The 56,676-nt window shown below is 58.8% G+C and carries 50 protein-coding genes and 4 tRNA genes (1 of these 54 only partly in view); 22 read left to right on the plus strand and 32 right to left on the minus strand.

Going from position 1 to position 56,676, the window contains the following annotated elements:
* The 4 genes from dnaA (at position 1) to gyrB (ending at position 6,074) form a co-directional block, all read left to right on the plus strand.
* The gene (gene dnaA, locus ONZ54_RS00005) at positions 1–1,371 is read left to right on the plus strand and encodes a chromosomal replication initiator protein DnaA (protein ID WP_005319544.1); all 1,371 of its coding nucleotides are present in this window, start codon (positions 1–3) and stop codon (positions 1,369–1,371) included.
* Positions 1,372–1,453: 82 nt separating this feature from the next.
* On the plus strand, positions 1,454–2,557 hold the full coding sequence (dnaN, locus tag ONZ54_RS00010) for a DNA polymerase III subunit beta (protein WP_005319542.1): 1,104 nt from the start codon (positions 1,454–1,456) through the stop codon (positions 2,555–2,557).
* Positions 2,558–2,559: 2 nt separating this feature from the next.
* Entirely contained in the window at positions 2,560–3,663 is a 1,104-nt protein-coding gene (gene recF / locus ONZ54_RS00015; protein ID WP_011898202.1) for a DNA replication/repair protein RecF, read from the plus strand.
* Complete coding sequence (gene gyrB / locus ONZ54_RS00020) at positions 3,660–6,074, plus strand: DNA topoisomerase (ATP-hydrolyzing) subunit B (RefSeq protein ID WP_005319540.1); 2,415 nt, start codon at positions 3,660–3,662, stop codon at positions 6,072–6,074. Before recF ends, gyrB begins: the two co-directional genes overlap by 4 nt.
* Positions 6,075–6,141: 67 nt before the next feature.
* Here gyrB and ONZ54_RS00025 read toward each other — a convergent pair whose 3' ends face one another.
* From ONZ54_RS00025 to ONZ54_RS00045, 5 genes are all read right to left on the minus strand, one after another.
* Positions 6,142–6,906 (minus strand): N-acetyltransferase, encoded by a 765-nt coding sequence (locus tag ONZ54_RS00025; protein ID WP_271787215.1) that lies wholly within the window; start codon positions 6,904–6,906, stop codon positions 6,142–6,144.
* A 203-nt stretch (positions 6,907–7,109) separates the two neighbouring features.
* Positions 7,110–7,487: a VOC family protein gene (locus tag ONZ54_RS00030; protein ID WP_271788321.1), complete on the minus strand. Its 378-nt coding sequence runs from the start codon at positions 7,485–7,487 to the stop codon at positions 7,110–7,112.
* 70 nt (positions 7,488–7,557) lie between these two features.
* Entirely contained in the window at positions 7,558–8,262 is a 705-nt protein-coding gene (locus tag ONZ54_RS00035) for a helix-turn-helix transcriptional regulator (RefSeq protein WP_271787216.1), read from the minus strand.
* 71 nt (positions 8,263–8,333) lie between these two features.
* Positions 8,334–9,293 carry a GlxA family transcriptional regulator gene (locus ONZ54_RS00040; RefSeq protein ID WP_059169635.1) on the minus strand — a complete coding sequence of 320 codons (960 nt, stop codon included), beginning with the start codon at positions 9,291–9,293 and terminating at the stop codon, positions 8,334–8,336.
* Positions 9,294–9,383: 90 nt separating this feature from the next.
* A complete protein-coding gene (locus tag ONZ54_RS00045) occupies positions 9,384–10,154 on the minus strand; it encodes an MBL fold metallo-hydrolase (RefSeq protein ID WP_271787217.1) in 771 nt (256 codons plus the stop codon).
* Between the two features lie 280 nt (positions 10,155–10,434).
* Here ONZ54_RS00045 and ONZ54_RS00050 point away from each other — a divergent pair, with 280 nt between their 5' ends.
* Both ONZ54_RS00050 and ONZ54_RS00055 read left to right on the plus strand, forming a co-directional pair.
* Entirely contained in the window at positions 10,435–10,848 is a 414-nt protein-coding gene (locus tag ONZ54_RS00050) for an Hsp20 family protein (RefSeq protein ID WP_271787218.1), read from the plus strand.
* A gap of 93 nt (positions 10,849–10,941) precedes the next feature.
* Positions 10,942–11,379 (plus strand): Hsp20 family protein, encoded by a 438-nt coding sequence (locus ONZ54_RS00055; RefSeq protein ID WP_271787219.1) that lies wholly within the window; start codon positions 10,942–10,944, stop codon positions 11,377–11,379.
* Between the two features lie 58 nt (positions 11,380–11,437).
* Here ONZ54_RS00055 and ONZ54_RS00060 read toward each other — a convergent pair whose 3' ends face one another.
* Positions 11,438–12,688, minus strand: a complete 1,251-nt coding sequence (locus ONZ54_RS00060; RefSeq protein WP_271787220.1) for a valine--pyruvate transaminase — start codon at positions 12,686–12,688, stop codon at positions 11,438–11,440.
* 292 nt (positions 12,689–12,980) lie between these two features.
* Between ONZ54_RS00060 and ONZ54_RS00065 the strand changes: the two genes are divergently transcribed.
* On the plus strand, positions 12,981–13,214 hold the full coding sequence (locus ONZ54_RS00065; RefSeq protein ID WP_021139880.1) for a hypothetical protein: 234 nt from the start codon (positions 12,981–12,983) through the stop codon (positions 13,212–13,214).
* Here the strand turns inward: ONZ54_RS00065 and ONZ54_RS00070 are convergent.
* Positions 13,180–13,968 (minus strand): AraC family transcriptional regulator, encoded by a 789-nt coding sequence (locus tag ONZ54_RS00070; RefSeq protein ID WP_271787221.1) that lies wholly within the window; start codon positions 13,966–13,968, stop codon positions 13,180–13,182. The two genes, ONZ54_RS00065 and ONZ54_RS00070, sit on opposite strands and share 35 nt — an antisense overlap.
* Positions 13,969–14,060: 92 nt before the next feature.
* Between ONZ54_RS00070 and ONZ54_RS00075 the strand changes: the two genes are divergently transcribed.
* Entirely contained in the window at positions 14,061–15,188 is a 1,128-nt protein-coding gene (locus ONZ54_RS00075) for a multidrug effflux MFS transporter (protein WP_271787222.1), read from the plus strand.
* 4 nt (positions 15,189–15,192) lie between these two features.
* Here ONZ54_RS00075 and ONZ54_RS00080 read toward each other — a convergent pair whose 3' ends face one another.
* The 10 genes from ONZ54_RS00080 to ONZ54_RS00125 all read right to left on the minus strand — a co-directional run bounded on the left by ONZ54_RS00080 (position 15,193) and on the right by ONZ54_RS00125 (position 31,791).
* On the minus strand, positions 15,193–15,876 hold the full coding sequence (locus ONZ54_RS00080) for a response regulator (protein ID WP_058395532.1): 684 nt from the start codon (positions 15,874–15,876) through the stop codon (positions 15,193–15,195).
* A gap of 86 nt (positions 15,877–15,962) precedes the next feature.
* Positions 15,963–18,551: a sensor histidine kinase gene (locus ONZ54_RS00085; RefSeq protein WP_005319500.1), complete on the minus strand. Its 2,589-nt coding sequence runs from the start codon at positions 18,549–18,551 to the stop codon at positions 15,963–15,965.
* 127 nt (positions 18,552–18,678) lie between these two features.
* The gene (locus ONZ54_RS00090) at positions 18,679–19,194 is read right to left on the minus strand and encodes a potassium-transporting ATPase subunit C (RefSeq protein ID WP_005319497.1); all 516 of its coding nucleotides are present in this window, start codon (positions 19,192–19,194) and stop codon (positions 18,679–18,681) included.
* Positions 19,195–19,364: 170 nt separating this feature from the next.
* Positions 19,365–21,422 (minus strand): potassium-transporting ATPase subunit KdpB, encoded by a 2,058-nt coding sequence (kdpB, locus tag ONZ54_RS00095; protein ID WP_042873548.1) that lies wholly within the window; start codon positions 21,420–21,422, stop codon positions 19,365–19,367.
* A gap of 67 nt (positions 21,423–21,489) precedes the next feature.
* A complete protein-coding gene (kdpA, locus tag ONZ54_RS00100) occupies positions 21,490–23,172 on the minus strand; it encodes a potassium-transporting ATPase subunit KdpA (RefSeq protein WP_096119790.1) in 1,683 nt (560 codons plus the stop codon).
* A 313-nt stretch (positions 23,173–23,485) separates the two neighbouring features.
* Positions 23,486–24,835 carry a glutathione-disulfide reductase gene (gene gorA / locus ONZ54_RS00105; RefSeq protein WP_271787223.1) on the minus strand — a complete coding sequence of 450 codons (1,350 nt, stop codon included), beginning with the start codon at positions 24,833–24,835 and terminating at the stop codon, positions 23,486–23,488.
* 76 nt (positions 24,836–24,911) lie between these two features.
* Positions 24,912–26,909 carry an ATP-binding protein gene (locus tag ONZ54_RS00110; RefSeq protein WP_271787224.1) on the minus strand — a complete coding sequence of 666 codons (1,998 nt, stop codon included), beginning with the start codon at positions 26,907–26,909 and terminating at the stop codon, positions 24,912–24,914.
* 92 nt (positions 26,910–27,001) lie between these two features.
* On the minus strand, positions 27,002–30,082 hold the full coding sequence (locus tag ONZ54_RS00115; RefSeq protein WP_058395526.1) for a multidrug efflux RND transporter permease subunit: 3,081 nt from the start codon (positions 30,080–30,082) through the stop codon (positions 27,002–27,004).
* A 15-nt stretch (positions 30,083–30,097) separates the two neighbouring features.
* The gene (locus ONZ54_RS00120) at positions 30,098–31,204 is read right to left on the minus strand and encodes an efflux RND transporter periplasmic adaptor subunit (protein WP_011898205.1); all 1,107 of its coding nucleotides are present in this window, start codon (positions 31,202–31,204) and stop codon (positions 30,098–30,100) included.
* On the minus strand, positions 31,201–31,791 hold the full coding sequence (locus tag ONZ54_RS00125) for a TetR/AcrR family transcriptional regulator (protein WP_058395525.1): 591 nt from the start codon (positions 31,789–31,791) through the stop codon (positions 31,201–31,203). The genes ONZ54_RS00120 and ONZ54_RS00125 overlap by 4 nt, the downstream gene beginning before the upstream one ends.
* A gap of 258 nt (positions 31,792–32,049) precedes the next feature.
* On the opposite strand from ONZ54_RS00125, the gene ONZ54_RS00130 reads away from it, so the two are divergent.
* The 5 genes from ONZ54_RS00130 (at position 32,050) to ONZ54_RS00150 (ending at position 33,242) form a co-directional block, all read left to right on the plus strand.
* Positions 32,050–32,126: transfer RNA gene (locus ONZ54_RS00130), tRNA-Arg, on the plus strand.
* A gap of 50 nt (positions 32,127–32,176) precedes the next feature.
* Positions 32,177–32,252 (plus strand) — tRNA-His (locus tag ONZ54_RS00135).
* A 20-nt stretch (positions 32,253–32,272) separates the two neighbouring features.
* Positions 32,273–32,358: transfer RNA gene (locus tag ONZ54_RS00140), tRNA-Leu, on the plus strand.
* Positions 32,359–32,435: 77 nt separating this feature from the next.
* Positions 32,436–32,512: transfer RNA gene (locus tag ONZ54_RS00145), tRNA-Pro, on the plus strand.
* Positions 32,513–32,729: 217 nt separating this feature from the next.
* Positions 32,730–33,242 (plus strand): RICIN domain-containing protein, encoded by a 513-nt coding sequence (locus ONZ54_RS00150; protein WP_011898207.1) that lies wholly within the window; start codon positions 32,730–32,732, stop codon positions 33,240–33,242.
* 116 nt (positions 33,243–33,358) lie between these two features.
* On the opposite strand, the gene ONZ54_RS00155 is transcribed toward ONZ54_RS00150, so the two are convergent.
* The 7 genes from ONZ54_RS00155 to ONZ54_RS00185 form a co-directional block, all read right to left on the minus strand.
* Positions 33,359–34,171 (minus strand): Cof-type HAD-IIB family hydrolase, encoded by an 813-nt coding sequence (locus ONZ54_RS00155; RefSeq protein ID WP_271788322.1) that lies wholly within the window; start codon positions 34,169–34,171, stop codon positions 33,359–33,361.
* A gap of 90 nt (positions 34,172–34,261) precedes the next feature.
* Complete coding sequence (locus ONZ54_RS00160; RefSeq protein ID WP_271787225.1) at positions 34,262–35,302, minus strand: alpha/beta fold hydrolase; 1,041 nt, start codon at positions 35,300–35,302, stop codon at positions 34,262–34,264.
* A complete protein-coding gene (gene trmH / locus ONZ54_RS00165; RefSeq protein ID WP_271787226.1) occupies positions 35,292–36,038 on the minus strand; it encodes a tRNA (guanosine(18)-2'-O)-methyltransferase TrmH in 747 nt (248 codons plus the stop codon). Before trmH ends, ONZ54_RS00160 begins: the two co-directional genes overlap by 11 nt.
* Before the next feature lie 156 nt (positions 36,039–36,194).
* Positions 36,195–38,309 carry a bifunctional GTP diphosphokinase/guanosine-3',5'-bis pyrophosphate 3'-pyrophosphohydrolase gene (gene spoT / locus ONZ54_RS00170; RefSeq protein WP_005319472.1) on the minus strand — a complete coding sequence of 705 codons (2,115 nt, stop codon included), beginning with the start codon at positions 38,307–38,309 and terminating at the stop codon, positions 36,195–36,197.
* A 134-nt stretch (positions 38,310–38,443) separates the two neighbouring features.
* Positions 38,444–38,719, minus strand: a complete 276-nt coding sequence (gene rpoZ, locus ONZ54_RS00175; RefSeq protein ID WP_005307060.1) for a DNA-directed RNA polymerase subunit omega — start codon at positions 38,717–38,719, stop codon at positions 38,444–38,446.
* Between the two features lie 79 nt (positions 38,720–38,798).
* Positions 38,799–39,425 carry a guanylate kinase gene (gene gmk, locus ONZ54_RS00180; RefSeq protein WP_271787227.1) on the minus strand — a complete coding sequence of 209 codons (627 nt, stop codon included), beginning with the start codon at positions 39,423–39,425 and terminating at the stop codon, positions 38,799–38,801.
* 299 nt (positions 39,426–39,724) lie between these two features.
* The gene (locus ONZ54_RS00185; RefSeq protein WP_271787228.1) at positions 39,725–40,792 is read right to left on the minus strand and encodes a glycosyltransferase family 9 protein; all 1,068 of its coding nucleotides are present in this window, start codon (positions 40,790–40,792) and stop codon (positions 39,725–39,727) included.
* Positions 40,793–40,965: 173 nt separating this feature from the next.
* Between ONZ54_RS00185 and ONZ54_RS00190 the strand changes: the two genes are divergently transcribed.
* Together ONZ54_RS00190 and ONZ54_RS00195 are read left to right on the plus strand one after the other, a co-directional pair.
* On the plus strand, positions 40,966–41,679 hold the full coding sequence (locus ONZ54_RS00190; RefSeq protein WP_005319464.1) for a 3-deoxy-D-manno-octulosonic acid kinase: 714 nt from the start codon (positions 40,966–40,968) through the stop codon (positions 41,677–41,679).
* A gap of 70 nt (positions 41,680–41,749) precedes the next feature.
* Positions 41,750–42,610 carry a GGDEF domain-containing protein gene (locus ONZ54_RS00195; protein WP_005319463.1) on the plus strand — a complete coding sequence of 287 codons (861 nt, stop codon included), beginning with the start codon at positions 41,750–41,752 and terminating at the stop codon, positions 42,608–42,610.
* Here ONZ54_RS00195 and ONZ54_RS00200 read toward each other — a convergent pair.
* Positions 42,607–43,461: a carboxylate/amino acid/amine transporter gene (locus ONZ54_RS00200; protein WP_058395519.1), complete on the minus strand. Its 855-nt coding sequence runs from the start codon at positions 43,459–43,461 to the stop codon at positions 42,607–42,609. The genes ONZ54_RS00195 and ONZ54_RS00200 overlap by 4 nt on opposite strands.
* A gap of 42 nt (positions 43,462–43,503) precedes the next feature.
* Here ONZ54_RS00200 and ONZ54_RS00205 point away from each other — a divergent pair, with 42 nt between their 5' ends.
* Positions 43,504–43,962: a DUF6314 family protein gene (locus ONZ54_RS00205; RefSeq protein WP_087757435.1), complete on the plus strand. Its 459-nt coding sequence runs from the start codon at positions 43,504–43,506 to the stop codon at positions 43,960–43,962.
* A gap of 156 nt (positions 43,963–44,118) precedes the next feature.
* On the opposite strand, the gene ONZ54_RS00210 is transcribed toward ONZ54_RS00205, so the two are convergent.
* Positions 44,119–44,280: a hypothetical protein gene (locus ONZ54_RS00210; protein WP_005319457.1), complete on the minus strand. Its 162-nt coding sequence runs from the start codon at positions 44,278–44,280 to the stop codon at positions 44,119–44,121.
* Complete coding sequence (locus ONZ54_RS00215; protein WP_005319455.1) at positions 44,265–45,164, minus strand: DMT family transporter; 900 nt, start codon at positions 45,162–45,164, stop codon at positions 44,265–44,267. Before ONZ54_RS00215 ends, ONZ54_RS00210 begins: the two co-directional genes overlap by 16 nt.
* A gap of 91 nt (positions 45,165–45,255) precedes the next feature.
* Between ONZ54_RS00215 and ONZ54_RS00220 the strand changes: the two genes are divergently transcribed.
* Complete coding sequence (locus ONZ54_RS00220) at positions 45,256–46,230, plus strand: LysR family transcriptional regulator (RefSeq protein WP_271787229.1); 975 nt, start codon at positions 45,256–45,258, stop codon at positions 46,228–46,230.
* On the opposite strand, the gene trpS is transcribed toward ONZ54_RS00220, so the two are convergent.
* Together trpS and ONZ54_RS00230 are read right to left on the minus strand one after the other, a co-directional pair.
* Positions 46,209–47,222 (minus strand): tryptophan--tRNA ligase, encoded by a 1,014-nt coding sequence (gene trpS, locus ONZ54_RS00225; RefSeq protein WP_271787230.1) that lies wholly within the window; start codon positions 47,220–47,222, stop codon positions 46,209–46,211. The genes ONZ54_RS00220 and trpS overlap by 22 nt on opposite strands.
* 192 nt (positions 47,223–47,414) lie before the next feature.
* Positions 47,415–47,849 (minus strand): universal stress protein, encoded by a 435-nt coding sequence (locus tag ONZ54_RS00230; RefSeq protein ID WP_005319449.1) that lies wholly within the window; start codon positions 47,847–47,849, stop codon positions 47,415–47,417.
* Between the two features lie 377 nt (positions 47,850–48,226).
* On the opposite strand from ONZ54_RS00230, the gene fabV reads away from it, so the two are divergent.
* Positions 48,227–49,414: an enoyl-ACP reductase FabV gene (fabV, locus tag ONZ54_RS00235; protein WP_271787231.1), complete on the plus strand. Its 1,188-nt coding sequence runs from the start codon at positions 48,227–48,229 to the stop codon at positions 49,412–49,414.
* 63 nt (positions 49,415–49,477) lie between these two features.
* Here the strand turns inward: fabV and ONZ54_RS00240 are convergent, their stop codons facing one another.
* A complete protein-coding gene (locus ONZ54_RS00240; protein WP_087756795.1) occupies positions 49,478–51,271 on the minus strand; it encodes a GGDEF domain-containing protein in 1,794 nt (597 codons plus the stop codon).
* A 197-nt stretch (positions 51,272–51,468) separates the two neighbouring features.
* Between ONZ54_RS00240 and ftnA the strand changes: the two genes are divergently transcribed.
* The 4 genes from ftnA (at position 51,469) to ONZ54_RS00260 (ending at position 55,076) form a co-directional block, all read left to right on the plus strand.
* Positions 51,469–51,993 (plus strand): non-heme ferritin, encoded by a 525-nt coding sequence (gene ftnA / locus ONZ54_RS00245; protein WP_005319436.1) that lies wholly within the window; start codon positions 51,469–51,471, stop codon positions 51,991–51,993.
* A gap of 413 nt (positions 51,994–52,406) precedes the next feature.
* Complete coding sequence (locus ONZ54_RS00250; RefSeq protein ID WP_192896147.1) at positions 52,407–53,591, plus strand: BaiN/RdsA family NAD(P)/FAD-dependent oxidoreductase; 1,185 nt, start codon at positions 52,407–52,409, stop codon at positions 53,589–53,591.
* A 108-nt stretch (positions 53,592–53,699) separates the two neighbouring features.
* On the plus strand, positions 53,700–54,338 hold the full coding sequence (gene leuE, locus ONZ54_RS00255; RefSeq protein ID WP_271787232.1) for a leucine efflux protein LeuE: 639 nt from the start codon (positions 53,700–53,702) through the stop codon (positions 54,336–54,338).
* Positions 54,339–54,467: 129 nt separating this feature from the next.
* Positions 54,468–55,076 (plus strand): LysM peptidoglycan-binding domain-containing protein, encoded by a 609-nt coding sequence (locus ONZ54_RS00260; protein WP_271787233.1) that lies wholly within the window; start codon positions 54,468–54,470, stop codon positions 55,074–55,076.
* 52 nt (positions 55,077–55,128) lie between these two features.
* Here the strand turns inward: ONZ54_RS00260 and ONZ54_RS00265 are convergent, their stop codons facing one another.
* Entirely contained in the window at positions 55,129–55,803 is a 675-nt protein-coding gene (locus ONZ54_RS00265; RefSeq protein WP_059169445.1) for a fimbria/pilus periplasmic chaperone, read from the minus strand.
* 15 nt (positions 55,804–55,818) lie between these two features.
* Positions 55,819–56,676, minus strand: partial view of a hypothetical protein gene (locus ONZ54_RS00270; RefSeq protein WP_271788323.1) — the 3' portion only. Its footprint extends 741 nt past the window's final position; only the last 858 of its 1,599 coding nucleotides appear in the window; the start codon falls outside the window, past its right edge; the stop codon is at positions 55,819–55,821.

Here is a 56,676-nt window from a genome sequence, read left to right on the forward strand (position 1 = left end):
GTGACTGCTTCGCTATGGCAGCAGTGCCTTAACCGGCTGCAAGATGAGTTGCCCTCGGCAGAATTCAGCATGTGGATCCGGCCGCTTCAAGCGGAGTTGAGTGACAATACTCTGACCCTGTATGCACCGAATCGCTTTGTTCTGGACTGGGTACGAGACAAGTATCTCATCCGGGTTAACGGCATCATCAATGAACTCTGTGGGGTCGATGGCCCCACCCTGCGTTTTGATATAGGTAATCGTCCCCATCCCGTTGCGATCGCAAGAGCGCCAGCGCGGGGTGCTGCGCCTGTGAATAACTTGCAGAAGAGCTGGGAAAGCAAGGCTGACGCCAAGCCTGAGCCGAACCACAAGAGCAACACCAACGTGAACTATACCTTCGAGAACTTCGTCGAGGGCAAGTCCAACCAGTTGGCCCGTGCGGCTGCCCGTCAGGTAGCCGACAACCCGGGTGGCGCTTACAATCCTCTGTTCCTCTATGGCGGCACCGGTCTGGGCAAAACCCACCTGCTGCATGCCGTTGGCAACGCCATCAAGGAGCGCAAGAAGGACGCCAAAGTCATCTATATGCACTCCGAGCGGTTTGTGCAGGATATGGTGAAGGCGCTGCAGAATAACGCCATTGAAGAGTTCAAGCGTTATTACCGTAGCGTCGATGCCCTGCTCATCGATGACATCCAGTTCTTCGCCAACAAGGAGCGCTCTCAGGAGGAGTTCTTCCATACCTTCAATGCGCTGCTTGAAGGTAACCAGCAGATCATCCTGACCTCGGATCGCTATCCGAAGGAGATCAACGGTGTCGAGGATCGTCTCAAGTCCCGCTTCGGCTGGGGCCTGACGGTAGCGATCGAGCCGCCGGAGCTGGAGACCCGCGTCGCCATCCTGATGCGCAAGGCGGATGAGAACCAGATCCACCTGCCGGACGAAGTGGCCTTCTTCATCGCCAAGCGTCTGCGATCCAACGTTCGTGAACTGGAAGGCGCCCTCAACCGGGTGATCGCCAACGCCAACTTTACCGGTCGTGCCATCAATATCGATTTCGTGCGCGAAGCGCTGCGCGACCTCTTGGCATTGCAGGAGAAGCTGGTCACCATCGACAACATCCAGAAGACGGTGGCTGAGTATTACAAGATCAAGCTGGCGGATCTGCTGTCCAAACGCCGCTCACGCTCCGTTGCCCGTCCGCGTCAGCTGGCGATGGCACTGGCCAAGGAGCTGACCAACCACAGTTTGCCGGAGATAGGTGATGCCTTTGGTGGCCGTGACCACACTACCGTTCTTCATGCCTGCCGCAAGATTGAGCAGCTGAAGGAGGAGAGTCACGACATCAAGGAGGACTATTCCAACCTGATCCGAACCCTCTCTTCCTGATATGACGGTGAGTGGACAGATGCAGCGCGAATATTCCAACCTGATCCGAAACCTTTCGTCCTGATAACAACGGAGAGCACAGATGCAGCTCGAAATTAGCCGTGAGGCCCTGTTACGTCCTCTGCAACTGGTGTCCGGTGCCCTGGGTGGCCGGCCGACCCTGCCGATCCTCGGCAATGTCCTGCTTGATGTCAGCCAGGGTCTGCTGTCGCTGACCGGGACTGACCTGGAAGTCGAGATGATAGGTCAGGTCTATCTCAATAATGAGAGCCAGGATGGCCGCACCACGGTGCCGGCGCGCAAGCTGCTGGATATCTGCCGTGGCCTGCCGGAAGGGGCGGACATTCGCCTCAACACCGAAGGCGAGCGCCTGATCATCCGTTCCGGTCGTTCCCGTTTCAACCTGTCGACCCTGCCTGCCAGTGAATATCCGAATATCGAGGATTGGGAATCCGTGCTCGAATTCGACATTGGCCAGCTGGAGTTGAAGAAGCTGATCGATGCGACCCAGTTCTCCATGGCGAGCCAGGACGTGCGTTACTACTTGAACGGCATGCTGTTCGAGAGCGAGGGCCACGGTCTGCGTACCGTGGCGACCGATGGCCACCGTTTGGCCACCTGCCGTCGCGAGGTAGTGGAAGAATCGCTGCCCGATCATCAGGTTATCCTGCCCCGTAAAGGTGTGCTTGAGCTGGTGCGCTTGTTGGAAGCGGAAGACAAGCCGGTAAGGCTGCAGATTGGTCGCAGCAACCTGCGCGCCGCGCTGGACGGCTTCATCTTCACCTCCAAGCTGGTGGATGGCCGCTTCCCTGATTGGCGTCGGGTTATTCCGCGCAACAGCGACAAGGCCCTGATTGCCGGTCGTGAGGATCTGCGTCAGGCATTCGCCCGCGCCGCCATCCTCTCCAATGAGAAATTCCGTGGGGTGCGTCTCAATCTGCAGGAAAACCTGCTGCGCATTACCGCCAACAACCCGGAACAGGAAGAAGCCGAAGAGCTGCTTGACGTACAATACGAAGCCAGCGAGATGGAGATAGGTTTCAACGTCTCTTATGTGCTGGACGTGCTGAATACGTTAAAATGTGACCAAATTCGGATTAGCCTGAGCGATTCCATCAGCAGTGCCATTATTGAGGATTTTGATCATCAGGATGCTCAGTACGTGGTGATGCCGATGCGGATCTAGTCGTGTCCCTGGTCAAACTCCAGCTCAGCGACTTTCGCAATATCCAGCAGGCCAGCCTCAAGCTGTCCCCCGGTCTCAATATCCTGGTCGGGTGCAATGGCAGTGGCAAGACCAGCGTGCTGGAAGCCATTCACTATCTTGGTCTCGGTCGCTCCTTTCGTACTCACCTGACCGGGCGGGTTATCCGCCAGGGGGAGCGGGCCTTTACCCTGTTTGCCCAGTGTGAACTGGAGGGGCGTCAGGTGCCCATCGGGCTCGCCAAGGACAAGAGTGGCGAGACCCAGCTCAAGATCGCCGGGGCTCAGGCCCAGCGACTGGCCGATCTGGCCGAGCTGTTGCCGGTGCAGTTGATCCATCCCGATGGCTTCAACCTGCTGACGGGGGGGCCCCAGGCTCGCCGGGCCTGGCTGGATTGGGGCGTTTTCCATCAGGAACCGACCTTTTTCTCCCTGTGGGGACGAGTGCGGCGTCTGTTGAAACAGCGCAATGCGCTGTTGCGCCAGAGCACCCAGTATCGCCAGTTGGCGTTCTGGGATCAGGAGCTGGTGCGGCTCGGGGGTGAACTGGCCGAGTTTCGCGCCAGTTATTGTCAGGCCATTACGCCCCTGATCAAGGAGATGACGGCAGATTTTCTGCCCGAATTCGACATCAGTCTCGGTTTCTATCGGGGCTGGGAGAAAGATACCCCCCTCGGCGACTTGCTGGAGGCGGGGTTTGAGCGGGATCGTACGCTGGGTTACACAGGGGTAGGCCCACAGAAGGCCGATGTGCGGCTCAAGGCGAACGGTGTGCCTGCTCAGGATATTTTGTCCAGGGGTCAGCTGAAGTTGTTGGTCTGTGCCATGCGACTGGCCCAAGGGCTCTATTTGAATCAACATAGCAGCCGTGGCTGTATTTTTTTAATTGACGATTTTGCCTCTGAACTGGATGTCGACAAGCGCCGTTTGCTGGCCACAAGGCTGAAGCAGTGCGGTTCTCAGGTGTTTATCACCGCCATCGACACCGGTCAGCTCGCAGACATGATGGATGCGAATGACTGCAAGTTGTTCCACGTGGAACAAGGCAAGATCTCCGAAACGTTAGAGAAGGCAGAGAGTAAGCTATGAGTGAAAATACTTACGACTCCTCGAATATCAAAGTACTGAAGGGCCTGGATGCGGTCCGGAAGCGCCCGGGGATGTACATCGGCGATACGGATGATGGCTCAGGTCTGCACCACATGGTGTTTGAGGTCGTCGATAACTCCATTGACGAGGCTCTTGCTGGCTACTGCTCCGATATTCTGGTCAAGATCCATTCCGACGGTTCCGTATCCGTGCGTGACAATGGCCGGGGTATCCCGGTAGACATGCACGAGGAGGAGGGCCGCTCCGCCGCAGAAGTCATCATGACTGTGCTGCACGCCGGCGGTAAATTCGATGACAACTCCTACAAGGTGTCAGGCGGCCTGCACGGCGTGGGCGTCTCAGTTGTTAACGCCCTCTCTGACAAGCTGTTGCTGACCATACGTCGCAACGGCCATGTCTACGAGCAGACCTATCACCTGGGTGAGCCGCAGGCGCCACTCAAGCAGATTGGCGACAGCAGCAGCGGCACGGGTACCGAAGTGCGCTTCTGGCCGAGTCCGACCATCTTTACCGATACCCTGTATCACTACGAGATCCTGGCCAAGCGTCTGCGCGAGCTCTCCTTCCTCAACTCCGGTGTCTCCATCCGTCTGCAAGATGAGCGTGATGGCCGCGAGGTGCATTTCTGCTATGAGGGCGGTATCAAGGCGTTCGTTGAATACCTGAATCAGAACAAGACCCCGATCCACCCCAAGGTGTTCCACTTCTCCACAGAGCAGGACGGCATCGGTGTCGAAGTCGCCATGCAGTGGAACGATGCCTATCAGGAAGGGGTTTACTGCTTCACCAACAACATCCCGCAGCGGGATGGCGGTACTCACCTGGTGGGTTTCCGTACCGCGCTGACCCGTACCCTCAATACCTATATGGACAAAGAGGATTACAGCAAGAAGGCCAAGTCGGCCGCCAGCGGCGACGACGTGCGTGAAGGTCTGATTGCGGTCATCTCGGTCAAGGTACCGGATCCCAAGTTCTCCTCCCAGACCAAGGACAAACTGGTCTCTTCCGAAGTGAAGACCGCCGTTGAACAGGCGATGGGTGAGAAGCTCGGCGAGTTCCTGCTGGAAAACCCGGGCGATGCCAAGATAGTGGTCAACAAGATCATCGATGCGGCCCGTGCCCGTGAAGCGGCCCGCAAGGCCCGCGAGCTGACTCGCCGCAAGGGTGCGCTGGATATCGCCGGTCTGCCCGGCAAGCTGGCAGACTGCCAGGAGAAAGACCCGGCCCTCTCCGAACTCTACATAGTGGAAGGGGACTCTGCTGGCGGTTCCGCCAAGCAGGGTCGCAACCGGAAGAACCAGGCCATACTGCCGCTCAAGGGCAAGATCCTGAACGTGGAGAAGGCCCGTTTCGACAAGATGATCTCCTCGCAAGAGGTGGGCACCCTGATCACAGCCCTGGGCTGTGGTATCGGTCGTGACGAGTACAACCCGGACAAGCTGCGTTACCACAACATCATCATCATGACGGATGCGGACGTCGATGGTGCTCACATCCGTACCCTGCTGTTGACCTTCTTCTATCGTCAGATGCCGGAAATCATCGAGCGTGGTTACATCTACATAGCCCAGCCGCCGTTGTACAAGGTCAAGAAGGGCAAGCAGGAGCAGTATCTGAAAGACGAAGATGCGCTGCTGCAGTACCAGACTGCCATGGCGCTGGATGGTGCTACCCTGCATGTCAACGAGTCGGCGCCACCTATCGGCGGCGAGGCATTGGAGCGTCTGGTCAACCAGCACCGCGCAGTGTCTCACCTGATCACCCGCATGTCCCGTCGGGCACCGGATGCCGTGCTGACCCAGCTGATCTATCAGCCTGAGTTGAACGAAACCCTGCTGGCCAGTGAAAGCGATCTGCTGGCCTGGTGCCAAGGCATGGAAGCCGTGCTCAACGAGAGCAACCACGGTATTCAGTACCAGATCCAGGTGCGTCGTGACGAAGAGCGCAGCCTGTTCGTGCCGCACGCCGTCGTGCGTCAGCACGGGGTTGACCGTGAATATGCGATCAGCTACGACTTCCTGCAGTCCTCCGAGTACCGTCAACTGGTCTCGCTGGGCAAGGAGATTGCGAACCTGATCGAGGACGGTGGTTTCATCAAGCGTGGCGAGAAGGTCAAGCCGATCGCCAACTTCGTGGAAGCGGTCGACTGGCTGATGGGCGAAGGCAAGCGTGGCATCTACATCCAGCGCTATAAAGGGCTGGGCGAGATGAACCCTGATCAGCTGTGGGAAACCACCATGGATCCGGAAGCCCGTCGCATGCTGCGCGTCACCATCGACGATGCCGTCGGTGCTGACCAGCTCTTCTCCACCCTGATGGGTGATGCCGTTGAGCCTCGTCGTGACTTTATCGAGACCAACGCCCTGCGCGTAGCCAACCTCGACGTCTAATCGACGCAGTCAGACAGCAAAAAGCCGCTCCTTGTGAGCGGCTTTTTTACATCTGCAGTCAGCGGGATCAGAGCAGTTTGCTCATGATGACCAGATTATGGGGAAGCTCGGTACCATCCTTTGTCGTGCGGTGACGTAACGCAGGCACTATGTGGTGAATAGCCCTGAATCCTAACCTGGTATAAAAAGGCTCGGCGGTCTGGGTGCCCAGATTGATTTCGCACACCCTTTGCAGGCTCAGGTACTCCAGCACTGTATTGGCCATCAGTGTGCCGGTTCCCGCGGGTTGCCCCGGTTGCACAACGATAGTGCCAATATAGGCATAACGACGCTCTTCTTTAGTCCAGATTGACCCGGACATGCCACCCTGCAGCTTGCCATGCTCATCGCGCAACATCAGCACAAACGTTGGCCTGATCTTTGGGTCCTGCTCATTGACGACTTCGACATAGAGGGTCTTGCCAGCCGGGTGAGTGCCACACTGCCATCTGAAGATAGCGGTATGGTCGGGGCCTGCTGGCATATGAACCGCTTCATGCTGATAACCGGCTTGCATGAGTGGGGAGCTCAATGCCTGATAGGTGGTGAGGATAATCACCTGATTGATGAAGTAGCCCTGTTGCAACTGTTCGCCAATCAGCTGATTCAGATAACCGATCGGCGAGCCGAGAAAGCCGGCTTCCGGATAATGGACGATCACATTCGGGTTGAAGCCAAACTCCTGCTCACGCAGTTGGAGCAGGGTGAACAGTGCCAGTTGTTGCTCTGTCAGTTCATCCGGGGTGCTGTTGGTCGGCTGGTAAAGTCTGAGGGAGTTATGTCGAGAGGTCATTGTTTTTCCAGATAATCAGGCTTGAGGATGATAACACAGGCAATGCAGCTGGTTAGCGAGGCACCTCCTGATGTTCCACGTGAAACACTGGCAGTTGAAAGGATGATAGTGTCGCTGTCGGCCGGGTTGAAATAACGAAAATGCCGAACGCCTGATTAGCGTTCGGCATGTTTCCTGATGTACAGATGTGGATACCTGAAGATTTAGACTGGCTCGGCACACGGGCAGTAGAGGCGCAGGCGATGGCCATCCGGATCGAGCGCCATGCCGGTGTAGCCAAACTCCATCTTGGTTGGCTGCTGGAGTATGGTCAGGCCGCGAGCCTGCCACTCGGCCAAGCCCGTATCGACACTGGCTTCATCAGGCAGAGGGAAGGCCAGCTCCATGGCGCCTGCACTCTGGGTAACAGCGGGTTCTACTGTGGCACTGGACCAGAGCACCAGCCTGGCGCCCGACTCGAACACGAACATGGCAAAGGTGGGAGACTCTTCGACTGGCGGATGGCCAAACAGCTCGCGATAGAAGAGGGCGCTGCGAGCCGGATTCGCGACATAGAGAATGGTGAACTGTGGGACTAACAACATGGTAACGCTCCTTGATTCGGTGGAGGGCGCATTTGCGCCGACCCCGTCAGCATGGCGCTACCTGCTGTCAGTTTCTGTCAGCAATGAATTTTGGTTGCGGGATCTGCTGGGTAGCACGCCACTCTTTCAGCAGGCTCTCTCTGCTCTTGGGATAGCGGTTATCTTCCAGCTGCATCCAGGCGATGCGATCTACCCGAAAGTGGCGAAAGCCCTGCCGCAGTTCGCACCAGGCGACCAGTACCCGCACCTGCTCGAAGTAGCCGAGAGCAAATGGCCAGACGGTGCGCTCAGATAGCTCCTCTTTCAGATCGCGATAGCTCAGGGTCACCTTGCGCTGCTGGCGGATGGCGCTGCGCAGGGGAGCCTCATCGACAGGGCTGTCGCTGCGGGAGGTGCCGATCAGCAGGGCATTGGCCTGGAGCTGTTGGCGGTATTCGGCGGGCAGCACGGCCTCTATCTTGGCCAGTGCACTGCTGGCAGATGCACTCAAGGCTTCATCACAGTGCACGACGACCCAGCGTGAACCCAGCACCAGGGCTTCCAGCTCCTCTTCGCTGAACATCAGCGGTGGCAGCATGAAGCCAGGGCGCAGCACATAGCCGATACCGGGCTCACCTGCGATATGGGCACCTTGAGCCTGCAGGGTGGCGATATCCCGATAGAGGGTGCGCAGACTGATGCCAAGCTGGCTGGCCAGCTCTGTGCCTGTGATGGCGTAACGGTGACCGCGCAACAGCTGGAGCAGGGCCAGCAGGCGTTCGGAACGGGACATGGCATGGCTCCTTGGGATCTGCGGTTAGGGTGCCATGTTTGGGCGAGCCGGGACAGTGTGAGAAGAGCGACTCACTCCTTGTTGCCACGAAAAGATCGCCGCCATTCGCTCGGCGAAACCGCGAAGCGGGCCCGAAAATGTTGGCGCAGGGAGGTGGCTGTCTTGAAACCCACCAGTTCGGCGATGCGTTCTATGGGGTGGGTGCTGGCTTCCAGCAGCTCCTGGCAGCGCCTGAGGCGCTCGATCAGCAGCCACTCCCCGACGGAGAGGCCGGTGGCCTGATGAAAGCGGCGGGTAAAGGTACGACGACTCATCAGGCTGTGGGCCGCCAGGCTGTCGAGGGTATGCGGCTCCGGCAGGTGGGCTCGCAGGTGATCGAGCAGCTGGTTCATCCTGGTATCCCTGGTAGAGGCGGAGACCGGCTGCTGGATGAACTGGGCTTGGCCACCTTCCCGGTGGGGCGGGATCACCAGCCGTCGTGCCACCTGGTTGGCAATGGCGCTGCCGTGGTGCTGGCGTACCAGATAGAGGCAACAATCCAGTCCGGCAGCTGTGCCCGCCGAGGTGACCAGCCCCTCGTCATCCACATAAAGGGCGTTGGTATCGAGCCGCACGCAGGGAAAGCGGCGGAGGAAATCCTGCTCGTACTCCCAATGGGTCGAGGCCTTGCGTCCATTGAGCAAGCCGGCATAGGCGAGCACATAGGTGCCGAGGCAGAGTCCCACCACCTCAGCCCCTCTGGCATGAGCCGCCGTCAGGGCATCGAGCAGTGGCTGGGCCGGGCGTTCTGCCGGGTCGCGCCAGAAGGGAATGATTATGATGTCCGCCTCGGCCAGGGCCTCCAGCCCATGAGGTGCCTGGATGCTGAACCCCTGTGACGAATGCGAGCTGGCCTTGCCATCCCCGGCACAGAGCCTGAGCTCGAACAGGGGCTGACCCGGCAGTATGTCGCCGAAGATGAGGCAGGGCACTGAGCAGTGAAAGGGGCTGAAGTGGTCAAAGGCCACGACGGCAACTATCGGTATGGGCATGACGCTGGCCTCCTCTTTGCGCGATGAACAACCATGATATGCGCTGGCAGCTGAAAGCCGAAGGGCCATGCGGATGCACGGCCCCAGCCATCACAGCGAGAGCGTGTCGCCATCTTCCGGCACCGGCACCCGATCCGCCATGCCGTGCTCGGCCAGATAGTCGCGCAACTCCTTGCGTGACAGCACGGCATGATTGACCGCCTCCATGTGGCTGGCAATCAGGGTGGCCTGTGGCGCGGCCTGATAGACGGCCCGCACATCCTCCTTGCCCATGATGATGGAGCCCAGCCCCGGCACCTGGGCATCACCACAGTTGAGGATGATCACCTCAGGTTCGTGCTGTCGAAGGCTCTGTGCGACCATCTCGTTCCAGACTGTATCACCCGCCAGATAGAGGGTTTTCTCTTGCGGGTGGGAGAAGACAACACCACATACTTCACCCAGCCGCTCGGCCAACGCAGCCATGACCTGATCGTTGCCGTGTTGCCCCTCTGTCTGTTGCAGGCGGATACCGGCAAATTCGACCTGCTCGCTCAGAAGGCGCACATCTTTGAAGCCACAGGCACGTATGGTGTCGGCATCTTTCTGATGTTGCACAAACAGCGGCAGATGCTTGGGGATCTGTTGCTGAGCGACCGGGTCCCAGTGGTCCAGGTGATCGTGGGTGACGATCACCGCATCCACATCGAGAATCTCCGCCAGGGGCAGGGGCAGCTCGACCAGGGGGTTGTGCAGGTGGCAGTTGGCTGTTCCGGCGAAGGCGGGCAGTGTCCCCTTCGCTGCCAGCATGGGGTCGATCAGAAAGCGGGTACCGGCATAGTCGATCAGCAGGGTGGCGTTGCGAACCTGGGTAATCTGCATTGTGTAGCTCCGTGATAATGGCGAGATGTGCAACCAGTATGACGGGGGATGCGGGCAGCCATGAGTGGCCCGCGGGTCGATTATCGATCCTATCGGGCCAGGTGAACGAGACGACTGTGTGCCGGGCAAATTCTAAAAATTTCTTTGATTTTCGCCCTTGAAAGCAAAAAGCTGGCCCCTATATAGGTAACAAGGCCGGAACGCTCGACAGAGGTTTCGACCAGGAGCCCGTCCGACAGGAGGGCAAATAATCCGTTATCGCTCACAAGAGGGTAATACTATGCGTTCTATCGATTTTTCCCCGCTCTATCGTTCTGCAATCGGTTTCGATCGTCTGGCCAATCTCATCGAATCTGCGGCCAGCAATGGCAATGCCGGTTATCCCCCCTACAACATCGAGCAGCTGAGTGACAACGACTACCGTATCAGCATGGCGGTGGCTGGCTTTACCCAGGAAGAGCTGGAGCTGAGCTTCCAGGAAAATCTGCTGACGGTGAAGGGCAACAAGCAGGCAGAGTCCGATCGCAACTATCTGTATCAGGGCATAGCCGAGCGAGGCTTCGAGCGTCGTTTCCAACTGGCCGACTATGTGCGGGTGAAAGGGGCTGATCTGAAAAATGGCCTGCTGCACATCGAGCTGATGCGAGAAGTACCCGATGCGATGAAGCCGCGCAAGATTGAGATCAACGGCTAACGCCTGATTTGAATCCATTTTTACCAAGCTTCCCGGGTGCCGATGACGGGCCTGTGGAAATGAAAACCTGTTGCTTATTAGAAGGATAGGATTATGCGTAACCTCGATTTTTCTCATCTCTATTCCAATGCCGTCGGCTTTGAGCGGATGGCCAGTGAGCTGGAGGGCCTGTTTGAACAAAAAGCAGCAGCCTATCCCCCTTACAACATCGAAAAGCGGGAGCACGACAGCTACCGCATCACGCTAGCGGTGGCAGGCTTTGAGCGCGAAGAGCTGGAGCTGGAAACCGAAAACGGCACCCTCAAGGTGAAGGGGCGCAAGGCAGCTGCCGGTGAGCGTCAGTTCCTCCATCAGGGTATCGCAGAGCGTGACTTCGAGCTCGCCTTCAAGCTGAGTCAGCACGTTGAGGTGCAGGGCGCCAAACTGGAACATGGCCTCTTGACCATAGATCTGGCTCGCGAGCTGCCCGAGGCGCTCAAGCCTCGTGCCATCGAGATCGGCAAACCCGATCAGCTGGCGCTGCCCAACTAAGTGACAAGAGATGAAAAAGGCCTGCGATTGCAGGCCTTTTTGTTTTTGGCAGGCTTGATCAGCGAGCGTAGAGAGTATTGATTTCGTCCGCAAGGATGGCAATGCCACGGCGCACCAGCTCCTCGCTCTGGGAGTAGTTGAGGCGGATGCACTCCTGGCTGTGGCGCCACTCTGGGTCATCAATGCCGGGGAAGAAGTAGTGACCAGGCACGATCAGCAGATTCTTGGCCTTCAACCGTTCATACAGCTCCTGGCTGTGGATCGGCAAGCCTTCGAACCAGAGCCAGAGGAAGAGGGCGCCTTCCGGCTTGTGGATATGGAAGCGCGGGTCCGGGATGGCGTCTCGCAGCAGTTGCACTGCGAAGTCGGCCTTCTGCTTGTAGAAGGGTTTCACCACTTGTTCACTAAGGGCAATGATCTCGCCGCTCTCGATCATGGGGATTGTGATGGCGGGCCCCAGGCTGCCCGGCGCCAGGTTGATGATGCCGCTCAGGTTGGTGATGGCCTGGATGATCTTCTCATCGGCGATGACGATGCCACAGCGGGTGCCTGGCAGTCCCAGCTTGGAGAGGCTCATGCAGAGGATGGTGTTGGCGTTCCAGAACGGCTTGGCCTCGCTGAAGATGATGCCGGGAAAGGGCACACCGTAGGCGTTGTCGATCAGCAGTGGTATGCCCTTGTCGCGGGCGATTTGATCGAGGTGTTCAATCTCCTCGTCGGTCAACACGTTGCCGGTCGGGTTGGTCGGCCGAGAGACGCAGATCACGCCGATATCGTCACCCACCTGCAGACTTTCGAAATCCACATGGTATTTGAACTGGCCATCGGGCAGTTTCTCTATGGTGGGTTTGTACGCCACGAAATAGTCATCGGCCAGTGCCGAGTCGGCATAGCCAATGTATTCGGGCGCCAGGGGGAAGAGCACCTTCTTCTTGCGGCCATCTGCGAACTCACCGGCCAGCAGGTTGAACAGGTAGAAGAAGGCATTCTGGCTGCCGTTGGTCAGGGCGATATTGCGGGACGTGATATCCCAGCCGAGCTCCTTGCTGAGCAGGGTGGCCAGTGCCTTGGTGAACCTGTCTTTGCCTTGGGGGCCGTCGTAGTTGGCCATGGCTTTGACCAGTTCGCCATTGTCGAGCAGGTTTCTGGCTTCGGTTTGAAAGCGCTCCAGCATGGCGGGGATCGGAGCCGGATTGCCGCCGCCCAGCATGATGGCGTCCGGATTGGTCAGCCCCTGATTAAGGTCATCCATGAGTTGGGTAATGCCGGCGTGGCGAGTGAACTTCTCGCCGAACAAGGAAAATTCCATTCGGTGACGGATCCAGAGTCAGTTACGGGGATGTAGCACCATAGCTCAGTTTAAAAGCGGGTGTCGATCAAAATAACGGGACGTTCCACGTGGAACATGACTCAATAATCGAGCATGGTAAAAAATACCACTAATGGGTTTAAAAATGACCACGCATGATGTTTTGTGCGACGTACCTTGGTGTCATAAGAAGATAAATTTAAACAAATTCATAATCTTATGTATTTTTTTAGGATTGGCACGACTATTGGAATAGCTATCTGGTCATCTCAACCATACCGGAGCAAGCCAGATGAAAACCCTGATCGCCACCCTGATAATGAGCACCCTCAGCCTGAATGTCATGGCAACTGAAAACCCCAGACCCGAACTGGATACCGCCAAACTGGGACAGGAGATGCTGGCCCAGCAGCAGGAAGCATCCCGGGCTGTGGTGCTGGATGCCCTCAGCAACTTGAAGCCACTGGCGCTGGATACCCTGGTGGTGGAAGCTAGCTCGGCCGATGCGACTCACCCCGAGAGTTGAGATGACGCAGGGGAGTCTGCCCCGTATGCTGCTTGAAGAAGCTGATGAAGGCGCTGTCGCTGGAGAACTCCAGCGAAGCCGCTACCCGACTGATGGGCACAGCCTCGGCCAGCAGCTCCATGGCGCGCAGCAGACGCCACTGCTGGCGCCATGCCTGATAGCTCATGCCGGTTTCCCGCATGAAGATACGACCTATAGTCTTGTCACTGGCACCCACCCGTTCGGCCAGCCGGTTGAGCCGATCGGGCAGGGTGTCCCCCCGTTTTACCTCCTGTAACCAGACTGCCAGGCGAGGGTCTGCCGGCAACGGCAGCTGCCAGGATTGTCGCGGCGCTTGCGCCAGCTCCTCCATGAACAAGGCCAGCGTCCGGCTCTGCTCCACTTCCGGTTTCTCCCATGGCCAGAGTGCAATTCGTTCTATGATCTCCCGCAGCAGCGGGTTGACAGCGATCACCTGCACACTGGCTGGCAGCTCTGGTTGTGGCATGAAGTAGAGGGATCGGTAGGCCACCACGCCGCGCATCAAGACCCTGTGGGGCGTACCCGCCGGCAGCCAGGCTGCCCGACTGGGTGGCAGCAGACAGACCTGGTTCGCCAGCTCTATGCTCATGCAGCCCGCCTGGGCGAACAACAGCTGATGGCGTTGATGCTGATGCAGGCCTGAGTCGTGCCAACCCAGTGCAGAGGCTATGCCGATCACGCTGCCAGTCAGGCGGTCGGGATCAAAAGGGTGATCGGGAAGAATAAAGGCCATATGTCTGATTGTTGATGTTTATAGTCTTGCTTATTGTAATCAGACATTTCGTATCTCTCTAGACTGGCAACCTCTCGTCAAGGAGGTTTGTCATGAACAACAAGTTGCCACCGCTCTGGCTGGTGGTCGGATTGATGATGTTTCCCCAGATAGTGGAGACCATCTACAGCCCTGTGCTGACGCATATTGCCGGTCAGTTCAGGGTGAGTGACGGGCAGGCGTCCCAGACACTGTCAGTCTATTTTCTGGCGTTTGCGGTAGGGGTTGTCTGTTGGGGTCGCCTCTGCGATCTGATCGGTCGGCGTCCGGCCATGCTGGCCGGTCTGCTGACCTACGGGGCAGGCAGTCTGCTGGCATTGCTGGCCAACCAGTTTGAAACCCTGCTGCTGGCCCGGATTATCTCGGCCTTTGGCGCAGCCGTGGGATCTGTCGTGACCCAGACCATGCTGCGTGACAGCTATCAGGGCAGCGATCTGGCCCGTGTCTTCTCCGTGATGGGGGTGGCTCTGTCCATCAGCCCTGTGTTGGGGCTGGTGAGCGGCGGTCTGTTGGCCGAGCAGTTAGGCTATCTTGGTGTCTTCAGCGGTTTGCTGGTGCTGGCCCTGGGATTGACGGTGATCGCCAGCTGGCGTCTGCCGGAAACCCGTCCTGCCATCACTACCCGGGTGGCTCTCTGGCCACTGGCGTGCCGGATGGCAAGGGATGGCGGGCTCTGGCGCAGCGCCCTGCTGGTCGCTCTGTTCAATACCATGCTGTTTGGCTACTACAGCCTGGCACCGTTTCTGTTTGCCGGATTGGGATTGAATGCCAGCGAGTTCGGCTATTCCGGCCTGGTGTTGGCGCTAGGGACTCTGATCGGCAGCCTGCTGAACAAGCGCTTGCTGGGCAAGGGCTGGCAGTCGATGTCGCTCATCCGGTTGGCCACGTCGCTGGCGCTGGGGGCGGGGGTTGCTGTGTGGGTGAGTCAGGATTCGCTCTGGTTCCTGTTGCCCATGATGGGGGTGGTCGTGGCCTTTGGTATTGCCATTCCCAATGTGCTCAGTCAGGCCTTGCTGACTTATCGGGAGGTGGCAGGCAGTGCGGGTGCTCTGTTCGGGCTGGCCTACTACCTGTTGCTCAGTCTGGGGTTGGCACTGGCGGCCGGTTTGCAGGATCTGGGCATGCTGCTCTTTGGCTGTGGCCTCTTGGCCGTACTGTGCAGCGGACGGCGTTCCACGTGAAACATCAGCTGCCGATAAAACGGTAGCCGATACCGGATTCGGTTTCAATCAGGCTGGGTTGCTGGGGATTATCCCCCAGCTTCTTGCGCAGACTGGCGATGACGATGCGCAGGTAGTGGGTATCTTCCTTGTGGCTCGGCCCCCATATGTCGTTGAGCAGCTGGGTCTGCATCACCAGCTTGCCGGGATGGCACACCAGCGCCTGCAGCAGGGCAAACTCCTTGCGAGACAAGGGAATTTCCTCATCATGCAGGCTCACCTTGTGGCTGCTGGCGTCCAGGGTCAGGCCACATTGTGGGAAGTGGCGGCGTTCGCCGCTGCTGACTCCGGCCCGCTGGCGCAGCAATACCCGGATGCGGGCCATCATCTCCCCAATGCCGAACGGCTTGCTCATATAGTCGTTGGCGCCAGCATCCAGCAGTCGCACCTTCTCCTGTTCCGAATCCCGCGCCGACAGTACCAGTACCGGATTCTGGTGATGTTCGCGAATGGCTTGCAGTATCTGAATGCCATCCCCATCCGGCAGGCCGAGATCCAGGATCACCAGATCGGGATTGAGATGGCGATACAGCTCCAACCCTTCGTTGACCCCTACCGCCTCGCTGACCTGATGCCCTTCGGCAATCAGGCTGATACGCAGAAAGCGGCGAATCGCCGCTTCATCATCTATGACCAATATGTGAGCCATCTAGTCTCCTGAGGCGAACATTGGGGGAGGGCTGAGGCGAGGGGAAATAGCACTCTCTGCCATCGCTGTGAGCCATATGCGGACCATTATACCTCAGGTGCGTTGAGGGCAAGCGGCAGCGAGATGCGCATGCAGGTGCCGTTGCCATTGGGACCGGAGAATGCCCAGATACGGCCGCCATGGGCCTCTATCATAGCGCGAGAAATGGCGAGGCCAAGCCCGGTGCCGCGACTGCCGCAATCGCCGACAGGCTGGGTGTAGAACAGATTGAAGATCTTGTCCCGGTCCGACTCGGCGATGCCGACCCCGATATCTATGATGTCGAGGATGAGGTCCGGATCCGCCAGCATCACCTTGAATTCTATGGGGGTGCCGGCCGGTGAGTAGCGGGAGGCATTGTCGAGGATATTGACCAGCACCTGCTCGATAAGGGCACCGTGCACATAGAGCTGGGGGATCTGCTGATCGAAGTGCACCAGCAGCTTGTGCTGACGCCAGGAAGACTCCAGCCGCTTGCGGGCACTCTCCACCAGATCGGCCAGGTCGACCCAGTCGCGTTTCAGCTGGAAGTCGGGTGAACCGATGCGGGTCATGTCCAGCAGGTTCTGCACATAGCTGTGCAGGCGACGGGCCTCGTCCTGCACCGAATGGAGCAGTTCGCTGCGATCCTCCGGGCTGATCCTGTCACCGTACTCCAGCAGGGTGCTGCCAGCCCCCATTATGGTGGCGAGCGGGGTTTTCAGGTCGTGAGAGACAGACGAGAGCAGGGCCGCACGCATCCGATCCGTCTCCGCCTGCAACTGGCTGTCGGCCAACCGTTCGTTGAGATCGATCCGTGCCAGGGCCGCGCGGATGTCGGTGAGCAGGGCTTGCAGCTGATGCTCGGCCGAAGAGGCGAGCGGGTTGGACAGTCGAATGCCTAGGATCAGCTCATCGGTAAGATGGTGATATTGGGCTTCGGCTGCATTGAGGGTGGCTGTGTGGGCACCGGCGCTCTGCTTCTGGGCCAGACACCAGTCGATGGCCGCCTTGTCGGTCTGGCCCGGATTGTGTTGGGCCGAGCCCGCCCTGTGTTGATAGTCCTGATCGAGGGCAAAGACGGGTTGGGCCAGGGCCAGCGAGATGGCCTGGGTGCCTTGCCTGAGCACCTCTTCCGGGCTGCTGGCGGTGGCCAGCCCCTGGCTCAGCGACAGCAGGGCGTTGCCGAGCTGCTGGGTTTCGCGCAAGCCCACCAGCTGTTGGCGCTGGCGGGAGGCGAGCCGCCCCGCCGTCATGCCGACGATGAGCAGCACGAACAGGGTGAGCAGATCACTGTGACTGGCCACGCTGAGGGAGAAGTAGGGAGCGGTGAACAGCAGATTGTGGCCGACGAACCCCAGCACGGCCGCCAGAATGGCGGGCACCAGGCTGGTGGTGAGTGCCGTCGCCAGCACCCCCAATACGAACAGCAGCGGCAGGGAGGCAGGGGGCAGCCAGTGAGAGAGTCCCCAGGCGGCAGCCGATGTCAGCCCCATTATGGTCACTGCCAGCAGACTCTGGCGAATGTCCTTGGGGTGAAGCGGCTGCAATCCTATGCCGGGTTTGCGCTTCTCGGTATCCACCAGCGTGATTTCGAGCCCTTGTGCCTGCTTGAGCAGGTGTTGCACCAGGGAGCGGCGCCAGGGGGCCTTGTGGGGTTTGCCGAGCAGCAGTTGCGAGACCTGTTGCTGCTCGGCCGTTTCCAGCAGGGTACTGGCTACCGCCGGGCTGGAGAGAGTCAGCACCTTGGCCCCTAGGTGGGAGGCCAGCGCCAGTGCCTGCTCCAGTTCGGCGGAGCGTTGCCCCTTGCTGTCGATGTGGACCACCAGCCAGGGCAGCTGGCGGCGCTGGGCGAAACGGTGGCCGTAGCGCACCAGTGCAGAGCCGTGCTGATCGCCGAGGCAAACCATCAGCTTGCCTCGCAACGGCAGCGTTGTCTTGCCTGCGGCTTGCCACTGCAGTTGCAGATCCCCCTCCACGTGGCTGGCGGCGGTCTGCATCGCCAGCTCGCGCAGGGCGGTCAGGTTGTTGAGGGAGAAGAAGGATTGCAGGGCGGCCTTGGCCTGATGGGGCACATAGACCTTGCCCTCCTTGAGCCGGCCGAGCAACTCCTTGGGGGGCAGGTCGATCAGCACTATGCTGTCGGCCTCCAGCAGCACCTGATCGGGCAGGGTCTCCTTGACCCTGACTCCGGTCAGTTGCCACACCAGATCGTTGAGGCTCTCGAGGTGTTGCACGTTGAGGGTGGAGTAGACGTCGATGCCGGCACCGAGCAGCTCCTCTACATCCTGCCAGCGTTTTTCGTGGCGGCTGCCGGGGGCGTTGCTGTGGGCCAGCTCATCCACCACCACTATGGCGGGTTTGCGTGCAAGCAGCGCATCCAGATCCATCTCCTCCAGACGTTGCTGGCGGTGGAGATGGAGTTTGCGTGGCTGGATGGCAAGCTTGTCGAGCAGGGCCAGAGTCTCCTGACGGCCGTGGGTTTCCACCACGCCGATCAGGATATCGACCCCCTCTCTTGCCTGCTCACGCACTGCCTGCAGCATGGCGTAGGTCTTGCCTACGCCGGGTGCGGCACCGAGGAATACCTTCAGCTTGCCCTTGTGTTCTTGCTCCAGGCTCGCCAGCAAGGCGTCGGCCCTTGCCTCATCACGCATCCCGGTGCTCCCGCTCCAGACTTGCCGCCTTTACCTCATTACGCATTATTGTCCTTATCGAGCAACCGCTGGCTCAGTTCGAAAATGTGGGTCATCGCCAGCCCGTATGTGCCGGACTTTGCCTCCATCAGGCATCCTTGCCCTGATCGAGCAACAGATTCAGCTGAAGGATATTGACCACTTGCGGGCCAAGGATACCAGCTTGTGTCGCCGACTTGACCTGCTCCGTCAGCAAGGCGGGATCCAGCCCTCGCTGCTTGGCCACTCTGTCCACCTGAGCCAACACGGCATCCACCGGCAAATGGGGGTCGAGGCCCGAGCCGGAGCGGGTCAGCATGGCGGGAGACTGGACATCACCCTGTGCCTTGGCGAACTCGCTACGCAATGGTGAGCTGACGCCCAGGTTGCTGGCGCCGCTGCCAATGGTGGCGAAGTCACTGGCGGAAGGACGGGAATGAAAGTACTCAGCCCGCTCGAATTTCTGCGCCAGCAGGGCGCTACCGACAAACTCTTGCTTCTTGTTGGTCAACTGGCTGCCATTGGCCTGCCAGGGAAACAGCAACTGGGCCACACCTGTCACTGCCAGGGGGTAGCCGACGCCCAGCAACAGGGTCAGGGTCAGCAGGGTTCTGATTGCGATCATGATTTTCTTGCTCCAAACAGGTTGATGGGATGCAAGCCTGGCTTGCACCCCGCTATGTCGTTACACCAGACCCAGGCCTGTGATGACCAAGTCGATCAGCTTGATGCCGATTAATCGGGTGCACCAGCAGGCCATGGACACCATGGATTCAGCGCGTTGCGCCCTTGTTCCTACACCAAGCCCAGGCCGGTAATGACCAGATCGATCAACTTGATGCCGATAAAGGGCACCAGCAGACCCCCGACACCGTAGATCATCAGGTTGCGGCGCAGCAGGCTGGCAGCCGTTCCCTTCAGACTGACACCGCGCAGGGCCAGCGGTACCAGCGCCACAATGATCAGGGCGTTGAAGATGATGGCTGACAAGATGGCGCTTTCGGGGCTACCCAGCTGCATCAGGTTCAGCGCACCCAGTTGCGGATAGGCAGCGATGAACAGGGCCGGCAGTATGGCAAAGTACTTGGCCACGTCGTTGGCGATGGAGAAGGTTGTCAATGCTCCCCGGGTCACCAGCAACTGCTTGCCGACCAGTACCACGTCCAGCAGCTTGGTGGGGTTGGAGTCGAGATCCACCAGGTTGCCCGCCTCCTTGGCGGCCTGGGTGCCCTCGTTCATGGCCAGGCCCACATCAGCCTGTGCCAGCGCGGGCGCATCGTTGGCACCGTCACCACACATTGCCACCAGACGTCCGTCCGCCTGCTCTTGGCGAATATAAGCCAGCTTCTTCTCCGGCGTTGCTTCTGCGATAAAGTCATCCACCCCGGCTTCGGCAGCGATGGCGGCGGCGGTCAGCGGGTTGTCACCTGTGATCATCACGGTGCGGATCCCCATGTGACGCAGGATCTGGAAGCGGGCCTTGATGCCTGGCTTGATGATGTCCTTGAGGAACACGACTCCCAGCAGTTTCTCGTGGGTGCAGACCAGCAGCGGCGTGCCGCCCTGGCGAGCTATGTGATCCACCGACTTGAGGATTACCTCTGGCACTGCCTTGCGGTCGAGAGAGAGGTAGTTGAGCACTGCATCCACAGCCCCCTTGCGATATTGGTGACCGTTGCGATCCAGACCGCTCAGGCGGGTCTCGGCACTGAAGGGGATCACCTTGTCGCTCTCCAGCTGGCTCGGCTTGGCCATGCTCTTGCCCGCCAGGGTCAGGATGGACTTGCCCTCCGGCGTATTGTCGCCAAGGGAGGCCAGCATGGCCGCCTGGGCAAGCAAGGAGGGATCCACCCCTGGTGCCGGGATCAGCTCGTCTGCCATGCGGTTACCGAAGGTGATGGTGCCTGTCTTGTCCAGCAACAGGGTGCGCACGTCACCGGCGGCCTCCACGGCACGGCCTGATTTGGCTATCACGTTCAGCTTCACCAGCCGGTCCATACCGGCGATACCGATGGCGGAGAGCAGACCGCCTATGGTGGTCGGTATCAGGGTGATGAAGAGGGCGATCAGATAGAGCCTGGGTACCTGGGTGCCGTTGTAGTTGAGGAACCAGGGCAGGGTCGCCACCACCAGCAGGAAGATCAGGGTCAGACCCACCAGCAGGGCGTCGAGCGCCATCTCGTTCGGGGTCTTCTGGCGCTTGGCTCCTTCGACCAGGGCTATCATCCGATCCAGCGTGCTTTCACCCGGATTGTTGCTGACGCGTACCCAGATCTCGTCGGAGACAACTGTGGTGTTGCCAGTCACGCCACTGCGGTCGGTGCCGGATTCGCGGATGACGGGGGCAGATTCCCCCGTGATGGCGGCTTCGTTGACCGAGGCGATACCGGCGACCACTTCACCATCGGCCGGGATCATCTCGCCGCTGCGTACCAGCACCAGATCGCCTTTCAGCAGGCTGGTGGCAGGCACCCATTCGCCCTGACCATCTTTGGCATCGGTCACCCGACGAGCCTTGAGCTGGCTCATGCCCGCCTTCAGACTGTCGGCTCTCGCCTTGCCACGACCTTCGGCCAGAGTTTCTGCGAAGTTGGCAAACCAGAGGGTCAGCCACAGCCAGGCGGTCAGCTGCCAGGCCAGACTGGGGGCGACCCCAGACAAGGGCTGCCCCAGCAGGGACTCCACGGTTGCCATGACGGCAGCCAGCCAGAGTGTGAACAGAATAGGGCTGCCAAACAGTGCCTTGGGATTGAAGCGGTAAAGCGCTTCGGCCATGGCCTGCACGATTTGCGAGCGTTGCTTTTTACCCTTCACCTTGTCGGCATGGGTTGTGATGGATATGGACTTGCTCATTGAAAAGCTCCCAGTATCAAATAGTTGACCATTGGCATCTGTGATGTGATCGCGCTGGCGTCGTTCATCAGAACGCTCCCTGCATCAGGCTCAGATGCTCGGCTACCGGGCCCAGTGCCAGTACCGGCAGGAAGGAGAGCCCACCTATCAGCAACACTGTGATAATCAGCAAGGTGATGAACAGAGGGCCGCGGATCGGGAAGTCACCCTCACCCGTCTCCTGGCGCGGGGCTCGGGCAAGCTGACCAGCGATGGCAAGCACAGGTATGATGTAACCGAAGCGACCGAGCAGCATGGCCAGGCCGATGGCGATGCATTGCCAGCTATCGGCGGCTGCGAGACCAGCAAAGGCAGAGCCGTTGTTACCCGCTGCCGAGGCATAGGCATAGATCAGCCGTGACAGCCCGTGGGGCCCTTCATGACCAATGATGGTGCTGGCATCCGGCATCAGCAGAGTGACCCCGCCTAACACCAATACCCCGACTGGCATTACCAGCATGCTGGCGACAACCCATTTCATCTCAGTGATACCGAGGCGCTTGCCCAGATAGGTCGGGGTGCGTCCCACCATCAAGCCGCAGAGGAACACGGTCAGCAGCACGAACAGCATCATGCCGTAGATACCCGAGCCCACGCCGCCGAAGATGACCTCGCCGAGCAGCATGTTGATCATGCCGACCATGCCGCCGAGGGGGGTGAAGCTGTCATGCATGGAGTTGACTGCACCGTTGGAGGCAGCAGTGGTCGCGACTTCCCAAATACTGGAAAGCACGGGGCCGAAGCGGCTCTCCTTGCCTTCCCAGTTGCCTGCCTGGCTGGTGATATGGGCCAGATTGGGATCCAGCTTCATCTCCTGGGAAAGGGAGAGGCAGAGCCCCAGCACGAACAGCAAGGCCATGGCGGTGAGGATGGCACGGCCGTGGCCCGTGTCCTTCACATAGCGACCCAGGGTACAGACCAGCGCGGCGGGAATGGTCAGCAGGGTGACCATCTCCAGCCAGTTGGAGAGGGCTGTCGGGTTCTCGAACGGATGTGCCGAGTTGACACCGAAGAAGCCACCACCGTTGGAACCGAGCTGCTTGATGGCGATTTGAGAGGCAGCTGGGCCCAGCGGCAGCAGTTGCTCCTGACCTTCCAGACTGTGGAACGGCAGATAGGCAGACAGACTCTGGGGCACACCTTGCCACACCAGCAGCAGCGCCATGATCAGCGCCAGTGGCAGCAGCACATAGAGGCAGAAGCGCACCAGATCTTGCCAGAAGTTGCCTAGATGAATGGTCTGCTGGCGGGAGATACCACGAAACAGGGCGACGGCAACGGCTGCACCAGTACCGGCGGAGACGAAGTTCTGGGTGGTAAGCCCCACCATCTGGCTGAAGTAGGAGAGGCTGGCCTCACCGGAATAGGCTTGCCAGTTGGTATTGGTCATGAAGCTGACCGCTGTGTTGAAGGCCAGTTCCCAGTTCAGCCCTGGCAATTGCTGCGGGTTGAGGGGAAGCAGGCCTTGTGCCATCAGGATCAGGAACAGCAGACCGAAACCGGCACCGTTGAAGGCCAGCAGGCTGAGGGCGTAGGACTTCCAATCCTGCTCCCGTCCGTCCGTGCCGCAGCAGGCCAGGGTGGCGCGCTCGATCGGCGACAGCCAGCGGCTCTTGCCTTCAAACACCCGATACATATAGCTGCCAAGCAGGGGTGCTGGCAGCAGGACCAGCAGCACAAAGGCTACCGGATAGATCACTTCTTGCCACATATCAGATCCCTCACTCGTGGCTGCGCGTTAACGCGCGCAACAGATAACCCATCAGGGCGAGGACCAGCAGCAGATATAGCCAATTCATATCGACTCCATTGAAATAATTAGCTGCAAGAGTCGATGTAAAACAGCATCGACTCCGTTGGTGTAGTTGACGCTGAAAGGGTATGTAAAACAGGCGTAAAGGCGCCATAAAGCGGCATGGGGCGGGCGTAAAATCGGCGTAAAAAGCGAGGGTTTGTCGGGCTGGCGAAGGGCAGATATGAAAAAACCCGGCCTGGACCGGGTTGATAGGAAAAGGGTGAGAGGCTTAGCGCATCGTCACGAACTCTTCCGCGCTGGTGGGATGAATGGCCACGCAGTTATCGAAATCAGCCTTGGTAGCGCCCATCTTCATGGCGACACCGAAGCCTTGCAGGATCTCGTCCATGGCAAAGCCGATGCCGTGCAGACCGACCACTTTTTCTTCCGGCCCGACACAGACCAGTTTCATGCGGGTGGGTTGGCGATGCTGTGTCAGTGCCGAATACATGGCGGTGAACTGGCTGCGGTACACCTTCACCTGACTCTCGCCATACTCGGCGATGGCCTCCGGCTCGGTCAGGCCTATGGTGCCAATGGGGGGGTGGCTGAACACCACTGTCGGCACCAGATTGTAGTCAAGGTGCTCGTTCGGCTTGTTGTTGAACAACCGCTCCGAGAGGCGGCGACCTGCGGCGACGGCCACCGGGGTCAGCTGGATGCGACCCGTGTTGTCACCCACCGCATAGACGTTGGCGACGTCGGTGTTCTGAAACTTGTCGGTCGGGATAAAACCCTTGTCGTCCAGTTCGATGCCGGCTGCTGTCAGGTTGAGATTGTCGGTGGCTGGCGTGCGGCCAATGGCCCAGATCAGGCAGTCGACCGTGAGGTGGCGACCATCTTCCAGCTGCAGTGTCAGACTGTCATCGACGTTCTTGATTACCGCTTTGGGAGTGGCATGGGTGTGCAGTTTGGGCCCTTCTTGCGCCATGATCTCCACCAGGGTCTCGTGGATCATGGGATCGAAGTTACGCAGCGGCGCGTGTTTGCGAACCACCAGATGGGTTTCACTGCCGAGGGCCTGCATCACGCCAGCAATTTCGACGGCGATATAGCCAGCACCGACCACGGCAACCCGCTTGGGCTGTGCCTGCAGATCGAAGAAACCATCAGAGTCGATCCCCAGTTCGGCGCCGGGAATAGTGGGTACTTCAGGGCGGCCACCGGTGGCGATCAGTATGTGATCGGCCGTGTATTGTTCACCATTGACCTCGATCGTGTTGCTATTGACGAAGCGGGCGAAGCCTTTGACGACGGTGATCTGGTTTTTGCCCAGCACATTCTGGTAGGACTGATGGATGCGGCCTATATAGGCCTGGCGGGACTCGACCAGCTTGGCCCAGCTGAATTGATTGAGTGTGGTATCGAAGCCGTAATCGGCGCCATATTTCAGGGCATCGGCGATCTGGCCTGCATACCACATGGCTTTCTTAGGTACACAACCGACGTTGACGCAGGTTCCCCCCAACTCTTTGGCTTCAATCAGGGCAACTTTTTTGCCGTACATGGCAGCCCGGTTCGCCGAGGCGATACCGCCACTGCCGCCGCCGATGGCGATATAGTCAAAATGCTGTGCCATTGCGAGATTCTCCGCTCATTAAGAAGGCAATCACAGCATGATGGGGATAAAGCGGCTGGCTCACAAGAGCCAGCACTCAGTTATGTTGGATTGGCAGGCGAATATGGAACTGGGCGCCATTGCCCGGTTCGCTGGCACAGCTGATGCGGCCTTTCAGCAACTGCACCACCAGGTTGTAGATGATGTGGGTGCCGAGCCCGCTGCCGCCCTGGCCTCGCTTGGAGGTGACAAAGGGGTCGAAGATGCGCGGCAATATCTCCGGCGGTATGCCGCGGCCGTTGTCGCTGTAGTTGATCAGCAGCTCTTCACCCTCTTGTTCCACCTTGATGGTGATCTTCTTGGGCTTGTCCCAGTTATCAAAACCATGGTTGATGGAGTTGAGGATCAGGTTGGAATAGATTTGGGTAAAGCTGCCGGGGAAAGAGAAGATGGACAGCTTGGGATCGCACTGGATATCCACTTCGCACTGGGCTTTTTTCAGCTTGTGACCGAGGGAAACCACTACCTGATGCAGGTTGTCAGCGAGGCTGAAGTTGTAGCGTGCTTCCGATGACTGATCGACTGCCACCTGCTTGAAGCTGGCGATAAGCTCCGAGGCGCGTCTCAGGTTGCTCTGCAGCAACTGCATGGATTCATCGAGGTTGACGGTGAACTCATTGAGGTAAGAGCGCGACAGCTGTTTGGAGTCGATGTGCAGCTTGAAGTCAGCCACTCGCTCCTGCAAATAGGAGGAGGCGGTGACGCTGATGCCGATAGGGGTGTTGATCTCGTGGGCGACCCCTGCGACAAGGGAACCGAGTGAGGCCATTTTTTCCGACTCTACCAGGGTTTGCTGCGCCTGTTTCAGGTCGTCGTACGCCTTGCCCAGTTGGTTGTTGGCATCGCTCAGGCTACGTGTCCGTTCCACCACCTTGCCTTCCAGCAGTTCGTTGAGCTGAATGATCTCTCGCTCAACCTTCTTCAGGCGGGTGATGTCATAACCGAATCCGATCAGATACTTGAGATTGGGGCCTTCGTAAAAGGGGGCGAAGGTCCACTGCAGCACCAGCTCATGGCCCTGCTGGTCATGCATGATGACCTCTTTGTCCTCAATGGCGCCATGATCGGCCAGGGTCAGAGTCAGGTCTTCCCGCTGCTCCTGGCTGACAAACAGATCCAGCCAGTTGTGCTGCAATATTTCCTGCTGGTGATAGCCGGTCAGCAGTATGGCCGCGGGGTTGATGCTGGCGATGTTGAGATCCGGCTCCATGCAACAGATGACCATGTTGGCCGAGTTGATCAGCGTTGCCGAGAAGTCCCGCTCCTGTTGCAGCTGTTCTGCCGCTTGATGGCGCGCCGCAAACTCATCGTTCAGCCGTGCTCGCATCTGGTTGAGGGTGGCAACCAGGGTATCCAGTTCGTCGGGTTTCTTGCGGGGCAGGGGGCGGCCTTCCAGCGTCAGTTCGACTGTCAGCCTGTCCAGATTGAATTTTTGGGCGTAGTTGGCGATGCGGTTGAGATGACGAACCACCAGATAGTAAATGATGATCAGGATGCAGAATGAGACCACCAGCGTCTTGATGGTCTGACTGACCATGATCAGCACGGATTTTTCGATAAGGCGCTGATAGATCTGCTCGAGGGAGGCGGCGACGAAGAGCTTGCCAACCACTTCACCCTGATAGGTGAGGTTGAACTCGCGGGAGATGTCGTAGCTTTCCCGTTCGACCCCCTGGGTCAACAGCGGGACTTCCGAGTTGCCGAGCATCTCCTTGACCATCACGAATTGCATGTTGGGCAGGTTCATGATGCCTTCGATCTGCACCTTGACCTGCTCTTCATCCAGGTTCCACAAACTGGCGGCGATGGGCTGCAGGAAGGAGGCTTCGATCTGGCCGATGCTGTCTTCGATGACGGCAACATCCTTGCGGTAATCCCAGCCAAGCTGAAGCACCGTAATGATCATCGCCAATACGGTACTGCACACCAGAATATAGGAGAGCAGTCGGTATGAGAGTCCGTTGCGGCCGACGGCCTGCGCGGTCTTGGAGAAGAGTCCTGACATGGCGTCCTTGCGGTCTGGATATATTGCCATTTAGTTTAACTGCTTCATGCACTTATGTCGTGTTTCGTTAGCGTGATAAAAATAAGGCCCCGAAACGGGGCCTTGAGCAGTCAATTTGGGTATCAGTGACTCCCTTTCGCCTTGGGCGGAATGGATTCATCAAACACCGGCAGGGGTTTGTGTTCGGAGGCCAGGTAGGTATAGATCACCGGCAGCACGAACAGGGTGAAGATGGTGCCGATCGCCAGACCGGCCACGATCACGATACCGATACTGAAGCGCTGGGCCGCACCGGCACCCGCGGCATACAGCAGCGGGATCAAACCCGCAATCATGGCAGCCGTTGTCATCAGTATGGGGCGCAGACGCACCTTGGCTGCCTGCATCACGGCTTCCATCCGGTTCATGCCATGCAGCAACTGCTCTTCCTTCGCCACTTCGCAGATCAGAATACCGTGCTTGGTAATCAGACCCACTAGGGTGATAAGGCCCACCTGGGAGTAGATGTTCATGGTGGCCATGCCCCATGCCAGCGCAATCAAGGCGCCACTGATGGCAAGAGGGACAGATACCATGATGACAAGGGGGTCACGCACGGATTCGAACTGGATCGCCAGCACCAGGAAGATGATGGCCAGGGCCAGTGCGAAGGTGGCGTAGAGCGCATTGCCCTCGGTCACGAACTGGCGGGCTTCACCCATGAAGTCGTAGCGATAGCCTTGCGGCAGCTTCTCTTCGGCTGTGGCCTTGAACCAGTTGATTGCATCTCCCATGGCCACGCCCGGTGCCGGTACTGCGCCTATGGTGGCCGAGTTCAGCTGGTTGAAGTGGGGCAGGGCACGTGGCTCACCGACCACTTCGATACTGATGAGGCTCCCCAGCGGGATGGATTTACCGTCAGCCGCCCGCACGTAGTAACCCTTGATGGATTCCGGGTTCATGCGGTACTTGCGCTCGACCTGCGGGATCACCTCATAGGAGCGGCCATCCAGATCGATACGGTTGACGTAACCGTCCGCCATCATGGTGCCCATGGTGATACCTATGTCCTGCATGGTGATGCCGTAGGCACCCGCCTTGTCCTTGTCGATCTTGATCTTCATGGTGGCGGAGTCGTAGTTCAGATCGAGATCCGAATAGACGAATTGGCCGTTGGCCTGGGTGGCTGCGAGCATCTCACCGGCGATCAGGAACAGGCTCTCGAAGCTCTTCGGCGTCGTGATGACGAACTGGATCGGCAGACCGCTCGACGCACCTGGCAGTTCCGGGAACTGGAAGGTGGTGATGGCCATGCCGGGGATGTCTTTCACCAGATTGGCAACCCGGTCCAATACCTCTTTCTGGCTCGCTTCACGCTGGCTCCAGGGCACCATGGAGGCGATACCAAAGGCCTGGTTGGCATTGAACACACCGGAGAAGACCTGGGAGTAGGCGATTTCCGGCTGCTCATCCAGGATCTTGTTCACGTCCGCCATGGTGTTTTCGATGTAGTCCAGGTTGGCGTTGGACGGTGCCGTACCCAGCACGGCCATAACCCCCTTGTCCTCTGACGGAGCCAGTTCACTGGGGATGAACTTGAACAGCAGCGGCAGGCTGCCGAACACTATGACGGCAAACACCAGGACCACGATGCGCTTTTGCATCACGGCGTGCAGCATGCTGTCGTAGCGGTCTGTCATCCGTTCCAGCAGGTGATGAACCGTGCTCTCGAACTTGCCCGGCTTTTCGTTGGCCTTGAGCATCTTGGCGCACATCATGGGCGACAGGGTCAGGGCTATGATGCCGGAGACAAATACTGCCCCCGCCAGGGTCAGGGCAAACTCCTTGAACAGGGAACCCGTGATGCCGCCCATCAGGGCGATCGGCGCGTATACAGCCGCCAGGGTGACCGTCATGGCGATAACCGGCACGGCTATCTCGCGGGTCCCTATGATGGCGGCCCGGAAGGGTTCCTCCCCCTGTTTGATATGCCGATCGACGTTCTCCAGCACCACTATGGCGTCATCCACCACCAGACCTATGGCCAGTACCATGGCCAGCAGGGTCATCAGGTTTATGGAGAAGCCGAACAGATCCATCATCATCACTACGCCGATCAGACTGAGCGGTATTGTGATGATCGGGATGATGACGGCACGGAAGGAGCCAAGGAACAGGGTGATCACCACCAGCACGATGGCAGCTGCTTCCAGTATGGTTTTGATAACCTCGTGGATGGACTCGTTGATAGCGATGGTTGAGTCATACAGCACATTGGTCTGCATGGTACTCGGCATGTTGCTCTTCAGGCTCGGCATCAACTCCAGTACATCGTGGGCGATGTTGATGGGGTTGGCAGTCGGTGCTGCGTTGACCGCCATGACCACGGCTTCGCGACCGTTGGCACTGGCGCGGTAGATGTCGTGGCTCTTCTCCAGCGTCACCTTGGCGATGTCGGAGAGGCGGATCACCTTGCCGTCACGGGTGGCGACGACCAGCCGCTTGAGCTCGTCGGTATCGCTGACCTGGGTCTCGGCATTGCCGTTGAACAGGGTGAAGTAACCCGTCGCCTGACCGGTGGCTGACTGATAGTTGTTGCTGTTGAGCACAGTCATCACGTCGCTGGCGGTCAGGTTGAAGGCTGCCATCTTGGCCGGATCCAGCCATACCCGCAGGGCAAATTCGACCCCACCGTAGAGGTCAACCTTGGACACACCGCCCACGGTGAACAGCTGCGGCTTGATGACCCGTTCCAGATAGTCAGTGATCTGGCTGGAGTTGAGTTCTGGACTGGTGAAGCCAAGATACAGCACTGCCGTGGTCGAGCCGGTGGAGGAGGTGACCGAAGGGTCTTCCGCCTCTTTCGGCAACTGGGATCGTACCGAGTTGACCTTGGCCAGTATGTCGGAGAGCGCGGCGTTGGGGTCCGTGTTCAGCTTCATGAAGGCCGTGACAGTGGAGCTGCCCAGCTGACTGGAGGAGGTCATGAAGTCGATGTTGTCGGCTTGTGCCACCGCCTGCTCCAGCGGCTGGGTGATGAATCCCTGGATCAGGTCTGCACTGGCGCCATAGTAGCTGGTGCTGACCGTGATCACCGTATTGGTCACCTCGGGGTATTCCCGCACCTGCATCTTGAAGATGGCCTGAAAGCCCAGCAGGGCGATCAGGAAGCTGAGCGAGATCGCCAGCACAGGCCGTTTTATAAATATGTCAGTAAATCGCATTGCAGATCTCCGCGCTTACAGCATCGGGGTTTGTGCCGGAACGGCCAGGGCATCGTTTTCGACCACGCGCACCTTGGTGTCGTTGCTCAGGCGAACCTGACCCGACAGCACTATCTGGTCTCCAGCCTTGATGCCGGACAGCACATGCACGTCATTGCCGCGACGCTCACCCGCCTTGACTACTACCTGCTTGGCCCGTTTCACGCCGTCCGCCTCATGAATGACATAGACGTTCTCGCCATACAGGGTGAAGGAGATGGCGGATTGCGGGATCACAACCTGGTCTTTCACCGTGGGCAGAATGATGCTGGCGCGGGCGAACATACCGGAACGAAGCTGACCGCCGTTGTTCGGGATGTCTGCCTGTACCTGGATCAGGCCGCTCTGGTAGTTGACTGCGGGTTCAATGGCGGTGATATGCCCGTCAAATTGCACTTGCGGATAGGAGTCCACATTGATCTTGACGGTCTGGCCCAGAGTAATTTTGGAGATATCGGTCTGGGGCACGGTGAAGCGCAGGCGCATCACACTGGTATCTTCCAGCCGCACTATGTCGGTACCCGGTTGCAGGTACTGGCCGAGGAAGACGTTACGCAGACCGACCACGCCACCGAAGGGGGCGCGTACCTGGCGACGGGCAATGGTTGCCTTCAGGCTGTCGATATCCGCTTCCAGTGAACGGTAGCTGGCTTCGGCATCATCCAGTTGATCCTTGGAGATGGAGCTCTTCTTGTAGAGGTTCTGGAAACGCTCGAACTTGGCTCGCGCCGCTGGCAGCTTGGCCAGGGAGGCTTGCAGATTGGCCTTCTCCACGCTGGAGTCCAGGCTCAGCAGCAGTTGCTCTGCCTTGACCGGCTTGCCCGATTCGAAGGTGATGGCATCGATTGTGCCTGCCAGTTCAGTGGAGAGCGTCACCCCCTGATTCGGCTCGATGAAGCCGATTGCCTCTATGGTCGGAACCCAGTCCTGGGCCTTGGTGACCATGGCGGTGACCGGAAACTCGGGCTCTGGCCGGTTGGCCATGAACTCTGCAATCTTCTTCTGCTTGAACATATTGAAGCCGATGACGCTGCCAAACAGGGCGAGCGCTATCAGCAACATGATGGCCATCCACTTTTTCATGAACAGGCTCCTGAGGTGGAAAAGTTGGGGGTTAATATGGCATTCCAGCTGGCCCGGATCGCGGCTTCCAGCTGTTCTTGCGTCAGCTCAAAGTGATGAACCTGGCGTTGTAGCGCCAGAGTCCCCACACAGTCCAGGCTCAGCACCTGCAGTGCCCGGACGGGTAGATCGATAAACAGACCTTGTTCACGTCCCTGCTCGAAGAAACGATCCAGAGGCGCCCAGGCGGCCATGATGACCGGGTCTTTCTCCAGTTCGGCTCCCAGTGGGGAACACTCATATTGCAACTTGCATTTGAGTGCGTTGGGGTCGTCGGCAAAAAAGGCGTGGATGTTGAGCCACAGACGCCGAAATTGCTGAAATGACACCTCATCTATCTGCACACCTTCCATGACCAGGGGATGACACTGGAGGATACTGTGTTGATAGAGCTGGCGGATCAGATCATCTTTGTCACTGAAGTAACGGTAGATGGTGCCCGCCGCCACCTTGGCTTTCTTGGCTACCACGGCAATGGACAGACCGTGGAAACCCTGCTCGCCGAGTATTTCATGAGCCGCATTGAAAATGCGTTCTTTCTTGTTCATGACTCGATTATCACAACGGCTGAATGAACGTTCATTCATTTTAGGGGGGCATTGAAGCAAGTCAAGTTCCACTACTGGATGCATCACCATTAGGGGGGAAACAAATTAGCGTTGCAGAGCTGGATCCAGCCTGAATGAAACAAAAATGGTGAAAAAGCGCCATAAACGATGGAAAAACAAGCGGTTGATTTGGCAGGAGCAAAAAAGTGTAGACAAGCCTGCCCCCATCATCAATAATGCGCCCCGTTCGACAGCGTAGCGCCCGTAGCTCAGCTGGATAGAGCGCTGCCCTCCGGAGGCAGAGGTCACAGGTTCGAATCCTGTCGGGCGCACCATTTAAAGTGCGCCGGTTAAACGGGCGTGTTGTGGAACGAAAACAGCTGTGGTGGCTGTAGCTCAGTTGGTAGAGTCCCGGATTGTGATTCCGGTTGTCGTGGGTTCGAGCCCCATCAGCCACCCCATTTTACAGCTTGTCAGGTATGCGAAGGTGGCGGAATTGGTAGACGCGCTAGCTTCAGGTGTTAGTGCCCCCCGGGTGTGAGGGTTCGAGTCCCTCTCTTCGCACCATACTTGCTGTGTGATGAAGATGACCGAAAGTGGTTGTCTTGGTGTTTTGAAAGAGTGTTGCAGTGAAAAAATTGTCTCGGTGATTAGCGCAGCCCGGTAGCGCATCTGGTTTGGGACCAGAGGGTCAAAGGTTCGAATCCTTTATCACCGACCATATTCAGAAAAACCTCGCTTCGGCGGGGTTTTTCGCTTTCTGGCGTTTATCATCTCCCCATCTCCCCATCTCCCCATCTCCCCATCTCCCCATCTCTGCGTCTGTTACGTCTGTTTACACTTCTGTTGGCACTTTCCTGTCACCGCTTCGGGTATGCTGGGCCGCAGACCCATAGCAAAGTGGGCATTATTGAACACTTTTCAGGCCAAAATGTCATATGCACCATAATACAGTTCGCGCCAGCATGTTGGCGCTGGTTGTCGTGGCCCTCAGCGGCTGCTCGTACAAACCCAAGCCGGATGAAATCCTGATGGGCGCCGCCCCCAGGCAGGCCATCGATGCTCCCTCTGCCCTGATGACCAGCGGTGGTTTTTGTGTGGCATTGAATGCCCAGGATCAACTGATCACTCAACCTTGTGAAAAGATAACCCGACAGCAGTTCAACTGGGATGCCGGCGCCCTGCAGCTTGAGCAGCGCTGTCTGGTGGCCAAGGGGGTGAGCGAACTCGTGCTGGCTGAGTGTCAGGATGATAGCCGCCAATGGCAGTGGCAGGCGGATCGTCTGCTCAATCACAAGGTTGATCGGTGTCTGGATGTCGCCGGTCGTCGCCACAAGCCCGGCACACCGCTCCGGCTGGCGGAGTGCTACGGGGGTGCCAACCAGAGTTTCGAGTGGAAGAGTAGCGCTAGCATGCTGGAGCAGTTGAATCTGAAAAGCCTCATCTGGTGAGGCGATAGGGGATGTGGGACAGGTTGCAGGCTGAGGGAGATTTCGCCTGTGTCTCGATTTGAAATATCTGCCAAACAGCATGGATACCACAGTCGTGGTATCCATGCTGTCACGGGTCAGGCTGCGCCAGCAGTACTGAGGGCGAACAGCTGCTCCAGATAGATGGCAACCCCATCTTCGTCCGAGCTCAGGGTCTGCTCATGTGCCGGCAAGGCGAGCTTGAGGCGGTCGTGGGCATTGCCCATCACAACGCCACGACCCACCATGTCCAGCATCTCGAAGTCGTTCATGCCATCCCCGAACGCGACGGCCTGAGACATATCCAGTCCATGCTGTGCCAGCACGGCGCGCACGGCATTGCCCTTGTGCACCCCGGCGTGCATCACTTCGAGGCAGTCCGGCAGGGAGAAGGTGACGTTGAGTCGATCACCATAATGCTGGTTGAGGTGAGCCTCGATCCGCAGCAGTTTTTCGTGCTCGCCGATGTAGAAGACCTTGTTGACCTTGTCCATCGGGTGGGTGGCGAGGTCGGTGAGGCGGTAGGTGAAGCCGGACTCGTCATGGAATTGCAGCAACCAGGGCAATTCCTCTTCTACCAGCCACTCGTCGCCATAGTAGACATTGAGGTGAATGGAAGGGTCGCGATCCAGCGCGATCAACTCGGCGGCCACGGCAGCTGGCAGTGCCTGATTGAAGATGAGTTGATCCTGTTTGTCGTGCACCACGGCACCGTTGGAGGTGATGAGGTAGATGTCCAGCCCGAGCGTGTCGCGAATGCTGCGCACATCCACATGGTGCCGGCCAGTGGCCACCACGAACTTGATCCCCTGTTCGACCAGACGGTGCAGGGTGTCACGGGTGCGGGGGGAGATCTGGTGCTGCTTGTTGAGCAGGGTGCCATCGAGATCGGATACAACTACCTTGAACATCATTACCTCGGCATCAATTGAACGCCGGGGCAGTGTACCCCAGCGTTTTGCGTCACCCCATTTATTTAGGGATCCAAAAAATAACCAGCGCTAGAAGCGCTCGAAGAACGCCAGGGTCGCGCTCAGTGCGGCTTGACGCTGGGGGTCTGCCTCGATAAACAGCTCATGCCAGGCGCCCTCTATCCGCAGCGGCTTGCCCCCTTCACATCTGGCCTTGGCACAGAAAGCATCCTGGGCGGCATTGTCCACCACGCTGTCTTCCCCCGCCTGCAGCAGCAGCAGTGGCGTCTTGATCCGATCCGCGGCGGCAATGGCGGTATCTCCGGCGGCTATCCCTTCGCGGATCCAGTGGGCGGTCACCCCCCCCAGCTTGATTTGCGGGTGCTGTTCGTAGAGATGGCGAAACGCCTGATAGCGCGGCGCGCTGTGGCTCAGGCCATTATCGGCAAATTCGTGTGACTGGTAGCTGCCCTGGCCAGGACCATAGGGTGGTTCGCCCAGCCAGCTGCCGACCGTGTCTATGCTGGCCGCGAGCCCCTGTGCCAGCCATTTGGGCAGACCGCCGAGGTTGATGCCCATCATGGGGGAGGAGAGCACGGCCGCCTTGATATCATCCGGCCAGCGTTCCAGGTAAAGCGCCGAGATGGCACCGCCCATGGAGTGAGCCAGCAGGAACAGTTTGGCGGGCTGGTCTGCCATGATGACCTGGTCGTGGAACTGTTTGAGATCCACCACATAATCTTCGAAATCAGCAACATAGCCTTTCTGCTTGTCGGCCAGCATACGGTCGGACAAGCCCTGTCCCCGGTGATCGATGAGGTAGAGGCTGTAGCCCTGACGCCACAGATCCCAGGCCAGTTCCTGATACTTGAGATAGCTCTCGACCCGACCATTGACGATGACGATGGCGCGATCCACCTTGGCCTGTCGCAGGGTTGCATAGCGGATGGTGACGCCGTCTCTGGCCTTGAACTCCCCCTCGATAGCATGTGTACGCCAGAAGTCGGGCAGCGTTTGCTGGTAAAGCGCGGGGACCTCGGCTTCGGATGTCAGCGGATAGGGATTGGTCACGGCAAGGGCTCCGGCAGAAAACAGGGTCAGTGCCAGCAGGGGCAGACAGTTAAATTTCATCGGTTGGATACTCCATATCCTGGGGATCTTCCTGTTGTGCTGCCCAGCCCTTGCGGGTCAGCTGCATCCGTTGCCACCAGGCCTCGTCCGCCAGGATCTCGCCGGCCGGGCCGAGCTGGGGATAGGGCATCTCTTTCTCTTTGCAGAGCTGGGCATAGATGGGGTAGCCCCCCTCGAACAAGATAATGTTCTGCTCTTCAAGCGTGAGGGGACAGCCGCGCTGATAGCAACCGGCCAGCTCGCGCTGGCGCTGGGCCTCGTAGAGGATGGCGGCGGCGGCCACCGAAACGTTGAGGGACTGCACCATGCCCACCATGGGGATGACGATATGGTGATCGGCCAGCGCCAGCGCCTCTTCACCGATGCCGTGTTTCTCCTGACCCACCAGAATGGCGGTGGGTCTGGTGTAGTCGATGGTGCGAAAGTCCACAGAGCTCTCCGAGAGGTGGGTCGCCACTATCTGCATGCCGGAGGCTTTCAGCTCGGCCACGGCGCTGCCGATATCCGGGTGCAGCTTCACATCCACCCAGTTCTGGCTGCCGCGGGCCGTGCCCTTGCGCTTGTGGATCCAGGTCTTGGGCCAGACGGCATGCACCCTGTGGATGCCAATCGCATCGGCGGTACGCACTATGGCGGCCAGGTTGTGAGGTTTATGAACCTCTTCCATGCAGACGGTCAAGTCGAGCTGACGCTGGGCCAGCATGTCGGAAATCCGTTTAAATCGTTCAGGAGTCATATCAGTTTCTATAGGGTGAGGCGGGTGTGCCAAGAGTGCGCAGCAAGCGGGTTGAGCCGGGTTGAGGCTGGGTCAGTATGATACTGATTTGCTTGAGGCATTCGGGGATCATGGCTTGTCTCTATAAAAGCAGCAGGCGGCTTGCGCCGCCCGTTTTCAGTTCTTTTGTCGGCTCACCTTGAGCACATTGGGCATTACGCGGATCTTGCGCATGATGTTGGCCAGGTGGATGCGGCTCTTGGTGGTGATGAGCAGGGTGACCAGATAGACACGGCCATCCTTCTCTTCGGTGCTGATGGCGTGAATGTTGGCGCCGGTGGCGGCAATCACGTTGGCCAGCTCGGCCAGCGCACCCTGATGGTTGACTATCTCTACGCTGATGCCAGTGCGGAATTCCTGCTCCTGATCCTTGTCTACCTCCCACTGTACCGGCAGATACTTGTCCGGCTCGCGGCTGTAACCCTTGATATTGCGGCAGGCTTCCTGGTGGATCACCAGCCCCTTGCCCGGGCTTATGTGGGCAATGATGGCATCCCCAGGGATCGGGCGGCAACAGTTGGCGAAGGTGACCAGCATGCCGTCGGCACCCTTGATCGGCATCTTCTTGCTGCTGGATTTGGGCTGCTCTTCCGGCGGCAGTTCGCCCAGCATGCGGCGTGCCACCATGACGCTCATGGCGTTGCCTAGGCCCACATCGGCCAGCAGACCCTGCAGGTTTTCGTGTTTGGTATCGGCCAGCACCTGCTTGATGCGGGGTTCCGGAATGTCTTCGATGTTCTTGGCGCCAAGCGCATGGTTGAGCAGGCGGCGGCCCAGCACCACAGACTCTTCGGTGCGCAGGTTCTTGAGGAACTGGCGGATTTTGGATCTGGCCTTGGTGGTCACCACGAAATTGAGCCAAGCCGCATTGGGACGGGCACCCGGTGCCGTGATGATCTCTACCGTCTGCCCCGAATAGAGCGGGCTGCTAAGGGGGTAGGGATGTCTGTCAACCCGTGACCCCACACAGGCATGGCCGATATCTGTGTGTACCGTGTAGGCGAAGTCCACCGGCGTGGCACCCGTGGGCAGCTCCATGATGCGACCTTCGGGAGTGAACACGTAGATCTCGTCAGGGAACAGGTCTGTCTTGACCCCTTCGATAAATTCAAAGGAGCTGCCGGCGCTCTGCTGCAATTCCAGCAGGCTCTGCATCCAGCGCTGGGCGCGGATCTGGGCGGTAGTGCCCGAGCTGTCGCCATCCTGCTTGTAGGCCCAGTGAGCAGCAACCCCTTTATCGGCCATCTGATCCATGAACTCGGTGCGGATCTGCACCTCGACCGGTACCCCGTGCGGCCCCACCAGCGAGGTGTGCAGCGACTGATAGCCGTTGGTCTTGGGGATGGCGATATAATCCTTGAAGCGACCGGGGCGCGGCTTGTAGAGGCTGTGCATCTGCCCCAGCACCCGGTAACAGGTATCTATGTCCTTCACTCTGACGCGAAAGGCGTAGATATCCATTACCTCATGAAATTGCAGCTCTTTTTTCTCCATCTTGTTGTAGATGGAAAACAGGTTCTTCTCGCGGCCGCTCACCTGGGAATCGATGCCGGCCTCATGCAGGCGGCCCTCGATCTCGCTCTGGATGGAGTCGATGATTTCACGGCGATTGCCGCGGGCGCGGCGTACCGATTCTCGCAATACCCGTGAGCGCATGGGGTAGAGCGCCTCGAAACCCAGCTCTTCCAGCTCGTTCTTCATGGTATGAATACCGAGGCGGTTGGCGATGGGGGCGAAGATCTCGAGGGTTTCGCGGGCAATGCGGCGGCGCTTGTCCGGCCGCAGCGAACCCAAAGTACGCATATTGTGGGTGCGGTCGGCCAGCTTGATCAGGATGACCCGGATATCCTGGGTCATGGCCATCACCATCTTACGGAAGTTTTCGGCCTGAGCTTCCTTGCGATCGCGAAACTTCAGCTTGTCGAGCTTGGAGACACCGGCCACCAGTTCGGCGACGGCATCGCCAAACAGTGCGGCCAGATCGGCCTTGGTCACGGGGGTATCTTCGATGACGTCGTGCAGCACTGCGGCCATCAGGGTTTCGTGATCGAGTCGCATGTCGCCGAGAATGCGGGCAACGGCAACCGGGTGGGTGATATAGGGTTCGCCACTGGAACGCATCTGTCCCTGGTGGGCATCACGGGCCACCACATAGGCTTGCCTGAGCTTCTCAACCTGCTCTGGAGGCAGGTAGGAACTGGCTATTTCTTTAAGATTTTCAAATAAATACAAGACAGTCCCCGCAGCGGTGAAACGGCAATCCGTGGAATTGAGGAATAGTCCTGAGTTTGCGAGGTTTTCGAGCGGTTGTAAATGGGAAGAACAGTCGGCACCCGGGCGGGCGCCGACCATGGGAAATTACTTACTTAACCGCGGCCTTCGGCGATGGCAGCAACGGCTGCCAGTTCGGCGGCTTCCTGTTCTTGCTGCTCGTAACGGTCCTGAGTATCCATCACTTGATTGTTCACCAGACCCAGTTCGATCTCGCGCAGGGCGATCACGGTCGGCTTGTCGTTTTCTTCGTCGACCAGGGGATCTTTGCCTTGAACCGCGATTTGGCGGGCGCGGCGGGCGGCGACCAGCACCAGGTCAAAACGGTTACCTACCTGTTTTACAGCATCTTCTACAGTAACGCGTGCCATGCAGGACTCCAGTGTTTGGGCTTTCTGTGTTTAAAAAAGCAGTGTTTAAAAATGACGCAAAAGTTTACTTGTTTTTGGCCTATTCTGCCAGTAGCTGTTGCAGCAAGTTTTGTTGTGCCTGCTGTTGCTGACGCATTTCCAGCCGTTGGCACTCAATAATGGCCCTGAGTTGGAACAGTGCCAGCTCAAAGTCCTTGTTGATAATGACATAGTCATACTCGTCGTAGTGCACCATTTCGGCAATGGCTTTCGCCATCCGGCCGGCAATCACCTCGGCGCTGTCCTGACCGCGCCCGATCAGGCGCTGTTCCAGCTCGGCGCGGCTGGGGGGCAGAATAAAGATGGATTTGGTCGGCATCTGCTCACGGATCTGGCGGGCGCCCTGCCAGTCGATGTCGAGGAAGACGTCGATCCCCTGAGCCAGGCAGGCTTCAATGGCGGCGCGAGAGGTGCCGTAATAGTTGCCAAATACCTCTGCCCACTCCAGAAAGTCACCGCGTTCGATCAGTTCCTTGAACTCTTCCACCTGCACAAAGTGGTAGTGCACCCCGTTCTTTTCGCCGGGACGAGTGGCGCGGGTGGTGTGGGAAACCGACAGTTGCATCTTGCCAGCCGGGTTGTGTTTGGTCAGCAAGGCATTGAGCAGGCTGGATTTACCCGCCCCGCTCGGGGAGGAGATGATATAGAGAGTGCCTTGTTGCGCCATGTCATTACCTTATTATCTAGACCTGCGTTTTGGTTGTAGCAGAGGCCGCCGTCTTGTGCCCGAAAGGGAGACAGCCAAACGCAAAACGCAGGAAATTCTTGAGTCGGGAGGATGTAAAGGGGGCGAATTTTATCAGAAGGCGGCGGATAAAAAAACGGCTGGAATCATATTCCAGCCGATCAAAGTGTTCGTTGCTTGCTGCGGGAGCGTAACCCACATCGGCTGCCATTCTGCCCCGCCGGCGGGACAGGGGCCATCAGGTTATCCCTGCCTCATGGCTCGGAATTTCCGAATCGCCCTCAGCCGGGCAGGTGACGATCGGCGCAGAGCCGGTCAAAGGTAGCAATGACCCTCTCAATCCCTATCTTACCCATGGCATCCGGATCCTTGAGGCGGGTGCGCCAGCCGAGCTCGGCCAGCGGCTTGCCGGTTTCCTGTTCGATCAGTTCCTGATAGACGCTGACCACGTAGTCACGGCACAGATAGGGGCCGGTGCGAGCCGGGTTGTGGTGGGCGTAGAGGCCGATGACAGGTGTGCCTACCAGGGTTGCCATGTGGGTGGGGCCCGTATCCGGGGCCAGCACCAGGCTCGCTTCACCAATCAGGGCCAGCAGCTGTTTGAGGTTGGTCTGCCCCACCAGATCCACCGGTTTGCTCTGGCTCAGCCGCTGTATGTCGGCCGCCAGATCCCGCTCCAGTTTGGCCGGGCCGCCGCACAGGTAGACCTGAAAGCCCTTGTTGGCCGCGTGATCCGCCAGTGCAGCATAGCCTTCGGCAGTCCAGTTCTTGAATGCCTTGCTGGCGGCGGCGCAGATGAGCAGAGTCGGTTTGCCGCCGATTTTCTCCCTGGCCCAGATTTTATGTTCGGCGCTGATGGGCAGTTGCCAGTCCGGCGTCAAATCCTTGATGCCGAGCTCTTTGGCAAAGGCAAGGAAACCGTCCAGTACATGGGGAGACGTGGGGGAGGGACCCCTGTGGTTGGTGAACAACCACTGACCGTCGTTGGCGCGCGCCTTGTCGAAACCGAGTTTGACCCTGGCCTTGATACCGAGCGTCGCTATGCTGGCGCGCATGGCCGCCTGCAGGTGGAGCAGCGCATCGAACTTGCGTCCCTTGAGGGTGCGCCACAGGTCGAGATAACCGCGCCAACCCTTGCTCTTGTCAAAGGCGATCACCTCGACCCCGGGCAAGTCGGCAAACAGGGTCGCTTCGATTTTGCCGGTGATCCAGGTGATGCGAGTCTGGGGCCAGGCCCGCTGGATGACGCGCACCAGCGCCAGCGCGTGGCAGCAATCCCCGATGGCGGAGAGCCGCAGTATGCAGATAGAAGAAGGCGGCGTTTGGAACAGCGGCATGATGTGGCGCAATGGTGGAAAAATGGATGGATGGCATTATGCAAACTCCCCTGTGGATTGTAAAATTGCGCGCAACTGGCAGTCGGTACTGGCCCTGATCCTTACAAGGTGCACGGGTCCGTGCTGGCAAGCCGCCTTATCGTGAATCGAACCATTGCGATTACTGACCGACCGGAATCACCAAGATGCGAATACAGACCGAACACAACCAGATCTGCTGGTACGCCGAAGGGGTTTTTCGTGACCCTTCTCCCGAGCTGTTTGATCCGGCCTGGTGGCAGACACATCGCCAGGTGGTGGGTTCTGCCATAGGACGCGGTGTGACCTGGTTCGTGAAGGATGAATCCCGTCATCTGGTGCTGCGTCATTACTATCGTGGCGGCATGGTGGGCAAGGTGGTGCGGGATCGCTTCTGGTTCGAGGGGGTGGAATCCAGCCGGGCCATGGCCGAATACACTCTGCTGGCCAAGTTGAGCGAGCAGGGCTTGCCGGTGCCGCGCCCGTTTGCGGCCCGCATGGTCAAGCAGGGCCCCTTCTATCGCGCCGATATCCTTATCGAACGCATTCGCGGTGCCAAGGACCTGGTGGCCCTGCTCAAGCAGGGGCCGATCGCCGACCAGGTGTGGCACAAGGTAGGTCAGACGGTGCGCCAGCTGCACGATGCGGGTGTCTATCATGCGGATCTCAACAGCCACAATCTGCTGCTCGACAAGGAGGGCAAGGTGTGGGTGATCGACTTCGACAAGGGGGCGATCCGTTCCCCGGGCAGCTGGCAGCAGGCCAATCTGGAGCGGCTGCAACGCTCCTTCAGTAAAGAGTCCCAATTGCACACCAGTTTTCACTTCGTGCCGGAAAACTGGCAGGCGCTGATGAGCGGTTATCAGGGAAAAGCGAGCTGACCCTGTTGCTCGGCGCAAGAGCCAATGTTACTTATTGAGCAGGTATTCAGATTCGGTTTCGAGGCATTCGATGGACATGCTCAAGGCTCCCCTGAGGGAAGTGGTCACCCGGTTTGATCCGACGCTGATGGCGGATGCCATGGCTCTGCTGGAGGCGGGACTCTGGAGCTGGAGCCCGCAACAGGGTGTGCAGCGGGATCTCTCCTGTCTGCGTCTGCTGGGATTGAATGAAACCGGTCTGGACGATCTCGGCTGGCTGGAACGGGTGCATCCCGACGATGTGGCTGTGCTGCAGGAGGCTCTCGCTGCCTGTCAGAGCGGGCGAGTGCCCCAGATCCGGCTCGAGTACCGCATCCTGCATCACGACGGTCATTACGTTCGGCTGGAAGAGCGGGCCCGGCGCGATGTTCACGGTCAGGTGTTGGGGGTGGTGCGCCTGCTCGAGTCACAGCCGGTGGCGGAAGAGCGGCATGGCACGGATCCCCTTACCGGACTGGAGAGCCGAAGCCACTTCGAACAGCTGCTCGACGAGCGGCTGGCGACCGAGAGCGGCAGTTTCAGCCTGTTGCAGTTTACCGTCGACCACAGTGCCAAGATCCAGCAACTGTTTGGCGAAGCGGCCTGTGATGCCATGCTGGCCAAGCTGGCGCGCATGGTGCGCCACGAGCTGCGGCGGGAAGATCCCTTCGCCCGCTGGGACCAGGACGGTTTCATCCTGATGCTCTCCCAGACCGATCGCTTGAGTGGCCTCGAGATTGCCGAGCGATTGCGCCTCGAGATCGCCGATGCCAGCCTGCTGCCGCAGCGGCCTGTGACCGTCAGTGTCGGGCTGGTGCAGAGCCAGGCCGGCGAGCATATCGATCACTTGCTGGCCCGGCTGGCGACCTGCCACGGTCAGGCCAGACGGGAGCACAATGCCGTCGTTGGTTAATGCTTGCTCACGCTGGCGCGCTGACAGATCCAGAGGGAGGCCAGCATCAGCAGGCCGCCAATGGCCAGCCTGGCGAGATTGGTATCCTTGCCCCAGATCAACAGATTGACCAGCAGGCCCGCCGGGATCAGGGCGTTGTTCATGATGGCCAGCACACCGCTGCTGACCCTGGTCGCACCCTTGTTCCACAGGAAGTAGCCGAGGCCGGAGGCTCCCACCCCCAGCCAGAGCAAAATGCCCCACTGTAGACCGGAAGTCGGATACTGCGGCTTGCCCAGCAACCACCAGGCGGGCAGGGCGACAGCCAGTGCTCCCAGATAGAAGCAGCCGAATACCGCCTGCTGTGGCGGTTGCTGTGCTTCCCGTGCCAGCAGAACCTTGTAGCCCACTTGTCCCATGGCGAAGCTGAGGTTGGCACCCTGCACCACCAGGAATCCCAGTACATAGCTTTCGGTCAGCCCGTCGAAGCGGATGACGGCTGCCCCCAGCACCGCCAGCAGGGCGCCCCACAGATAAACAGGCTTGAAGCGGCGTTCCAGCAGGTCGTGCAGCAGAGTGACGTAGAGGGGGGTGAAGATGGTGAACACCAGCACTTCCGGTACCGTCAGCAGCAGGAAGGACTGGTAGTAGAACAGATACATGATGCCGAGCTGGATGGCGCCGAGTCCCATCAGCTTGAGTGCGAAATCAGGCCGCAGCCAGCGGCGTCTGAGGAAGGGCAGAAACACCAGACTGGCAAGGACGATGCGCGTCAGCACGGAGAAGTAGGCATCCACCTGGCCGGCGAGATAGACCCCGATCAGGCTGAAGGAGAATGACCAGAGCAGGGTAACCCCTATCAAATAGTTCATGTGTTTGATTTATCGTCAGTTGTCAATTTTGAGGGCGCTATGATGGCCGAGATGGAAGCTGTGATCCAGCGTTTATGGCACCAGTTGCCACAGATCCGCGCCTTTGCCTTCGAGGCAAGCAATGGTGCGGGGTCCGCGACTGACTGGTGTGGTCGTGGTGAGGGTGATGTGGAGGTGACCGATCATCAGGGAGGCTGGCTGTTCGCCGAGACGGGCCGTTACACCACGCCCCATGGCCGTGTACTGACCATGCACAACCGCTTCTGGTGGCAGCGCGGCGATCGGGGGATCCGTCTATCGCACCTGCGTTATGCCCAGCCGGTGGAATTGTTCGAGCTGTTGCCGCAAGGGGATGGCCGCTGGCTGACCGCCGAGCCGCATCTGTGTGGCCAGGATCACTACAGTGCCGAGCTGACCGAGAGCGACAGCGGCTTTCTGCTGAGCTGGGAGATCACAGGCCCGCGCAAGAATGAGCGGCTCAGCTATCGCTACCTGAGGTGACCCTCAAGTCGGGCACCTGTCCAATCCAAGATCATGAAAATGCAGAAATAAAAAAACCGGCGCAAAGCGCCGGTAGAGGGGACAAATCGGAGGTTTTTTTAAAACGGTCCCAAAAACAGGAGAGATACACTCTCGTCACACATTCAGAGATGGATGTCAGACACTCAACGCATAGCTCAGCATGGCTTGCAGCTTGCTGTCGAAGAACCAGGGCAGCAGCACCATCAGCAGGCCGAGCAGGCCGGCCAGCCGGTGGCGATATTGCCAGCCGGCAATCAGCACCAGGCCACCACACAAGGTGGTCAGGATGCCTGACATAGGGCAGCCTCCCGCTGGGCGCGTCGTTGCTGTGCCCACTGGTTCAGCGCGACCGAGCCCAGGATCAGGGCCAGTGCCACACCCGTGGTGGACTGGATCTGCTCGCCGAGGAACATGGCACCCAGCATGACGCCGAACAGCGGCACCAGATAGTTGCTGAAGGAGGCAAAGGTCGGGCCCGCCTTCTGGATCAGCGCCATGTAGAGGAAGTAGACCAGACCGGTACAGAAGACACCCAGCACGACAACGGCGCTGATGGCATGCTGGCTCGGCATGGTGAGCGCACTCAGATCGGTCAGGAAGGGGGCCGCCAGCATCAGCTGGATAGCCGAAGAGATCAGTATGTTGCGCGCCACCACCACAGGGTGGTCCTTGGCGAAGCGCTTGATCATCAGCAGGCCGATGGCAAAGCAGCTGGCCCCGAACAGTATGGCCACGGCGCCGAGCAGGCCGGCGTTCATGCCGTTGGCCAGTTTCGGCCAGAACAGCACCAGCACACCGATGAAGCCGATGATCACCGAGACCAGACCGCCCTTGGTGATTTTTTCACCGGAAAGCAACAGGGGGGCCATCAAGATGGTGACAAAGGGTATACAACCCATTACCACGGCGGCGATGGCGCTATCCACATACTGTTGACCCCAGGCCACCATGATGAAGGGCAGGGTGGCATCGAGCAGGGCGATCAGCATGTAAGTGCGCCATGGTGTGTGCTCGCTCTTGAGACGCATGAACAGGCAGAGCAGACCCAGGGTCAAGCTGCCGCACAAGGCTCGTCCGGCCGCCACCATGATGGGGGGCAACTCGGTCACGGCCTGATGCATGAAAATGAACTGGGAGCCCCACAACAGGCCAATCGCCAGCAACAACAGATAGCTACGCATGTTAATCTCCGATGTAATTCGCCAGCGCATTCTATGCAATCTGCTACTATGCCAAAAATGAATTGTCGTCATTCAACTATGGCAGATATCGATGGAACTCCCTCTCTCCCGCCTCGACCTCAACTTGCTGACCGTGTTCGACATGCTGATGCAGGAGCGAAACGTCACCCGCGCCGCCGAGCGTCTGCACCTCTCCCAGTCCACCGTCAGCCACGCGCTGGGGCGGTTGCGGCAGGCGCTGGATGACCCCTTGTTCGTCATGAGTCGGCGCGAAATGATGCCGACCGAGCGAGCCAAGACCCTGGCGGGACCCGTGCGTCAGGCGCTGGCCATGCTGGAACAGGGATTGCGGCAGGCGGAGGGGTTCGATCCCGCCAGCGCGCGGCGGATCTTTCGCATCGCCACCCCGGGTTCGGTGGAGCACGGTCTGGTACCGGCGCTGGTGGAACAGCTGCACCGACAGGCACCACACTGCCGGCTGGAGGTGTGCGAGCTGGCAGACAGTGACTACGAGCGGGAGCTGGAGAAGGGGGAGCTGGATCTGGTGATCGGGTTCGCCGATGCCAATCACTTCTCGCCCCGGCTGTGGCGCGAGCCCTGGTTCAACAACCCGCTGGTCTGTTTGTCACCGCTGGGCAGTGAGTTGCCCGAGATGCTGGGGCCTGCCGAACTGGTCAGCCGCCCTCACATCCATACCTCCAGCTGGGGTCACAGTCAGGCCATGGTGGATCTCTGGCTGGCCCGTTTCGGGGTTGAGCGTGAGCTGGGGGTGCGGCTGCCGAGTTTTATGGCGGTACCGCCGCTGATGGCGACCGGCCGCTATCTGGTGGTGGTACCCGAGATGATAGGGCGCCACTTCTGCCGCTACTACCCGCTGCGCCTGCATCAGCTGAACCCGGATATCCCCATCGTCTACCTGATGGCGGGCCACCCGCTCACCGCCCATGACCAGGCCATTGGCTGGTTCAAGGGGTTGCTGCACCGACTTGCCTTCGAGCGCTATGGCGCGGATGCGCTGGGCAGTGTGGCCCAGCGCAGTGCGGATCAACCCAGCCCGGCGAAGTAATCCAGCCCCATGGCACTTTTCACCTCCGCCAGTACCTCGTCGGTAAGTAGACGGGCCTGCTGGGTGCCTTGCTGCAACAGGGCCAGTAGCTGCCGCTTGTCGGCAATCGCCGCCTGGCGCCGCTCCCGCATGGGGGCGAGCAGGGTCTGCAGACAGTCGTTCAGCACCTGCTTGCAACGCATGTCGCCCAGCCCGCCGCGTTGGTAATGGGCTTTCATCTCGGCCACCAGCGCCTTGTCCGGGTGGAAGGCATCCAGATAGGCGAACACAGTATTGCCCTCCACCTGACCCGGATCGCTCACCTTGAGGTGATTGGGGTCTGTGTACATGGCGAACACCGCCTGTTTTACCTCTTCCGCTGACATGCCGAGCTCTATGGTGTTGCCGAGGGATTTGGACATCTTGGCCTTGCCGTCGATGCCGGGCAGGCGGCCGGTATCGCTCAGGATCGGCTGGCACTCGGTCAGCACTTCCTTGCCCACTAGGGCGTTGAAGCGGCGCACTATCTCGTTGGTCTGCTCCAGCATGGGCAGCTGATCCTCGCCTACCGGCACATGGGTGGCGCGAAAGGCGGTAATGTCGGCGGCCTGGCTGACCGGGTAGACCAAAAAACCCGCCGGCAGGCTGCGCTCGAACCCTTTCTGCTGGATCTCCGCCTTGACGGTAGGGTTGCGCTCCAGTCGGGCGACGCTGACCAGATTGAGGTAATAGGTGGTGAGCTCGGCGAGGGCGGGCAGGGCGCTCTGCAGGCAGAAGGTGGTCTTGGCCGGGTCGAGACCGACCGCCAGATAGTCGGCCATTACCTCCAGCACGTTGTCAGTCACCTTGGCCGGGTTGTGGCCGTTGTCGGTCAGCGCCTGCAGATCGGCGATCATCACGAATTGGCGGTAATGGTGCTGGGCCTCGACGCGCTGGCGCAGTGAACCGACGTAGTGGCCTATGTGCAGTTTGCCGGTGGGACGGTCGCCGGTCAGTATGATGGGGTTGTGCATGTCACTCTCTCCAGTTGGGGTGGGCCGGGAGGCGACAAAGGGATAAAAACAATGACCACCTCTCGGCGGTCACGGTGTTTTCTTTGGAAAATTTTACATAGAAAAGCAGTGCCGCCTGTTTATAAGCAGCACCACCAGTAGTTGTGATTGAAGATGGTCATATTCATGGCAAATAAAACTACGCCAGTTTGATCACTTCTGCAAGGGAACGACCAGCAGGTCGCAGGGTACCGTATTCATCAGCTGACGGGCGCTGGAGGTAAGCAGGCTCCAGAAGCTTTGACGATGGCCGCACACCAGCAGGTCTATCTGGTAATCCTTGACCGCCTGGTTGACCCGTTCGCTCAGATCACCGCAGATCACCAGCTTCTTCTCGATGGGGTAGTCCACCGAGGCCAGGAAGGTCTCCAGCTTCTCTTTCGCTTCGGCGATCACCTGATCCTGCACGTTGTCGATGTCGATATCGATCATCTCGGTGTAGAGATCCTTGAGGTCCACATCAACATGGATCACGGACAGCTTGGCGCCGTTGGAACGGGCCCGATCAACCGCCTTCTCGATCACCTTGCGGTTATCTTCCGACAGGTCGATAGCGGCCAGTATGTGTTGGTAATAGGTTCCATTCATGGGAATTCTCCTCACTGATCCTGAGTTCACTATACCAATGTCTGATGAAACTAAAATGGCGTTCTCGACACAGTTTTGGGATTTAAATGAGTTTCTTATGGGGCTTCTTCTATGTCATGCGTCATAAATTGTCTATAAATCGAACAGGAGTTTGACCTGAGTCACACCCCTCGACTTGCCCGGCGAGGGTGGCAGGCATAGGATGTGCCCGTGCTTCGCAATGAACACAAAACAATAAAAAGCATCTGAATACCGCTTTGGGGAGCCTCGCGCTCCCTCTTGTTTTTCTGCCCCCTTACTGCCCATATCCCGCCCGACATCAAGGTAATCCGCAACTTCTTGGTTATGCTGTAGCCAGTTCCTTTGGAGATCCCGTCATGATCATTCATCCCCAGATCCAGGGTTGCGTTGCCCGCAACTGTCATCCCATCGGCTGTCGGGCCGCCGTGTTGCAGCAGATATCCAGCGTCAAAGCTGCGGGCAGTTTCAACGGGCCCAAGCGGGTGCTGGTGCTCGGGGCCTCCTCTGGCTTCGGGCTGGCTTCCCGCATAGCGCTGACCTTCGGCGCCGGTGCCGATTCCGTCGGTGTCTCGTTCGAGCGGGGCCCCTCCGACAAGGGGCTCGGCAGCGCAGGCTGGTACAACAATATCTGGTTTCGGCAGGCGGCGGAGCAGGAGGGGCGCGTCGCCGTCAATCTGATAGGCGATGCCTTTTCCGATGCCATGCGCCAGCAGGCCATCGACACCATTCGCCAGCAGCTGGGGCAGGTGGATCTGGTGATCTACTCGCTGGCCAGCGGTATCCGGGTATTGCCGGATGGCCGTCAGGTGCGCTCCGCACTCAAGACCACAGGCCAGCCTTTCAGCGGCTGGGGGCTGGATCTGGAGCAGGACAGGCTGGTGCAACAATCCCTGGCGCCCGCCACCCCGGAGGAGATCCGCGACACAGTCACCGTCATGGGCGGCGAGGACTGGCAGCTCTGGATGCTGGCGTTGCAGCAGGCCGATTGCCTCGCCCCCGGCGCCCGGACCGTGGCCTACTCCTACATAGGCCCGGAATCCACCTATCCCCTCTACCGGGATGGCACCATCGGCTACGCCAAGGAGCACCTGCATGCCACCGCCGAGGCCATCAACCTGCAACTGGCAGAACTGGGCGGCCACGCCTGGGTGTCGGTTTGCAAGGCGCTGGTGACCAAGGCGAGTGCCTATATCCCTGTGCTGCCGGTTTACCTCGGCTTGCTGATGGGGGTGATGAAGGAGCTCGGCGTGCACGAGGGCTGCATCGAGCAGATGCAGCGGCTGTTTGCCAGCAAGATGTATGGGCCGCAGGGCGTGGTGGCCGATGGCAACCGGCTGATCCGGATGGATGACCACGAGCTGGACCCGGCCATTCAGGCCGCCGTCTCGACACTCTGGTCCAAGGTGACGCCGGACAACTTCCATACCCTGGGGGATTTTGCCGGCTTGCGGCAGGATTTCATGCAGCTCAACGGTTTTGAGCTGCCCGGTGTCGACTATGGGGCGCCGGTGGATGTGGCGTCCCTGACCGAGCTGGTGCCCTGATCCCGCCCGGCTGGTCAAGTTATCCTGGTTTCATTCTGCGCGGGTGGCCGTGCTCACTGACCGTCAGGCCACGCTGCTGGTCAGTTCATCCTGCGCCGAAGGGGTTGTCGCCAATATGGTCTGGTTGCGGCCCTGGCGCTTGGCTTGATACATAGCCATGTCGGCGCGGTGGATCAGTGGGCCAAGCCCCTCATCAGCCTCTGAACGCCCCGCTATGCCGATGCTGATGGTCATGTGCGGTGTGTCCAGCTGGGAAATCCTCAGACGTAACTGCTCTGCCAGGTGCCAGCAATCCTCTGCCGCCAGTGGTACCGCCACCAGAAACTCCTCGCCTCCCCAGCGCCCTATCAGCTGTGCGTCCGGGGCCCAGTCGCTCAGCTCTCGCGCCAGCCGCTGGATGGCCCGATCACCCGCCTGATGCCCGTGTCTGTCATTGATCTGCTTGAAGTGATCGATATCTATGATGAGCAGGGTGAGCGGGTCTTCCAGTTGCCACTGGATGGCAAGCCGTTCCAGCAGGGCGCGGCGGTTTGGCAGCTCGGTCAGCTGATCGAAGGTGGCAAGCTTGTAGAGGTGGCGTGAGCTGCGGTGCAGCCTGTGGGTGGTGATGCCGAGCAGGAGCAGGGCGCCCGCCAGCAGGCCGACCAGCATCAGCTGGTAGTTGCGGGCGCTCTGTTGGTGCAGCAGCTGCTGGCGCTTGCGCTCGTTCTCCTCTTGCAGCACCCGGTTGTTGGCCTCGCTGCGGGCCAGATCCATCTCGGCCTGAAAGGTGGCGGCATGCTGGCTCAGCGCCTGATTGAAGTGCTGCTTGTAATCGTTCATGTAGGCGGACAAGGCCTCATAAGCCTCCGGATAGCGGCCCTGCTGGGCCAGCAGGCTGGCTTGCAATGCCTTGCTGCCGGCGCTGGGGTGGCCCTGGGACGTCAGCAGTTGCAACGCCAGCTGTATCTCTCCCCGGCCCTGCAATGCCTTGACCCGGGTCTCGAGCAGGCGTTCCCCCGCATCCTGATATCCCAACTGCTGATAGAGTGCCTGCGCTTCGTCCAGACTGCGCAGGGCTGCCGTCCAGTCACCCTGGGCGTTGAGCGCCATGGCCTGATAGCCGAGGATGATGGCGCGGTAATCCGGCGCCAGATGAGGGGTAGCCAGCAGGCTGTCGAGCAGTTGTCTGGCCTGGGTGGGGCGATCCGTGTCTATGTAGAGCCGTGCCATGTTGGCTTTGATGATGGTCTGGCTGTTTGGCTCGTCCAGCTGCACCATCTGCTGCAGGGCTTCCCGATAATAGGTTTCCGCCTCTCTGGGCAGACTCAGGTCGGCATAGAGGTTGCCCAGGGTCATCAAGAGGCGGGCTGAGTCCAGGCTGGCAACCGGTTTGTCTCGTGCGGATTGCTTGAGGCGAAAGGCAGTCTTGAGTTCGGCGATCGCCTCTTTCAACTGCTGGGTGCGATAGAGTGCCAGCCCGTTCAGGGCATGCCATTCAGATGCTTGCATTGGGTGGTCGATAACGGCTGGTTTGAGCCGGGCCAGCAGGCGGAGGGCTTTATCAGGGGCCTCTGTATCCAGGATCAGGGCAACCTCTTGCAGCTGAAAATCCAGCAGGCGCAGGGGTTGCTGCTGGGCACTGGCCAGCTCGCGGGCTCTGGCGTTGTCGAGCAGGGCCTGCGGATAGTGACCCAGGGCTGCCTGGGCCAGGGCTCTGGCATAAAACAGCTCCATATCCTGCTGCGGGTTGGCATCGAGGCGTTGCAGATAGCCGACGGGATCGCGCGCCGCCTGCAATTCAGCCTCTTCCAGCAAGGAGGGAGCGGCCTGCAACTGGGTTATCCAGAGCAGTGCCAGTGCCGTTATGAATCTCATTGAATCCTTTCCCTGACCACTGGCGCCATCATAATGGCTGAATCCACGTACACCATGTTTCTTTGCTTCTCTATACCTGTATGGGGGATAGGATGAGGCGAAAAACGGTCACAACTGAGCAGTTTGGCCGCCGTATCTGGTTGATTCGTGTTAAAACAGTGGCGACAATCGTGATCAAATCACAGTGGAGAATCAGCATGTTGGCAAAAGCCATGATCGAGAAGTTGAACGAGCAGATTAATCTTGAATTCTATTCCTCCAATCTCTACCTGCAGATGAGCGCCTGGTGTGAGGACAAGGGTTTCGAAGGTGCCGCCACCTTCCTGCGCCAGCACGCCGTCGAGGAGCGCCAGCACATGGAGCGTCTGTTCACCTACGTGAGCGAGACCGGCGCCATGCCTATGCTGGGCGCCATCGATGCGCCTCCCCACGAATTCAAATCCCTGGGCGACATTTTCCGTAACACCCTCGAACACGAATATCACATCACCCAGTGCATCAATGGCTTGGCTCACGTGGCATTCACCACTCAGGACTACTCCACCTTCAACTTCCTGCAGTGGTACGTGGCCGAGCAGCATGAAGAGGAGAAGCTGTTCAAGAGCATCGTCGACCGTCTGTCGCTGGTGGGCGAAGATGGCAAGGGTCTCTACTTCATCGACAAGGAGCTGGCCGAGCTGGCCAAAGGTGCCCCCGCCAGCGTCATGGATGGCAACGCCTGATAGTCGTGGACACTTAGTGTTCACCCAGTACAATAACGGCCCCTTTATGGGCCGTTTTTTGTTTTTTACGAGTTGCCGTTGCGGTGGTACTTGGCAGGCATGATAACGGTACTTTTTATGGGCCGTTTTTTGTTTTTTACGAGTTGCCGTTGCGGTGGTGCTTGGCAGGCATGATAACGGTACTTTTTATGGGCCGTTTTTTGTTTTTTACGAGTTGCCGTTGCGGTGGTGCTTGGCAGGTACAATAACGGTTCTTTTTATGGGCCGTTTTTGTTTTTTATGGGTTGCCGTTGCGGTGGTGCTTGGCAGGCATGATAACGGTTCTTTTTATGGGCCGTTTTTTGTTTTTTATGAGTTGCCGTTGCGGTGGTTTTTTTGGTCGCGTGTTTGGCCGTCTGATGAGTAGGGCAGTGATGATGCAAGTGGATGTGGTGGTGATCGGGGCCGGTGCGGCCGGTTTGATGTGTGCCCAGCAGGCGGGTTATCGTGGGCGCTCCGTGCTGGTGCTCGACAACGCCAAGAAGCCGGGTCGCAAGATTCTCATCAGCGGTGGTGGTCGTTGCAACTTCACCAACCATCAGGCCGGGCCCCACGCCTTCCTCTCGGGCAATCCCCATTTCTGCAAATCGGCGCTGGCACGCTACACCCAGCAGGACTTCATCGACCTGGTGGACAGGCACGGGGTCAACTACCACGAGAAGACCCTAGGCCAGCTGTTCTGTGACGAGAGTGCCAAGGAGATAGTCGATGTGCTGCTCACCGAGTGCGACTGGGCTGGCGTCACCCTGCAGTTCCAGACCGAGATCCTGTCGGTCACCAGGACCGAGGCCGGTTTTGTGCTCGGTACCAGCAAGGGGGAGGTGAGCTGCCACTCTCTGGTGGTAGCCACTGGCGGCCTCTCCATGCCCAAGCTGGGCGCGACTCCCTATGGTTTCAAGCTGGCGGAGCAGTTTGGCCTCAATGTGCTGCCTACTCGCGCCGGTCTGGTGCCGTTTACCCTGCATCAAGCCGAGAAAGAGGCCTTTACCGATCTGGCGGGTATCAGCCTGCCGGTGGCGGTGACCGCCGAGGATGGCACCCGCTTCAAGGAGGCCATGCTGTTTACCCATCGCGGTCTCTCCGGCCCCGTCATACTGCAGATCTCCTCCTTCTGGCTGGCGGGGGAGAAGATCCATATCAACTTGCTGCCCGAGCTGGATATCTCGGCGGCGCTCAAGGCATGGGCGCAGGCCCATCCTGCCCAGGAGCTGAAAACCGTGCTGGGTCGCGAGCTGCCAAAGCGTTTCGTCGACAAGCTGGTGGAGCTGGGTCAGCTCAATAGCAAACCGATGCGCCAGTACAACGAGCGAGAGCTGGAGGCCATCGCCACCCTGCTGGGGGACTGGCAGATACTGCCGAACGGCACCGAAGGTTATCGCACCGCCGAGGTGACCCTGGGCGGCGTGGATACCAACGAGCTCTCCTCCAAGACCATGGAGGTGCGCAAGGTGCCCGGTCTCTACTTCATCGGCGAGGTGGTAGACGTGACCGGCTGGCTCGGGGGCTATAACTTCCAGTGGGCCTGGTCTTCCGGCTGGGTGGCCGGCCAGTACTGCTGATCTGCGACGGCCCTGTTCCCGGCGGCAGGAAAATTGGTATAGAGTGGCAGTTCACTATTTTATCCGGCGGGGCTGCCTGCCTGTTCTTGTTTGCTGGCGAGGTGGGAGATGTTTGAGAGTCTGGGTGTCGTCAATGTCTGGACCTATCTGGTCGGTCTCTTTTTCATCATCATAGCGCCGGGCCCCAACTCCCTTTATGTGCTGCGCACCGGCGCGAGCCGTGGCGTAGGTCCCGGTTATCGGGCGGCGCTCGGCGTCTTCGTCGGCGATGCCATCCTGATCTTCTGCGCCTACCTGGGGGTGGCCTCTCTCATCCGTACCACGCCCCTGCTGTTTACTCTGGTGCGCTACCTCGGCGCCATCTATCTGCTCTATCTGGGGGTGAAGATACTGCACGCCAATTTTGTCGCCAAGCGGGAAGGGCAGGAGTCGGTGGTGGACCTGGGCGAGCGTTACTTCTCCAAGGCGCTGACCCTGAGCCTCACCAATCCCAAGGCGATCCTGTTTTACGTCTCCTTCTTCGTGCAGTTCATCGATTTCAACTATGCCCACACCTGGCTCTCCTACCTGGTGCTGGCCGGCATGCTGGAAGCTATGAGCTTCGTCTATCTGACACTGCTGATCTTCGGCGGCACCCTGATGGCCCGCTTCTTCCGCCAGCGACAAACCGCCGCTCGCCTCGGCAATGGCCTCATCGGCCTCTTCTTCATGGGATTTGCGGCGAGGCTGGCGACCCTGTCGTCCTGAGCTTTTTCGATAGTTTTACCTGATGATGCCGGGGACCATCCGCGTAAGACCATTCTGAAACTGGCTGGTCACCCTTGTTAGGGGGCTGACGACCTGATCCAATAGGGTTTTTTGGATCCAGTTTCACCCATGGTGCGTCAATCTCTACTGCTGCTGGTCATGTTGACCACGACTCCCTTTTCAGCGGCCACTGAAACCTTCTCGTTCCAGAGTTACCAGCAGGGCGTGCTGCGTATGACCCTGATAAGTCCGAGTCTGGATGGGGAATTGCTGCTGCGCCGTGGTGAACAGTTTGAGCCTCTGAACAACATAGTACTGGAACGGCTTTTCACTTTGCGGGTGGCACTGCCCTGCCAATGGCTGACGGACGACAGCATTCTCTATTGGTCTTTACCGGGGCGACCGCTGCTCAGTGCAACCATTCCTGCCCAGTCCTGCGTCACTGCACCTTCGGCACCACCACCACTCCCCCCTGTCCTGATATATGAAAAGCAGGGTAAATGTCTGATCGACACAGGTGGGAATACCCTGTGGCGAGTGGCAACCGAGCTTGCCAAACGCAATCGAGCCAGTATCTACCAGAACGTTTACGCCATTTTTGTTACCAATAAACGGGCTTTTGCCGGCGAGGATATCCACCGCTTGCGCAGTCGCAGACTCTATTGCCCCGATCCCGCACTTGTTGACCATATAGAGCCAGAGCATGCCAGCCGGATGTTCAAAGAGACGGTCAGGTAGGTACGGGAGAAGGTGTTCTCTTGACCGAAAGTTCTTTAGTCGAGAGCAAGGGTTAATCTGGCCAGCAGTCCTTGCCTACAGGTATAAAGCGGGATTGATGCACGATCAGTTTCTGGTTACCTATCTGGCTGATCTTGGGGTTGCGATAGGTTTCTCCTGGTAGCAGGTATTTGTTGTCTGCCACGCTGTCGGGCTGATCACAGCCCTGTTTCACCATGAATTCAAAGAAGCTGTTGCCGGTATTGGTGATGCTGCCCGCCGCCTGATCGAGCCGGTATTCGAACCGCTCCTGCCGGGGACGCGCCACCAGAATGGATTGCAGCTCTATCTTAATGTCCAGCTTGCTTTTACGGCTCTTATCTTCATGGCCACCGGCTTGGGCTGCTGGCGACTCGATGAAGGTCACCCGGTAGTAACGCTCCTGATCGTCGGCAACCCCCTTATAGTAGAATTTGACGTTTTGCTGCTGTTTTGAATGCAGTACGAAGCGCTTGGGCGCATAAAGCAGCTCTCCCGGAGGCATGGCCAGCAGTTGCCCACTGGCCGTAGGGTTGCTGATCTTGGCCGCGCGAACCTCATAGATTTTGGGCGTGGTGCCATTGTTGGTTACGGTACGAGCCATGAACTCGTCTGTGGATTCAAGCACGGCAGTCATGGGACCTATATCGATGGCACTCACTGGCAACGCCAGTAAACACGTCAGTGTCAGCAGAGCTCTATAACGCATCCTCAACTCCTCACCCTAACGCCAGATCCCATTGATGGTAATGGTACCGCTTTGCTGGACATTTCCTTCCCACATATCGCCAGTCGTGGTGTGCTGTGTCATGGGATCCGTGAGATCGAATTCGAGTGCCAGTGTACGGAAACGGGTAATTCCTTTGTCACCATTGGGATCAGTCCATTCCAGGGGCGGTTGGCTATCCTGAATTCCCAGTGAGCGGATATCGACAGGGGTGCTGTCACAACGGATCGGGTGTTTATAATTATTCCCTTTCTGGGCTGAGTCGAACACCAACCGGGTTGGCACTGGTACGGCTTTTCCTGCTGTTATCTGATCGGTGGGGTAGAAGGTGCAGTGACCCTGGTAGGGACTACCGCTATCTTGTTTTACCGAGATATTAAGCGTATCGGCACTAGTTGGACCACTGTCCGAAATATTGTAGGGAAAGCGGAGAATATCCTTGCCAACTTCCCCCTCCCGGTAGGGATTCGTCACACCTTCGGAAGAGATAATTGACACGCTAAAGTCACGGGGCTTGATGACAATTTCAGTTGTGCCACTGAATTCGTAATAGCCGCTCTCCGGTGCATATCCGTTCTTCATGTTGAAGTTGATAAGATTGCGTGTCAGTTTATCCTGCAACCCCAGCCGTACGACCTGTTTGAAAAAATTGCTTGATAAAAATAGGTAGACGGAAGTGTGCCCCCGTAAATAGCTAACATTATAACGCCCCTCTTTATATGCCCAGTTTGTGAGGTTAGAGCTCATCTGCAGGTCGGCTCCACTGATGGCTGCATTGAGAGCACTATCCTTGATGTGTGTGTACATATAGGGTTCTGCATAACTCTGGCTTCCATCATCATTGAAGTTGTAATC

This window comes from Aeromonas salmonicida (assembly GCF_028355655.1).
Taxonomy (GTDB): Bacteria; Pseudomonadota; Gammaproteobacteria; order Enterobacterales; family Aeromonadaceae; genus Aeromonas; species Aeromonas salmonicida.

Excerpts from the sequence above, each read along its gene's own strand:
- dnaN (WP_005319542.1), top strand. The coding sequence starts at position 1,454 with ATGCAGCTCGAAATTAGCCGTGAGGCCCTGTTACGTCCTCTGCAACTG.
- gyrB (WP_005319540.1), top strand. The coding sequence starts at position 3,660 with ATGAGTGAAAATACTTACGACTCCTCGAATATCAAAGTACTGAAGGGC.
- ONZ54_RS00025 (WP_271787215.1), bottom strand. The coding sequence starts at position 6,906 with ATGACCTCTCGACATAACTCCCTCAGACTTTACCAGCCGACCAACAGC.
- ONZ54_RS00035 (WP_271787216.1), bottom strand. The coding sequence starts at position 8,262 with ATGTCCCGTTCCGAACGCCTGCTGGCCCTGCTCCAGCTGTTGCGCGGT.
- ONZ54_RS00040 (WP_059169635.1), bottom strand. The coding sequence starts at position 9,293 with ATGCCCATACCGATAGTTGCCGTCGTGGCCTTTGACCACTTCAGCCCC.
- ONZ54_RS00045 (WP_271787217.1), bottom strand. The coding sequence starts at position 10,154 with ATGCAGATTACCCAGGTTCGCAACGCCACCCTGCTGATCGACTATGCC.
- ONZ54_RS00050 (WP_271787218.1), top strand. The coding sequence starts at position 10,435 with ATGCGTTCTATCGATTTTTCCCCGCTCTATCGTTCTGCAATCGGTTTC.
- ONZ54_RS00055 (WP_271787219.1), top strand. The coding sequence starts at position 10,942 with ATGCGTAACCTCGATTTTTCTCATCTCTATTCCAATGCCGTCGGCTTT.
- ONZ54_RS00060 (WP_271787220.1), bottom strand. The coding sequence starts at position 12,688 with ATGGAATTTTCCTTGTTCGGCGAGAAGTTCACTCGCCACGCCGGCATT.
- ONZ54_RS00065 (WP_021139880.1), top strand. The coding sequence starts at position 12,981 with ATGAAAACCCTGATCGCCACCCTGATAATGAGCACCCTCAGCCTGAAT.
- ONZ54_RS00070 (WP_271787221.1), bottom strand. The coding sequence starts at position 13,968 with ATGGCCTTTATTCTTCCCGATCACCCTTTTGATCCCGACCGCCTGACT.
- ONZ54_RS00075 (WP_271787222.1), top strand. The coding sequence starts at position 14,061 with ATGAACAACAAGTTGCCACCGCTCTGGCTGGTGGTCGGATTGATGATG.
- ONZ54_RS00080 (WP_058395532.1), bottom strand. The coding sequence starts at position 15,876 with ATGGCTCACATATTGGTCATAGATGATGAAGCGGCGATTCGCCGCTTT.
- ONZ54_RS00085 (WP_005319500.1), bottom strand. The coding sequence starts at position 18,551 with ATGCGTGATGAGGCAAGGGCCGACGCCTTGCTGGCGAGCCTGGAGCAA.
- ONZ54_RS00090 (WP_005319497.1), bottom strand. The coding sequence starts at position 19,194 with ATGATCGCAATCAGAACCCTGCTGACCCTGACCCTGTTGCTGGGCGTC.
- kdpB (WP_042873548.1), bottom strand. The coding sequence starts at position 21,422 with ATGAGCAAGTCCATATCCATCACAACCCATGCCGACAAGGTGAAGGGT.
- kdpA (WP_096119790.1), bottom strand. The coding sequence starts at position 23,172 with ATGTGGCAAGAAGTGATCTATCCGGTAGCCTTTGTGCTGCTGGTCCTG.
- gorA (WP_271787223.1), bottom strand. The coding sequence starts at position 24,835 with ATGGCACAGCATTTTGACTATATCGCCATCGGCGGCGGCAGTGGCGGT.
- ONZ54_RS00110 (WP_271787224.1), bottom strand. The coding sequence starts at position 26,909 with ATGGCAATATATCCAGACCGCAAGGACGCCATGTCAGGACTCTTCTCC.
- ONZ54_RS00115 (WP_058395526.1), bottom strand. The coding sequence starts at position 30,082 with ATGCGATTTACTGACATATTTATAAAACGGCCTGTGCTGGCGATCTCG.
- ONZ54_RS00120 (WP_011898205.1), bottom strand. The coding sequence starts at position 31,204 with ATGAAAAAGTGGATGGCCATCATGTTGCTGATAGCGCTCGCCCTGTTT.
- ONZ54_RS00125 (WP_058395525.1), bottom strand. The coding sequence starts at position 31,791 with ATGAACAAGAAAGAACGCATTTTCAATGCGGCTCATGAAATACTCGGC.
- ONZ54_RS00150 (WP_011898207.1), top strand. The coding sequence starts at position 32,730 with ATGCACCATAATACAGTTCGCGCCAGCATGTTGGCGCTGGTTGTCGTG.
- ONZ54_RS00155 (WP_271788322.1), bottom strand. The coding sequence starts at position 34,171 with ATGTTCAAGGTAGTTGTATCCGATCTCGATGGCACCCTGCTCAACAAG.
- ONZ54_RS00160 (WP_271787225.1), bottom strand. The coding sequence starts at position 35,302 with ATGAAATTTAACTGTCTGCCCCTGCTGGCACTGACCCTGTTTTCTGCC.
- trmH (WP_271787226.1), bottom strand. The coding sequence starts at position 36,038 with ATGACTCCTGAACGATTTAAACGGATTTCCGACATGCTGGCCCAGCGT.
- rpoZ (WP_005307060.1), bottom strand. The coding sequence starts at position 38,719 with ATGGCACGCGTTACTGTAGAAGATGCTGTAAAACAGGTAGGTAACCGT.
- gmk (WP_271787227.1), bottom strand. The coding sequence starts at position 39,425 with ATGGCGCAACAAGGCACTCTCTATATCATCTCCTCCCCGAGCGGGGCG.
- ONZ54_RS00190 (WP_005319464.1), top strand. The coding sequence starts at position 40,966 with ATGCGAATACAGACCGAACACAACCAGATCTGCTGGTACGCCGAAGGG.
- ONZ54_RS00195 (WP_005319463.1), top strand. The coding sequence starts at position 41,750 with ATGGACATGCTCAAGGCTCCCCTGAGGGAAGTGGTCACCCGGTTTGAT.
- ONZ54_RS00200 (WP_058395519.1), bottom strand. The coding sequence starts at position 43,461 with ATGAACTATTTGATAGGGGTTACCCTGCTCTGGTCATTCTCCTTCAGC.
- ONZ54_RS00205 (WP_087757435.1), top strand. The coding sequence starts at position 43,504 with ATGGCCGAGATGGAAGCTGTGATCCAGCGTTTATGGCACCAGTTGCCA.
- ONZ54_RS00210 (WP_005319457.1), bottom strand. The coding sequence starts at position 44,280 with ATGTCAGGCATCCTGACCACCTTGTGTGGTGGCCTGGTGCTGATTGCC.
- ONZ54_RS00215 (WP_005319455.1), bottom strand. The coding sequence starts at position 45,164 with ATGCGTAGCTATCTGTTGTTGCTGGCGATTGGCCTGTTGTGGGGCTCC.
- ONZ54_RS00220 (WP_271787229.1), top strand. The coding sequence starts at position 45,256 with ATGGAACTCCCTCTCTCCCGCCTCGACCTCAACTTGCTGACCGTGTTC.
- trpS (WP_271787230.1), bottom strand. The coding sequence starts at position 47,222 with ATGCACAACCCCATCATACTGACCGGCGACCGTCCCACCGGCAAACTG.
- ONZ54_RS00230 (WP_005319449.1), bottom strand. The coding sequence starts at position 47,849 with ATGAATGGAACCTATTACCAACACATACTGGCCGCTATCGACCTGTCG.
- fabV (WP_271787231.1), top strand. The coding sequence starts at position 48,227 with ATGATCATTCATCCCCAGATCCAGGGTTGCGTTGCCCGCAACTGTCAT.
- ONZ54_RS00240 (WP_087756795.1), bottom strand. The coding sequence starts at position 51,271 with ATGAGATTCATAACGGCACTGGCACTGCTCTGGATAACCCAGTTGCAG.
- ftnA (WP_005319436.1), top strand. The coding sequence starts at position 51,469 with ATGTTGGCAAAAGCCATGATCGAGAAGTTGAACGAGCAGATTAATCTT.
- ONZ54_RS00250 (WP_192896147.1), top strand. The coding sequence starts at position 52,407 with ATGATGCAAGTGGATGTGGTGGTGATCGGGGCCGGTGCGGCCGGTTTG.
- leuE (WP_271787232.1), top strand. The coding sequence starts at position 53,700 with ATGTTTGAGAGTCTGGGTGTCGTCAATGTCTGGACCTATCTGGTCGGT.
- ONZ54_RS00260 (WP_271787233.1), top strand. The coding sequence starts at position 54,468 with ATGGTGCGTCAATCTCTACTGCTGCTGGTCATGTTGACCACGACTCCC.
- ONZ54_RS00265 (WP_059169445.1), bottom strand. The coding sequence starts at position 55,803 with ATGCGTTATAGAGCTCTGCTGACACTGACGTGTTTACTGGCGTTGCCA.